The sequence below is a fragment of the Herbaspirillum rhizosphaerae genome, assembly GCF_001189965.1.
In the GTDB taxonomy this organism is placed as follows: Bacteria; Pseudomonadota; Gammaproteobacteria; order Burkholderiales; family Burkholderiaceae_D; genus Herbaspirillum; species Herbaspirillum rhizosphaerae.
In genome coordinates this window covers 1-48,473 of the sequence record NZ_LFLU01000025.1, presented here as the reverse complement: position 1 = coordinate 48,473, position 48,473 = coordinate 1, and the positions used below count along the sequence as shown (strand labels likewise).

41 protein-coding genes and 1 pseudogene are annotated in these 48,473 nt (G+C 61.0%); 4 read left to right on the top strand and 38 right to left on the bottom strand.

Annotation, left to right across the window (positions count from 1 at the left end):
- Nucleotides 1–435: 435 nt before the first annotated feature.
- From AKL25_RS22630 to AKL25_RS22610, 5 genes are all read right to left on the bottom strand, one after another.
- On the bottom strand, nucleotides 436–1,200 hold the full coding sequence (locus AKL25_RS22630) for an enoyl-CoA hydratase (RefSeq protein WP_050479962.1): 765 nt from the start codon (nucleotides 1,198–1,200) through the stop codon (nucleotides 436–438).
- A 73-nt stretch (nucleotides 1,201–1,273) separates the two neighbouring features.
- Nucleotides 1,274–2,470 (bottom strand): acetyl-CoA C-acyltransferase, encoded by a 1,197-nt coding sequence (locus AKL25_RS22625; protein WP_050479961.1) that lies wholly within the window; start codon nucleotides 2,468–2,470, stop codon nucleotides 1,274–1,276.
- A gap of 34 nt (nucleotides 2,471–2,504) precedes the next feature.
- The gene (locus tag AKL25_RS22620) at nucleotides 2,505–4,892 is read right to left on the bottom strand and encodes a 3-hydroxyacyl-CoA dehydrogenase/enoyl-CoA hydratase family protein (protein ID WP_050479960.1); all 2,388 of its coding nucleotides are present in this window, start codon (nucleotides 4,890–4,892) and stop codon (nucleotides 2,505–2,507) included.
- A gap of 190 nt (nucleotides 4,893–5,082) precedes the next feature.
- Nucleotides 5,083–6,873, bottom strand: a complete 1,791-nt coding sequence (locus AKL25_RS22615) for an acyl-CoA dehydrogenase C-terminal domain-containing protein (RefSeq protein ID WP_050479959.1) — start codon at nucleotides 6,871–6,873, stop codon at nucleotides 5,083–5,085.
- Between the two features lie 59 nt (nucleotides 6,874–6,932).
- Entirely contained in the window at nucleotides 6,933–7,646 is a 714-nt protein-coding gene (locus AKL25_RS22610; protein WP_083444841.1) for a TetR/AcrR family transcriptional regulator, read from the bottom strand.
- On the opposite strand from AKL25_RS22610, the gene AKL25_RS22605 reads away from it, so the two are divergent.
- Nucleotides 7,634–7,948, top strand: a complete 315-nt coding sequence (locus AKL25_RS22605; RefSeq protein WP_157050736.1) for a hypothetical protein — start codon at nucleotides 7,634–7,636, stop codon at nucleotides 7,946–7,948. The genes AKL25_RS22610 and AKL25_RS22605 overlap by 13 nt on opposite strands.
- Here AKL25_RS22605 and AKL25_RS22600 read toward each other — a convergent pair.
- The 19 genes from AKL25_RS22600 to lptM form a co-directional block, all read right to left on the bottom strand.
- A complete protein-coding gene (locus AKL25_RS22600) occupies nucleotides 7,933–8,307 on the bottom strand; it encodes an RNA-binding S4 domain-containing protein (protein WP_050479956.1) in 375 nt (124 codons plus the stop codon). The genes AKL25_RS22605 and AKL25_RS22600 overlap by 16 nt on opposite strands.
- Before the next feature lie 115 nt (nucleotides 8,308–8,422).
- Nucleotides 8,423–9,598, bottom strand: a complete 1,176-nt coding sequence (locus AKL25_RS22595) for an acetyl-CoA C-acetyltransferase (protein ID WP_050479955.1) — start codon at nucleotides 9,596–9,598, stop codon at nucleotides 8,423–8,425.
- Nucleotides 9,599–9,856: 258 nt separating this feature from the next.
- A complete protein-coding gene (locus tag AKL25_RS22590) occupies nucleotides 9,857–11,305 on the bottom strand; it encodes a catalase (protein ID WP_050479954.1) in 1,449 nt (482 codons plus the stop codon).
- Nucleotides 11,306–11,549: 244 nt separating this feature from the next.
- Nucleotides 11,550–12,710, bottom strand: a complete 1,161-nt coding sequence (gene clsB / locus AKL25_RS22585; protein WP_050479953.1) for a cardiolipin synthase ClsB — start codon at nucleotides 12,708–12,710, stop codon at nucleotides 11,550–11,552.
- Nucleotides 12,711–12,795: 85 nt separating this feature from the next.
- A complete protein-coding gene (locus tag AKL25_RS22580) occupies nucleotides 12,796–13,590 on the bottom strand; it encodes an endonuclease/exonuclease/phosphatase family protein (protein ID WP_050479952.1) in 795 nt (264 codons plus the stop codon).
- 56 nt (nucleotides 13,591–13,646) lie between these two features.
- Nucleotides 13,647–14,159 carry a dihydroneopterin triphosphate diphosphatase gene (gene nudB / locus AKL25_RS22575; protein WP_050479951.1) on the bottom strand — a complete coding sequence of 171 codons (513 nt, stop codon included), beginning with the start codon at nucleotides 14,157–14,159 and terminating at the stop codon, nucleotides 13,647–13,649.
- A gap of 66 nt (nucleotides 14,160–14,225) precedes the next feature.
- Nucleotides 14,226–15,137, bottom strand: a complete 912-nt coding sequence (locus AKL25_RS22570) for a LysR substrate-binding domain-containing protein (RefSeq protein WP_050479950.1) — start codon at nucleotides 15,135–15,137, stop codon at nucleotides 14,226–14,228.
- A gap of 111 nt (nucleotides 15,138–15,248) precedes the next feature.
- Nucleotides 15,249–16,481, bottom strand: coding sequence for a metal-dependent hydrolase family protein (locus AKL25_RS22565; RefSeq protein ID WP_050479949.1), 1,233 nt, complete (start codon nucleotides 16,479–16,481; stop codon nucleotides 15,249–15,251).
- An 18-nt stretch (nucleotides 16,482–16,499) separates the two neighbouring features.
- A complete protein-coding gene (locus AKL25_RS22560; protein WP_050479948.1) occupies nucleotides 16,500–17,801 on the bottom strand; it encodes an MFS transporter in 1,302 nt (433 codons plus the stop codon).
- A 306-nt stretch (nucleotides 17,802–18,107) separates the two neighbouring features.
- Complete coding sequence (gene aspS / locus AKL25_RS22555) at nucleotides 18,108–19,913, bottom strand: aspartate--tRNA ligase (protein WP_050479947.1); 1,806 nt, start codon at nucleotides 19,911–19,913, stop codon at nucleotides 18,108–18,110.
- 137 nt (nucleotides 19,914–20,050) lie between these two features.
- Nucleotides 20,051–20,698, bottom strand: a complete 648-nt coding sequence (locus tag AKL25_RS22550) for a DUF502 domain-containing protein (RefSeq protein ID WP_050479946.1) — start codon at nucleotides 20,696–20,698, stop codon at nucleotides 20,051–20,053.
- A gap of 23 nt (nucleotides 20,699–20,721) precedes the next feature.
- A complete protein-coding gene (locus AKL25_RS23980) occupies nucleotides 20,722–21,102 on the bottom strand; it encodes an FmdB family zinc ribbon protein (RefSeq protein ID WP_083444839.1) in 381 nt (126 codons plus the stop codon).
- A gap of 162 nt (nucleotides 21,103–21,264) precedes the next feature.
- On the bottom strand, nucleotides 21,265–22,650 hold the full coding sequence (gene otsA / locus AKL25_RS22540) for an alpha,alpha-trehalose-phosphate synthase (UDP-forming) (RefSeq protein WP_050479944.1): 1,386 nt from the start codon (nucleotides 22,648–22,650) through the stop codon (nucleotides 21,265–21,267).
- Nucleotides 22,651–22,716: 66 nt separating this feature from the next.
- A complete protein-coding gene (locus AKL25_RS22535; RefSeq protein WP_240475839.1) occupies nucleotides 22,717–24,579 on the bottom strand; it encodes a glycoside hydrolase family 15 protein in 1,863 nt (620 codons plus the stop codon).
- Nucleotides 24,580–24,702: 123 nt separating this feature from the next.
- Complete coding sequence (otsB, locus tag AKL25_RS22530; protein WP_050479943.1) at nucleotides 24,703–25,449, bottom strand: trehalose-phosphatase; 747 nt, start codon at nucleotides 25,447–25,449, stop codon at nucleotides 24,703–24,705.
- Between the two features lie 317 nt (nucleotides 25,450–25,766).
- Nucleotides 25,767–27,224: a high affinity choline transporter 1 gene (locus AKL25_RS22525; protein ID WP_050479942.1), complete on the bottom strand. Its 1,458-nt coding sequence runs from the start codon at nucleotides 27,222–27,224 to the stop codon at nucleotides 25,767–25,769.
- 223 nt (nucleotides 27,225–27,447) lie between these two features.
- On the bottom strand, nucleotides 27,448–28,197 hold the full coding sequence (locus AKL25_RS22520; protein WP_083444842.1) for a DNA-3-methyladenine glycosylase: 750 nt from the start codon (nucleotides 28,195–28,197) through the stop codon (nucleotides 27,448–27,450).
- An 84-nt stretch (nucleotides 28,198–28,281) separates the two neighbouring features.
- Nucleotides 28,282–29,577 carry a diaminopimelate decarboxylase gene (gene lysA / locus AKL25_RS22515; protein WP_050479941.1) on the bottom strand — a complete coding sequence of 432 codons (1,296 nt, stop codon included), beginning with the start codon at nucleotides 29,575–29,577 and terminating at the stop codon, nucleotides 28,282–28,284.
- Nucleotides 29,578–29,596: 19 nt separating this feature from the next.
- A complete protein-coding gene (gene lptM, locus AKL25_RS23975; RefSeq protein ID WP_083444838.1) occupies nucleotides 29,597–29,824 on the bottom strand; it encodes an LPS translocon maturation chaperone LptM in 228 nt (75 codons plus the stop codon).
- Between the two features lie 40 nt (nucleotides 29,825–29,864).
- On the opposite strand from lptM, the gene cyaY reads away from it, so the two are divergent.
- Nucleotides 29,865–30,200 (top strand): iron donor protein CyaY, encoded by a 336-nt coding sequence (gene cyaY, locus AKL25_RS22510; protein ID WP_050479940.1) that lies wholly within the window; start codon nucleotides 29,865–29,867, stop codon nucleotides 30,198–30,200.
- A 16-nt stretch (nucleotides 30,201–30,216) separates the two neighbouring features.
- Here cyaY and glpK read toward each other — a convergent pair whose 3' ends face one another.
- The 8 genes from glpK to glpD form a co-directional block, all read right to left on the bottom strand.
- Nucleotides 30,217–31,698, bottom strand: a complete 1,482-nt coding sequence (gene glpK, locus AKL25_RS22505; RefSeq protein WP_050479939.1) for a glycerol kinase GlpK — start codon at nucleotides 31,696–31,698, stop codon at nucleotides 30,217–30,219.
- Nucleotides 31,699–31,935: 237 nt separating this feature from the next.
- Nucleotides 31,936–33,663, bottom strand: coding sequence for an ABC transporter substrate-binding protein (locus tag AKL25_RS22500; RefSeq protein ID WP_050479938.1), 1,728 nt, complete (start codon nucleotides 33,661–33,663; stop codon nucleotides 31,936–31,938).
- 127 nt (nucleotides 33,664–33,790) lie between these two features.
- The gene (locus tag AKL25_RS22495; protein ID WP_050479937.1) at nucleotides 33,791–34,072 is read right to left on the bottom strand and encodes a DUF2160 domain-containing protein; all 282 of its coding nucleotides are present in this window, start codon (nucleotides 34,070–34,072) and stop codon (nucleotides 33,791–33,793) included.
- Nucleotides 34,073–34,074: 2 nt separating this feature from the next.
- Nucleotides 34,075–34,893, bottom strand: coding sequence for a carbohydrate ABC transporter permease (locus tag AKL25_RS22490; RefSeq protein WP_050479936.1), 819 nt, complete (start codon nucleotides 34,891–34,893; stop codon nucleotides 34,075–34,077).
- On the bottom strand, nucleotides 34,886–35,776 hold the full coding sequence (locus tag AKL25_RS22485) for a carbohydrate ABC transporter permease (RefSeq protein WP_050479935.1): 891 nt from the start codon (nucleotides 35,774–35,776) through the stop codon (nucleotides 34,886–34,888). Before AKL25_RS22485 ends, AKL25_RS22490 begins: the two co-directional genes overlap by 8 nt.
- 3 nt (nucleotides 35,777–35,779) lie before the next feature.
- Complete coding sequence (locus AKL25_RS22480) at nucleotides 35,780–36,868, bottom strand: ABC transporter ATP-binding protein (RefSeq protein ID WP_050479934.1); 1,089 nt, start codon at nucleotides 36,866–36,868, stop codon at nucleotides 35,780–35,782.
- Nucleotide 36,869: 1 nt separating this feature from the next.
- A complete protein-coding gene (locus tag AKL25_RS22475) occupies nucleotides 36,870–37,955 on the bottom strand; it encodes an ABC transporter ATP-binding protein (protein WP_050479933.1) in 1,086 nt (361 codons plus the stop codon).
- Nucleotides 37,956–37,993: 38 nt separating this feature from the next.
- The gene (glpD, locus tag AKL25_RS22470) at nucleotides 37,994–39,526 is read right to left on the bottom strand and encodes a glycerol-3-phosphate dehydrogenase (RefSeq protein ID WP_050479964.1); all 1,533 of its coding nucleotides are present in this window, start codon (nucleotides 39,524–39,526) and stop codon (nucleotides 37,994–37,996) included.
- Nucleotides 39,527–39,668: 142 nt separating this feature from the next.
- Between glpD and AKL25_RS22465 the strand changes: the two genes are divergently transcribed.
- Together AKL25_RS22465 and gspG are read left to right on the top strand one after the other, a co-directional pair.
- Entirely contained in the window at nucleotides 39,669–40,427 is a 759-nt protein-coding gene (locus tag AKL25_RS22465) for a DeoR/GlpR family DNA-binding transcription regulator (protein ID WP_050479963.1), read from the top strand.
- 176 nt (nucleotides 40,428–40,603) lie between these two features.
- Nucleotides 40,604–41,014: a type II secretion system major pseudopilin GspG gene (gene gspG / locus AKL25_RS22460; protein WP_240475838.1), complete on the top strand. Its 411-nt coding sequence runs from the start codon at nucleotides 40,604–40,606 to the stop codon at nucleotides 41,012–41,014.
- A 104-nt stretch (nucleotides 41,015–41,118) separates the two neighbouring features.
- Here the strand turns inward: gspG and AKL25_RS22455 are convergent, their stop codons facing one another.
- From AKL25_RS22455 to AKL25_RS22430, 6 genes and pseudogenes are all read right to left on the bottom strand, one after another.
- Nucleotides 41,119–41,319 (bottom strand): hypothetical protein, encoded by a 201-nt coding sequence (locus AKL25_RS22455; protein ID WP_050479931.1) that lies wholly within the window; start codon nucleotides 41,317–41,319, stop codon nucleotides 41,119–41,121.
- A 39-nt stretch (nucleotides 41,320–41,358) separates the two neighbouring features.
- Nucleotides 41,359–42,717: an ATP-dependent protease ATPase subunit HslU gene (gene hslU, locus AKL25_RS22450; protein ID WP_050479930.1), complete on the bottom strand. Its 1,359-nt coding sequence runs from the start codon at nucleotides 42,715–42,717 to the stop codon at nucleotides 41,359–41,361.
- Between the two features lie 189 nt (nucleotides 42,718–42,906).
- Nucleotides 42,907–43,443, bottom strand: coding sequence for an ATP-dependent protease subunit HslV (hslV, locus tag AKL25_RS22445; RefSeq protein WP_007878415.1), 537 nt, complete (start codon nucleotides 43,441–43,443; stop codon nucleotides 42,907–42,909).
- 362 nt (nucleotides 43,444–43,805) lie between these two features.
- The gene (gene putA / locus AKL25_RS22440; protein WP_050479929.1) at nucleotides 43,806–47,474 is read right to left on the bottom strand and encodes a trifunctional transcriptional regulator/proline dehydrogenase/L-glutamate gamma-semialdehyde dehydrogenase; all 3,669 of its coding nucleotides are present in this window, start codon (nucleotides 47,472–47,474) and stop codon (nucleotides 43,806–43,808) included.
- A 259-nt stretch (nucleotides 47,475–47,733) separates the two neighbouring features.
- Entirely contained in the window at nucleotides 47,734–48,132 is a 399-nt protein-coding gene (locus AKL25_RS22435) for an RcnB family protein (RefSeq protein ID WP_050479928.1), read from the bottom strand.
- Nucleotides 48,133–48,337: 205 nt separating this feature from the next.
- A pseudogene (locus AKL25_RS22430) lies at nucleotides 48,338–48,473 on the bottom strand (ABC transporter ATP-binding protein); the annotation flags it as partial.

Genomic DNA, 48,473 nt, shown 5'->3' with positions numbered 1-48,473 from the left:
AGCAGCAGAGAAGCGAGATTATGTAGTGTTTTTTAATTTGCGTCAACTACTTTTTTAACGCTTCACTAAAAATTCTTACTGCAACTTCTCACTTCCAAAAACCTGTTTTACTTCCCCCAGCCTTCTCAAACCTGCGCTGCCTTGCGGCTTGCTGCATCGCTGAATCAGCGGGGAGGCGAACTATAGCAAAGCTCTCGCCGATACCGCAACCCCTTTTGCGAAATTATTTGAAGTTTCTTCATCTATCGCCCGCAAACCCTTGCCGGCTCTGTATTACACCAACAAACAAAATCAAACCCCAAAAACACGAAGCCCATCCCTGGCGGGATGGGCTTCGTTTCTTCGCTTCTATATATACAGACAATCAGCCTTACCAAGCGTGACGCTAATCACATCTCGCCTTCACGCCAGGCTCAACTCTCTATATCAGCACTATCAGGCAAATTTCGTGAAATCCGGCTTACGCTTTTCAAAGAAAGCCGTGAACGCCTCCTTCGCTTCCGGCGCAGTCAGCATCTTTGCAAAGTGTTCAATTTCAGAAGCCATCTGTGCTTCGGTCGCCGCCACACGGTTCTTCTTCATGAGTTGCTTGGTGACGCGGATCGAGCTTGCCGGCAACGCCGCCAGCTTTGCAGCCTGCTTCTGCGCGAAGGGCAGCAGCTCGTCCACCGTCAGCACCCGATTGACGATACCCATGTCGCGCGCCTCGGCAGCGTCGAAAGCTTCGCCGAGCAGCAGCTTCTCGGCGGCGCGCTGGTAGCCGACCAGATGCGGCAGCAGCAAGGACGAGGCGGCCTCGGGGCACAACCCCAGTTGCGTGAATGGCATCGAGAAGCGAGCATTGTCCGCGGCGTAGACCAAGTCGCAGTGCAGCAGCAAGGTGGTGCCGATGCCGACGGCAACGCCGGAAACGGCCGCGACTACAGGCTTGCTGGCATGACTGATTTCCCACAGAAACTGGAATACCGGCGCATCTTTGCTATTGGGAGGATTCTTGAGGAAGTCCTCCAGGTCGTTACCTGCGCTGAAAGCCTGCGGCTTGCCGGTGAACAGAATGGCGCGCACGGCGCTGTCGGTTTCGGCATCCTTCATGGCGTCCGCCAACTGCTGGTACATCGCGGCGGTAATGGCGTTCTTCTTTTCCTCGCGATTGAAGCCGATAGTCAGGATGCCATTTTCTTTGGTGATTTGAACGTCCATATGTCTCCGATAAAAAAAGCCGCACGGCCAGTGACTGTGCGGCTTGATTCTTAAGTTTTGTCGTTTTGCCGAATTACATGCGTTCGAAAATGCCTGCCGCGCCCATGCCCGTACCGACGCACATGGTGACCATGCCGTACTTCAGGTTCTTGCGACGCATCGCGTGGATCGTGGTCGCGGCGCGGATGGCGCCGGTCGCGCCCAGCGGATGGCCGAGTGCAATCGCGCCGCCCATCGGGTTGACCTTGGACGGATCCAGGCCCAGATCCTGAATCACGGCCAGTGCTTGCGCCGCGAAAGCTTCGTTCAGCTCGATCCAGTCCAACTGATCCTGGGTGATGCCGGCCGCGCGCAGGGCGACGGGGATGGCTTCCTTCGGACCGATGCCCATGATTTCCGGCGGTACGCCGCGCACGGCGAACGAGGCGAAGCGCGCCAGCGGGGTCAGGTTGAATTGCTTGAGGATCTTTTCGCTGACCAAGATCAATGCGCCGGCGCCGTCCGAAGTCTGCGAGCTGTTGCCGGCGGTGACGCTGCCCTTGGCGGCGAATACCGGTTTGAGCTTGGTCAGTGCTTCGATGGTGCTGTCGGCGCGCGCACCTTCGTCCTTGTTGACGGTGCGGGTCTTGATGTCGATCTGACCGGTCGCCAGGTTGGGAAAACGTTCGATGATGTCGACCGAAGTCGTTTCATCGTTGAATTCGCCGGCCAGTTGCGCAGCAATCGCCTTCTGGTGCGACGCCAGTGCAAATGCATCCTGCGCTTCGCGCGAAACCTTCCATTGCTGGGCGACTTTTTCAGCGGTCAGGCCCATGCCGTAGGCCATGCCGATGTTTTCATCCTTGAAGGCGCCCATGTTGATCGATGGATGGAAGCCCATCATCGGCACCATGGACATCGACTCGGCGCCGCCGGCGATCATGACGTCGGCCTGGCCGACGCGGATACGGTCTGCCGCCATCGCCACCGCGGTAATGCCGGATGCGCAGTAGCGATTGATGGTCACGCCGCCGATGGTGTTCGGCAGGCCGGCCAGCAGCACGGCATTGCGCGCCATGTTGAGGCCTTGTGCGCCTTCAGGGAAAGAACAGCCGATGATGGCGTCTTCGATCAGTTTCGGATCGAGGCCGGGGACTTGCGCAATCGCGGATTGAATCACGCGCACCAGCAGGTCGTCCGGACGCACGTTCTTGAACATGCCGCGCGGCGCTTTGCCGATCGGGGTGCGCGTCGCAGCGACGATGTAGGCGTCTTGAAGTTGTTTGGTCATTTATGGCTCCTGATTTTTACGTGGCTGCGTGCAATTAGTTACGAACCGGTTTGCCGGTCTGCATCATGCCCATGATTCGTTCCTGAGTCTTCGGATGGTTCAGCAGTTCCATGAACGCCTTGCGCTCCAGATCCAGCAACCATTGCTCGTTGACCACGCTGCCCTCTTCGACTTCGCCGCCGCTGACGATCTCGGCGATCATCTGTCCCAGCTTGAAGTCGTGTGCGGAAATGAAGCCGCCGTCGCGCATGTTGACCAGTTGCGCCATGATGGTGCCCACGCCGTAGCGGCCGACCACCGAGACTTGCGGCGCCAGTGCCGGACGATAACCGGAATCGAACATCGCGCGCGCTTCGACCTTGGCCACGTGCAGCAATTCGTAAGGATTGAAGACGATCACGTCGTCCGACTTGAGGTAGCCCAGCTTGCGTGCTTCCAGCGCCGACTTGGAGACGTTGGCGGTGGCCGCGGCCAGCATGTAGTCCTTGAGGAATTGCAGGATGTCGTTGCCCTTGGCTTCCCTGGCGGCGCGCACGGCCGCTTCTTTCAGGCCGCCGCCGGCCGGGATCAGCCCGACGCCGACTTCCACCAGACCGATATAGGACTCGATCGACACCACACGCTTGGCGGTGTGCAGCAACAATTCGCAACCGCCGCCCAGCGCCAGACCGGCGACCGCAGCGATGACCGGGACGTTGGCGTACTTGAGGCGCTGATGCGCCTGCTGCAGGTGATGCACGACCGGCTCGATCGCCTTGACGCCGCCAGACATGAACAGCGGCAGCATCGATTGCAAATCGGCGCCGGCCGAGAACGCGCCGCCTTCGGCTGCGTCCGCGTGCCAGATCACCAGGCCCTTGAAGTTTTTCTCGGCTTCGTCGACGGCCTTGTTCATGCCGTCGATCACACCCTGGCCGATGACGTGCATCTTGGTCTTGAAGGACAGGATCAGCACGTCGTCGTTCTGATGCCAGATGCGGACCGAGTCGTCTTCGAAGAAGGTAGTGCCCGCGGTCTTGCCGTCGGCAGCGCCTTCGCCGACCAGCGGTGCGCGGAAAGCCTGGCGTTGATACACCGGCAGTTCGGAACGGGCGACGTTGGCTTTCTTCGATGGCGAGTAAGAACCTTGCGCGCTATGCACGCCTTCACGGCCATCAAACACCCAGGCCGGCAGCGGCGCCGTCGACAGCGCCTTGCCGCCGTCGATGTCTTCCTTGATCCAGGTGGCGACCTGCTGCCAGCCGGAAGCCTGCCATGTCTCGAACGGACCGACGCTCCAGCCGAAGCCCCAGCGCATCGCAAAGTCCAGGTCGCGCGCGTTGTCGGCGACGGTTTCCAGATGAACGGCGATGTAGTGGAAAGCATCGCGGAAGATCGCCCACAGGAACTGGCCTTGCGGATTGGTCGAGTCATGCAGCGCCTTCATGCGCTTGACCGGATCCTTTTCTTTCAGGATGCGCGCGATGATGTCGTCGGCCTTGCCGCCGCCCGGGACGTAATCGCCCTTGGCCGGATCGATGCGTAGGATGTCCTTGCCGACCTTCTTGTAGAAACCGGCGCCGCTCTTCTGGCCGAGTGCGCCCTGCTCAACCAGCTTGGCCAGCAATGGCGGCGTCGCGTACGACGAGAAGAACGGATCGTCCTTCAGGTTGTCTTGCATGGTCTTGATGACGTGGCCCATGGTGTCCAGACCGACCACGTCCGCCGTGCGGAAGGTGCCCGACTTGGCGCGGCCCAGCTTGGCGCCGGTCAGATCGTCGACGACGTCGACCGACAAGCCGTATTTCTCCGCTTCGATGGCGGTGGCCAGGATGCCGAACACGCCGATGCGGTTGGCGACGAAGTTGGGAGTATCGAAAGCACGCACGACGCCCTTGCCCAGCGTGGTGGTCAGGAAGGCTTCGAGCTGGTTGAGGATTTCCGGATTGGTGGTGGCGGTCGGGATCAGTTCCACCAGGTGCATGTAACGCGGCGGGTTGAAGAAGTGCACGCCGCAGAAACGCGATTTCAGTTCGGCGTCGAAACCTTCGGACAGCGCGTTGATCGACAGGCCGGAAGTGTTGGACGCGAAGATCGCATTCGGCGCGATGTGCGGCGCAACCTTCTTGTACAGGTCGTGCTTCCAGTCCATGCGTTCGGCGATGGCTTCGATGATCAGGTCGCAGCCCTTGAGCAGCTCGATGTCATCTTCGTAGTTGGCGACCTGGATCAGGGCGGCGTCATCCTTGTTGCCCAAGGGCGCCGGGCTGAGTTTTTTCAGGTTTTCAATGGCGCGCTGGACGATGCCGTTCTTTGGGCCTTCTTTGGCCGGCAGGTCGAACAGGACGACCGGCACTTTGGCGTTGATGCAGTGCGCTGCAATCTGGGCGCCCATCACACCCGCGCCGAGGACGGCTACTTTTTTGACGATGAAGTTGGACACGCGTGTCTCCTTTTAGTGATGCAGAAATGAGGTCTGGCTGATCAGGAAGCAGGTCGCAAAAAAACCGAACGGTTTGCGACACTCTACGCCTTCCTGCAATTTTTTACAGCATGCTGTGCTGTGATGACACTGGCGTGACGGTGAGGTTCGCAAACCTACCCACCGTCACGCTCGCCGCTTGAACAGTTACTCAGAACAAGTCGGCGTCCAGCGCCATCAGATTGGCCGAGCCCGAACGCGCCTGGCGGATCAGGGTCGCGGTCTCAGGCAACAGGCGCGCGAAGTAGAAACGCGCCGTCGCCAGCTTGGACTTGTAGAAGTTGTCGCCCGAATCCTGCTTTTCCAGCGCAATCTTCGCCATTTGCGCGAAGAAATAGGCATAGACCAGATGGCCCACCACGCGCAGGTAAGGCACGGCGGCGGCGCCGACTTCGTCCGGATTCTGGAAGGCCTTCATCCCGATTTCCATGGTCAGCTTGCTGACCTTGTCGCCGATGTCGGCCAGCGGCGAGATGAACTCGGACATGGCTTCGTCGGTGCCGTTGTCTTCGATGAAGGCCTGGACTTGCGCGCCGAACTTCTTCAGCTTGGCGCCGTTGTCCATCAAGATCTTGCGGCCCAGCAAATCCAGCGACTGGATGGTGTTGGTGCCTTCATAGATCATGTTGATGCGGGCGTCGCGCACGTATTGCTCCATGCCCCATTCGGAGATGTAGCCGTGGCCGCCGTAGACTTGCAGACACTCGGAGGTGGCGATCCAGGCGTTGTCGGTGATGAAGGCCTTGACCACCGGCGTCAGCAACGCGACCTGGTCGGCGGCTTCCTTGCGAACTTCTTCGTCCGGATGATTCAGTTCCTTATCCAGTTGCAGCGCGACGTAGGAGCAGAATGCGCGGCCGCCTTCGGCATAAGCCTTGGCAGTCAGCAGCATGCGGCGTACGTCCGGGTGGACGATGATCGGATCAGCCGCCTTGTCCGGCGCCTTGACGCCCGACAGGCTGCGCATCTGGATGCGGTCTTTGGCGTAGACCAGCGCGTTCTGATACGCGACTTCGGTCAAACCCAGGCCTTGCATGCCGACGCCCAGGCGCGCGGCGTTCATGAACACGAACATCGCGTTCAGACCCTTGTGCGGTTCGCCGATCAGCCAGCCGACTGCGCCGTCCAGGTTCATCTGGCAGGTGGCGTTGCCGTGGATGCCCATTTTTTCTTCAATGGCGCCACAGGCAATCGGGTTACGCGAACCCAGCGAACCGTCGGCGTTCGGCATGAACTTCGGCACGATGAACAGCGAAATGCCCTTGGAACCTTGCGGTGCATCCGGCAGGCGCGCCAGCACCAGGTGGACGATGTTGTCCGACATGTCGTGCTCGCCGGCCGAGATGAAAATTTTGCTGCCGGTGATCTTGTAGGAACCGTCCGCTTGCGGCTCCGCCTTCGAACGCAGCAAACCCAGATCGGTGCCGCAGTGCGCTTCGGTCAGGCACATGGTGCCGGTCCATTCGCCGGAGATCAGCTTCGGCAGGTACAGCGCTTTTTGCTCGTCGGAACCGTGCGCGTGGATGCACTCATACGCGCCGTGCGACAGGCCGGGATACATGGTCCATGCCTGGTTCGACGAGTTCAGCATTTCGTAGAACGAATTGTTCATCACCAGCGGCAGGCCCTGGCCGCCGAAATCCGGATCGCAGGACAGCGCCGCCCAGCCGGCTTCCACGTATTGCTTGTAGGCTTCCTTGTAGCCCTTCGGCGGCGTGACGGTCTTGGTTTCCTTGTTGTAGGTACAGCCTTCGCGGTCGCCCGAGTGGTTCAGGGGGAACAGCACCTGCGAGGTGAACTTGCCGCCCTCTTCCAGCACCTGGTCGATCAGTTCGCGGTTGGTATCGGCGTGCGCCGGCAAGGTTTTGAGGACGTCTTCTACCTTCAGCAACTCATGCAGAACGAATTGCATGTCGCGAAGGGGGGCGTTGTATTGGGGCATGTTTTTGTCTCCGGCAGAACTGATGAATCAGAAAATGGATCAGTGATACTTCAAACTAACTAAGCTGCTTTTTTTGTAGCGGCGCTCGTACTCTTCGTGCTTTTGCTGCCCGCGGCCTTGGCGGCCGCCGAAATTTGCGGTGCTTGCGGATTGCGGTAGCTATCGATCAGGCGATCGAAACCAGCCTGTGCACGCTCTACGCTGCCCGGAATCTTGAGAAAACGCGCATCGTGATGCAGCGCCAGGATCAGGCCGTAGATTTCATAGACCATTTGCTCGACATTGATGTCGTCGCGCAGGTGACCCATTTCCATGGATTGGTTGATGCAGCGATGCAGTGCGTCGCGCCAGGCCTGCACCATCGCCACCAGATGGTCGCGGATGGCGCCGGGACGGTCGTCGTATTCGACCGCGCCGCTGATATAGATGCAGCCGAGCGCGATTTCCACGCTAACCAGCTTGACCCAGCGCGCAAACATGCCCTGCAGGCGCTGCAGGCCCCGCGGCTCCTTGATGCTGGGATAGAAAACTTCCTGCTCGAAACGATGGTGATACAGGCGCACCACTTCGATTTGCAGATCTTCGCGCGAGCCGAAATGAGCGAACACGCCGGATTTGCTCATCTTCATTTTTTCGGCGAGCAAACCGATGGTGAGGCCTTCCAGGCCGTCGCGGCTGGAAAGCTCCAGCGCCACGTCAAGAATGGCGGCGCGCGTGAGCTCGCCCTTGCGCATGAACTTCGGTCGTGTCACGGAGGATGATGTCTCAATCATTGTTGTATCTCGAAAAACGCCAACTGCTACGTGCTGCACCGGTCTTTATTGTTGTCTTCGGCCTACCTGGGCAGCTCAAAATTTTTTATGCGAACGGTCGTACTATTATTCATTGCCCCATAAAAGTCAAACAAAAAATGAGAGCCGCGCAGATTTACTTTGAGAAGCGCGACAAAGGGCATCATCACGTAAAGCCGGACAGCAATCTTGCGAAAAAGAAACGGCGGTGCGAGACCGGCCAAGAAGGCCCGCCGGCCGGGTCCGGAGCGAAGTCCCGAAACGAAAGTCAGGAAGAAGATTGATCCAGCAAGCGACGGTCGCGCTTGGTCGGGCGGCCTTTGAGCGCCGCTGTGGGTTCGCGGAAAAAATGGCGCTGTTCGCTGCTCAACCTGCGCTTTTCCGCGCTGGCGGCGGTTTCGCCATACAAGGTCTGCGCCGCGGCGGCCGAGCCGCGCTTGTCGGAGATGCCGCAGACCAGCACTTCCCATTCAGTGGCGCCGTTGTCGATCAGCAAGGTGTCGCCGATCTTCACATTATGCGAAGGCTTGGTGCGCTCGCCGTTGAACCTGACCTTGCCGCGCTCGACGGCATCGGTCGCCAGTGAACGCGTCTTGAAGAAGCGCGCCGCCCAGAGCCATTTGTCGATGCGGGTGGTGTCCATGTTGGTTCAGATTGAATTCAAGTCAAAATGAAAATGCCGGCCTTGCGGAAGCTCCCAAGGCCGGCATTTCTGCTGCATATTGCTCAGCGCGCCGGGCTGCAAACCCGGCAAGGCATCAACGCTCGACCGCCAGCGCCACGCCCATGCCGCCGCCGATACACAGGCTGGCCAGACCGCGCTTGGCGTCGCGGCGAACCATTTCGTGCAGCAGCGTGACCAGCACGCGGCAGCCGGATGCACCGATCGGGTGACCGATCGCAATCGCGCCGCCGTTGACGTTGATCTTGCTGGTGTCCCAACCCATTTGCTTGTTGACCGCAATCGCTTGCGCCGCAAAGGCTTCGTTGATTTCCATCAGGTCCAGGTCCTGCGGTGTCCAGCCGGCCTTCTTCAAGGTCAGTTGCGACGCCGGCACCGGGCCCATGCCCATGATGCTCGGATCCAGGCCGGCCGACGAGTAAGACTTGATCTTGGCCAGCACCGGCAGGCCGAGTTCGGCAGCCAGCTTGGCCGACATCACGACCACCGCAGCCGCGCCGTCGTTAATGCCGGAAGCATTGCCGGCGGTGACAGTGCCTTCCTTGTCGAAAGCAGGGCGCAGCGTGCCCAGCGCCTCGGCGGTGACGCCCGGCTTGATGAACTCATCGGTGTCGAACAGGATGGTTTCTTTTTTGCTCTTGATTTCGATCGGGACGATTTCATCCTTGAACTTGCCGGCCTTTTGCGCGGCTTCCGCCTTGTTCTGCGAAGCGGCGGCGAATTCGTCCTGCTCCTTGCGGGAGATGTCGTATTTCTTGGCGACGTTTTCAGCGGTGATACCCATGTGGTACTGGTTATAGACGTCCCACAGGCCGTCGACGATCATGGTGTCGGTCAGTTTGGCGTCGCCCATGCGGAAGCCGTCGCGCGAGTTGTTCAGCACGTGCGGCGAGGCGCTCATGTTTTCCTGGCCGCCGGCGATGACGATCTGCGCGTCGCCGCACTTGATCGCCTGCACCGCCAGTTGCACGGCCTTCAGACCGCTGCCGCACACCTTGCCGACCACGAAGGCCGGAACCATGTCGGGCAGGCCGGAGCGGATCACCGCCTGGCGCGCCGGGTTCTGGCCGACGCCGGCTGTCAGCACCTGGCCGAGGATGACTTCGCTGATGCTTTCAGGCTTGATGCCTGTTTTCGCCAGCAATGCTTTGATGACTTGCGCGCCGAGATCGGAGGCGGCAATTTTCGACAAGGAACCGCCGAACTTACCGACCGCTGTTCTCTGTGCTGCAACAATAACGACGTCATCCATGTTTCACTCCTTTGATTAAATATCCGAAGTCTTTCCGGGGGTGGACTGACTTGCTTGTTGAAATCCGGGACGTCCATCTTAGTCCATTTCAGAGGCAATGGCGATACGGTGGATTTTCGGTATGAAAGATGAATATTTTCAAATTTTTCTATCTATAAAAAAACGCCGCCGTCCTTATGGGACGACGGCGTTTTGATACTTCTTCATACCGACCTTCCGGCGAGTATGTGTTCATTGCTTCTTTACTTCAGTGCGCCATCATTTGCTGCCGGCCTTCAACGCAGCAATCGCCTTCGCCACACCCGCACCGTAAGCCGGATCAGCCTTGGTGCAGTTGTCGATATGACGCTGCACGACCGGTTCCGATGCGCCATTGATGGCGCGTGCGGTGTTTTCGAACAGGACCTGCTGCTGCGCCGGCGTCATCAGCTGGAACAGCGCACGCGGCTGCGAATAGTAGTCGTCGTCGACGCGGTGGTTCCAGTGATCGGCGGCGCCTTCGATGGCCAGCGGCGGTTCGCGGAAGTCAGGCTGTTCTTGCCATTGACCGTAGCTGTTCGGCTCGTAACCCAGGGTCGCGCCGTGATTGCCGTCGACGCGCATGGCGCCGTCGCGATGCGAGGTGTGGACCGGGCAGCGTGCGGCGTTGACCGGGATCTGGTAGTGGTTCACGCCCAGACGGTAACGGTGCGCGTCGCCGTACGAGAACAAGCGGCCTTGCAGCATCTTGTCCGGAGAAAAACCCACACCCGGCACGACGTTAGCCGGCGAGAAAGCGGCCTGCTCGACTTCGGCGAAGTAGTTTTCCGGATTGCGGTTCAACTCCAGCACGCCGACTTCGATTTCCGGATAGTCCTTGTGCGGCCAGACCTTGGTCAGGTCGAACGGATTGATGTGATAGCTGCCGGCTTCCTTCTCGGGCATGATCTGCACGAACAGCTTCCAGCGCGGGAAGTCCTTGTTCTCGATCGAATCGAACAGGTCGCGCTGCGAGCTTTCGCGGTCATGGCCGACCAGTTCGGTGGCTTCGGCATCGGTCAGGTTCTGGATGCCTTGCTGGGTCTTGAAGGCAAACTTGACCCAGAAGCGCTCATTGGCGGCGTTGATGAAGCTGAAGGTATGGCTGCCGAAACCGTGCATGTGGCGATACGAGCGCGGCAGGCCGCGATCGCTCATGACGATGGTGACCTGATGCAGGGCTTCCGGCAACAATGTCCAGTAGTCCCAGTTGTTGTTGGCGCTGCGCAGGTTGGTCTTGGGATCGCGTTTGACGGCGCGGTTCAGGTCCGGGAATTTATGCGGGTCGCGCATGAAGAACACCGGCGTGTTGTTGCCCACCAGATCCCAGTTGCCTTGTTCGGTATAGAACTTGATGGCGAAGCCGCGGATGTCGCGTTCGGCGTCCGCCGCGCCGCGTTCGCCGGCAACCGTCGAGAAGCGCAGGAACAGGTCGGTTTTCTTGCCGACTTCGGAAAAGATCTTGGCCTTGGTGTATTTCGTGATGTCGTGCGTCACGGTGAAGGTGCCGTACGCCGCCGAACCTTTGGCGTGCATGCGGCGCTCGGGGATCACTTCGCGGTCGAAGTGGGCCAGCTTTTCGAGGAACCAGACGTCTTGCAGCAGGGCTGGGCCGCGTGGACCGGCGGTCTGGATGTTGTTGTTATCGGCTACCGGGGCGCCTGCGGAGGTAGTTAACTTATTGCTCATGTCACATCCCTTAAAAAATCCAGGTTAGAAGATCCGTATCGATAAACCTGCGATACAGCGCTGCATGAACTTTAACTAAATCAATTGAAATTACGAAATTGATTGTCTTTATTGATCAAATAGGAATTTCATTGTTGCCGCCAACGTCGCTCATCAGCCGGCAAAATGAACCCGCATTATCCCCCTCTTATGTGACAACGCAATTGTACGAAAGGATAGTTGCCGCCAAAGGACCTTGCACAGTTCAAGCGTCCTGCCCCAGCGTGATGACGTGGATGACGCCGCGATAGAACAGGAAAGCCGCACCGTACCAGAGCTTCTTGTACCACGGCGAGTGCTCGAAATCCTGCAACTGCACCAGCCGCCCTTCGCTCAGCCCGACTTCGATTTCGTTGCGCAGGGTGTGCGCGAAATCGACGTCGCTGACGACCACGTTGGCCTCCTGGTTGACGAACAGGCTGAGGCCGTCATAGTTGCTGGAGCCGACCGTCGCCCATTCATCGTCGATGACGGCGACTTTGGCGTGCAGCTGGGTCTTGGTGTACTCGACGATGCGCACGCCGGCGCGCAGCAGTTTCGGATAGAAAGAATGCGCCACCGCATCCTGCAGATAAAACTGTCCCACGCCCAGCAGCAAGGTCACCTTCACGCCGCGCATGGCGGCCTCTTCCAGCGCCCGGCGCAATTTTCGCCCCGGTGCGAAATAGGGATTGGCGAGGAAAGCGGTGTCGCGCGCCCGCCCCAGCGCCTGCAGATAGGCGCGCTGGATGGTGCGGCGGTTACGCAGGTTGTCGCGCACCACCAGCCCGGCCAGCGCCTGGCCCGGCTCGGTGCCGTGCCGGGTATAGCGCCCCATTTTGAATTTGTCCCAGCGCGCACGCAGCTTCATCTTGCCGGTGCGTATCCACTGGTTTTGCATTTCTTCGTGGATCGCCTCGACCAGCGGGCCGTTGAGCTGCACCGCGAAATCCCAGCGCGGCGCCGGCAGGATCGAGTGACTGGCGTCATCGATGAAATCGTCAATGATGTTCAGTCCGCCGACAAACGCCCATTTGCGATCCACCACGCACAACTTGCGGTGGCTGCGCGCCACGCCGCGCCGGAACCAGGGATTGAAAGAGCGATGCTGCACGCCGGCTTCGACCAGCGTGGCCTTGACCTGCTTGCTGGCGACACGGCCGGTGCCGACCCAGTCGGTGATGACGCTCACTATCACCCCGCGTTTGGCCGCACGGGTCAGGGCATCGCGCACCAGGATGCCGGTGTCGTCGATGGCGAAAATATAAGTTTCGAGATAGATCTCGACGTGCGCGTCGTCGATGGCGGCAATCAGCGCCGGAAAGAACTCGGCGCCGCTGCGCAGCAGCGTAATGTTGTTGTCGCCGCTATAGCTGATTACGCGCATGGCGGAACCGGAAAACGGGGGAAAGATTGACGGCGGAGCGGCGGCGGATTGGGCAAGGGGGAAACCAGCGGAAGTGGCGTTGGCGTCATTTTAAGCGCAAGGTGCTGACGATGGGCGCGTGATCCGACAGCGTAGCCCATAATCCGCCGCGCATGACCTGCGCCGACTCCACTTCAAAGCCGCGCAGATAGATGCGGTCCAGCCGCAGCCACGGCATCGACGCCGGAAAAGTCCGCGCCGGCTGCAGCACCTGCCGCATGCCGCCCAGCTTGCGCAGATAACCCATCAGGCCGTGCGGCATCGATTGCTGCTCGAACACTTCGGTCACACCCAGCCGAATCCGCAGGAAATCGCTGAGCTTGTTGCCCCAGTCGTTGAAGTCGCCGGCAATGATCAGCGGCGCATCGGGCGGCGATGACGCGCGCACGGCCTCGATCAGCGCCGCAGTCTGGCGATGGCGGCTGCGCGCGAACAAGCCGAGGTGGATGACGTAGCAATGGACTTCGGCGCCGTCGATATTGACCACGCAATGCAGAATGCCGCGCGACTCATAGGCATGGTCGGAGACATCCTGATTACGCGAAGACGCAATCGCAAAGCGCGAGAGAAAGGCATTGCCGTGGTGGCCGTGGTCGTACACCGCGTTCATGCCGTAAGCGGCATGATGCGATTCGCCGGCCAGGTATTCATGCTGGGACTGTTGCGGCCAGTGCGCCGCGTGGCGCACGGCGATGCGGTCGTGCCGCCCCTGCACTTCCTGCAGGAACAGCAGGTCGGCGTCGAGCTGGGCCAGCGCCTGTTTCAGCGCATGGATGCGCGGACGGCCGCTGAAGGACGTGACGCCCTTGTGGATGTTGTAAGTGGCTATGCGTAACTTCATGGATCGGCAAAACCCCTTGTTGGTGTTGCTGGATGCGCTATCTCAGCCGCAACGCATTATTGGGAACGATCTGATCCTGCCGGGACATATTGCGGCAACTGCAAAATCGCCTCGGCATTCGACGGCGAAAAACATTGATCGGCGGCCTCGCGGTACGGCAACCACTGGTAACGCGTATGCTCGCGCGGCGCCAGCGTCACCGGAATGCCCTGCGGCACCAGCAAGCCGAACACGTGCTCGGTGTTGCGCGTTACACCCGGCGCATAGCGATGCCGCCAGACCGGATAAATCTCGTACACATTGGACAAATGCCAGTCGCTCAGATGATCGCACGGAACGCGATTGGCGGCTGTCGGCGAAACACTGATTTCGTCGCTGACGAAGATCCCAGTTTCCTCGCCTACTTCGCGCCGGGCGGTTTCCATCAAGGGCTCGTCCAGCGTGTCTTTGGAGCCCGTCACCGACTGCCAGTAACCGGCCTTGTCGGTGCGTTCGATCAACAGCACGTCGAGTTGTTCGGTGTAAATAACGACCAGGACGGACTCGGGAATTTTAAATGGGCGGTTCATTTCTCTTGAGCATGTGACAAGGTTGCCAGCGCCCATTGTATCGCCAGCGCCGACTCAGCGGTGCGCTCAGTCCGCTTCCATGGAAGCGGCGCTCTCCTCCACCAGCCAGTTGCGAAAGCTGCGCGCCGCCGCGTGTTCGATGCGGTCGCGCGGCCACACCGCGTAATAGCCGCCGCCGAGGCTGGCGCTGGCGTCGCAGGCGCGCACCAGCAGGCCTGCGCGCATGCAGGCGTCGATCATGTGGCGCCATGCCAGCACGATGCCGTGGCCTTCCATCGCCAGTTGCAGCAGGATCGGATATTGATTGGACAGAATCTGGTGCTCGATGCGCACGTCGGCGAGATCGTTCTGCGCCATCCAGTTTTGCCACGACAGCCACTGGCGCTGACCGTCCTCTTGCATGAGCAAGGTCTCCTGCAGCAAATCCTTTGGAGTGAGCGTACGTCCGGCGAGATAGGCCGGCGAGCAGACGGGAAAGACCTCTTCGTCGTACAGCCGGCGCGCCGCCAGCCCGGACGGCGGGCCGTCGCGCAGGAAGTAAATCCCCATGTCGAAATCGGTTTCCGACAAAGCCGCCAGACTGTCGTTGACGATCAGCCGCAGATGGCATTCCGGCTGCAGCGCACGGAAGCGCGCCAGGCGCGGCGTCAGCCACAGCACCGCGACACCGGAGGAACAGGCGACGGTCAGTTCGCTGTGTCCCTTGCGCTTCATGATGTCTTCGGTCACTTCGGCGCAACCGACCAGCAGGCGCTGCACCTCTTCGGCATAGCGCTGGCCGCTGACGGTCAGGCGCAGGGCGCGCGGTTCGCGGATGAAGAGTTTCTTGCCGAGAAAACGTTCGAGCTGCGCGATCTGGCGGCTGATGGCGCTTTGCGTCAGATGCAGCTCTGCCGCCGCGCGCGTGAAGCTGCTGTGCCGCATGGCGGCTTCAAACGCGATCAGCGACGGTAGAGGAGGAAGCGGAGAAATACGCATGATGGGGTCCGTGATCGAACAAGGGGACAAAGGGACAAACTGCTCAGAACCCCATCATAGAGCGAAAAGCGTGCCCGGCAGGCAGCGAATTACAGACTACTCACCTGCGACTCAAATACTGCTGCGATGCAGATAGCCGCCTTGCATCACCAGCGACAGATGTTCGCCCTGCCCCGCCAGCAAACGAATATCGTCAAGCGGATTGCCGTCGACCACGATCAGGTCGGCGCGCGCGCCGGCGCGTACGGTGCCCAGTTCGCCATCGCGTTGCAGGATGGCGGCGGCAATCGAGGTGGCCGAACGGATTGCTTCCAGGTTGCCGAGGATCTCGGCGCGAATGACGAATTCCTGCGACTGGTCCTGATGCATCTCGCCCAGCAGGTCGGAGCCGAAGCCCATCTGCACGCCATGCTCGGCATAAATCTTCAGCGAGTCACGGCCGGCCTGGCGTACCGACTCGATCTTGGCAACCGAATCCGCAGGCAGACCGAGACGCGCACCGTCGCGCGCCAGCGAGTCGTAAGTCACCAGCGTCGGCACCACGAAGGCGCCGTGCTCGCGCATCACGCGTGCGGCGTCGGCATCGACCAGGTTGCCGTGCTCGATGGTGCGCACGCCGCAACGCACGGCGCGGGAAATCGCCCGACCGGTATAGGCATGCGCCATGACATAGGTCTGTGCCGCTTCCGCTTCGGCCACGATGGCGCGGATTTCATCTTCGCTGTACTGCGTGTTGCCGATAGGATCGGTCGGCGAAGCGACGCCGCCGGAGGCCATGATCTTGATCTGCGTTGCGCCCTTCTGGATTTCTTCGCGCGCCGCCAGCCGCACGGCATCGACGCCGTCCGCCACACGGGCGATCGCACCGGCGCGGAAGGCGCAGGAGCACGGCTCCAGCACATCCGAACGAGGACGAAAATCGCCGTGGCCGCCGGTCTGCGACAAGGCCTTGCCGGACGGGAAAATCCGAGGCCCCGGCACCAGTCCAATGGCGATGGCTTGCGCCAGTCCCCAGTCTGCACCGCCGGCATCACGTATCGTCGTGAAGCCGCGATTCAACATGGCTTCGACAATCGGCAAAGCGCGGATCGAGGTCAGCGAACCAGGTTGCAATGCATTCGCGCCCAGGTTAGCCAGCGAAGCCAGCACGTGCACGTGGCAATCGATGAGACCGGGCATGACAGTCTTGCCGCTGACATCGATACGCTTGGCGTCAGGCGCGTCGATAGGTGTCGACGACACATTGATGATGCAGTCGTTTTCAATCAGAACGTCGTGGCGGAGCAGCAGGCTGCCGTGGGCCGGATCAAGGACGTTGCCGCCCTGCAGGAGAATCTTGGTCATGGAAATCAAATCTAAAAATCAAGCTTGTTGCAGATACGACGGCTCACGCACGAAACGGGTGCCGACCAGGCTGATGGCGGCGGCGATCATGACGTAGAAGGCCGGCGCCATGGTGCTGCCTGTCGCGGCGATCAGCCAGGTGATGAAGAAGGAAGCAAAGCCGCCGAAAATCGTCACCGCCAGGTTGTAGGCGACCGACAAACCGGTCGACAACACCTTCGCAGGAAACAGTTCGGAGAATGCCGCCAGGATAGGGCCGGTGTAGGTGGCGATCAGGATGCCGAACACCAGTTGGAAAATCAGCAGCGAGAACAGACCCGGCGTCGCATTGATGTAAGCAAACATCGGATACGCCAGCACCAGGATCAGCAGCGCCGCACCGGACAGCAAGCCGCGGCGGCCGAAGCGATCGGCGATGCGGCCGACGACAGGTGCAAACACCATAATGCACAGGCCGCCCACCATGCCGGCGATGAAACCGGTCGACTGCGGCAGCTTCAGCACCTTGATCGAATAAGTCGGCATGTAAAACAGCAGCACGTAGGTACAGACGGTCCACAGGATCACCATGGAAAAACTGGCCAGCGTCTCACGCGGGAAGTTGCTGATGATTTCTTTCAGCGGCGAATCGGTCTTGTCCTTGGCTTCGAGGAAAGTCGGTGTTTCGTCGAGGTGATGGCGGATGTAGTAACCGACCGGGCCGATGATGATGCCCAGCAGGAAAGGCAGGCGCCAGCCCCAGCTCGCCAGCGCCTCAGGACTCAGGCTGCTGGTGACGAAGGTGCCGACCGCAGCGCCCAGCAGCACAGCCACGCCGATGCTGGCCTGGATCCAGCTGGAATAGTAGGCGCGTTGCTTGACCGGTGCGTACTCGGTGAGGAAAGCGGTGGCGCTGCCCATTTCGCCGCCGGCGGAGAAACCTTGCAGCAGGCGCGCGACCACAATGATCAAGGGCGCGAACAGGCCGATCTGTTCATAGGTCGGCGCCAGTCCGATCAGCGTCGTGCCGGCAGCCATCAGCAGGATCGTCAGCGACAGGGCCGCCTTGCGGCCGACGCGGTCGGCATAGATGCCGAGCAGGATGCCGCCGACCGGACGCATGAAGAAACCGACGCCGAACGTCGCCACGGCCAGCAGCAGCGAGGTCAGCTCATTGCCGGTCGGGAAAAACAGTTTCGCGATGATGACCGCAAAGAAGCTGTAGACCGTGAAATCGAACCACTCAAGACCGTTGCCGATCACGGTGGCGACGATGGCGCGTCGGCGCTGGTTGGTGCTGACCGCCGGCAGTGCAGCGGTGTAGGCAGTGTTGGCTTGCATGATTCCCCCCTTAAAGAAACACATGAATACATAAACATGCGTCCGATAATAGGACGAGCAAGAAGCAAGCCGGAAATGATATCTGCGCATGTCGCCATGCTTGCAGCGCATGCATGCGTAAAAGATTTATACCGTATCGTCGCGTCGGCTTCGCGCCTGCGCAGACGCAAGGCTGCCTGCAGCGAAGCGCAAGCATGCAGCGGCTGCAAAAATGCGCGCATGAAAAAAGGCGCCATGCATTGCTGCACGCGCCTTTTTTCTTTGTCCGCGCCGATCAGGGCCAAGGCGCGGACGGTGTCGCCAGACTTAAGCCTTGATTACCGGCTCCGCATTGCGCAAACGAATGTGCAATTCGCGCAGCTGCTTCTCGTCGACCGCCGACGGCGCTTGCGTCAGCAGATCCTGTGCGCGCTGGGTTTTCGGGAAAGCGATCACGTCGCGGATCGACTCGGCGCCGGCCATCATGGTGACCAGACGATCCAGGCCGAAGGCGATGCCGCCGTGCGGAGGCGCGCCGTATTGCAGCGCGTCCAGCAGGAAGCCGAACTTCAGGCGTGCTTCTTCGTCGTCGATCTTCAGTGCGCGGAACACCTTGCTTTGCACGTCGGCGCGGTGGATACGGACCGAACCGCCGCCCATTTCCCAACCGTTCAACACCAGGTCATAGGCCTTGGCGATGGCGGCTGCCGGATTGGTCGAGATGAAATCTTCGTGACCATCCTTGGGCGAGGTGAACGGGTGATGCAGCGCGACCCAGCGCTGGTTGTCTTCGTCGTATTCGAACATCGGGAAGTCGACCACCCACAGCGGACGCCAGACGTCGTCGAACAGGCCGTTCTTCTTGCCGAAGTCGCTGTGACCGATCTTCACGCGCAGCGCGCCGATGGCGTCGTTGACGACCTTGGTCTTGTCGGCGCCGAAGAAAATCAGGTCGCCGTCTTGCGCGCCGGTCTTTTCGACGATGGCGGCCAGGGCGGCGTCGTGCAGGTTCTTGACGATTGGCGATTGCAGGCCGTCGCGGCCCTTGGCCTTTTCGTTGACCTTGATATAAGCCAGGCCCTTGGCGCCGTAGATGGCGACGAACTGGGTGTAGGCATCGATTTCCGAACGCGGCATTTCGGCGCCGCCAGGCACGCGCAGACCGACCACGCGGCCGCCTTCGCTGTTGGCTGCGCCGGCGAAGACCTTGAATTCGACATCCTTCATGACGTCGGTCAGTTCGGTGAATTCCAGCTTGACGCGCATGTCCGGCTTGTCCGAACCGTACATGCCCATCGCAGTCGCGAAGTCCATGACCGGGAACGGGTTCGGCAGGTCGATGTCGAGCACGTTCTTGAACACCAGACGGATCATGCCTTCGAACAGATCGCGGATTTCCTGTTCGTTCATGAACGAGGTTTCGCAGTCGATCTGGGTAAATTCAGGCTGACGATCGGCGCGCAGATCTTCGTCGCGGAAGCACTTGGTGATCTGGTAGTAACGGTCGAAGTTGGCGACCATCAGCAACTGCTTGAACAGTTGCGGCGATTGCGGCAGCGCGAAGAATTCGCCCGCGTTCACGCGCGACGGCACCAGGTAGTCGCGTGCGCCTTCCGGGGTCGACTTGGTCAGCATCGGCGTTTCGATATCGATGAAGCCTTGCGCGTCGAGGAACTTGCGCACTTCCATCGCCACCTTGTAGCGCAGGCGCAGGTTGTTTTGCATTTGCGGACGGCGCAGGTCCAGCACGCGGTGTGTCAGGCGCGTGGTTTCCGACAGGTTGTCGTCGTCCAGCTGGAACGGTGGCGTGACCGATGGGTTCAGCACTTCCAGTTCGTGCGCCAGCACTTCGATCTTGCCGGATTTCAGGTTGGCGTTGCCGGTGCCGTCAGGACGGTTGCGCACGACGCCGGTGATGCGCAGGCAGAATTCGTTGCGCACGGCTTCGGCGTTCTTGAACACGTCGGCGCGGTCAGGATCGCAGACGACTTGCACCAGGCCTTCGCGGTCGCGCAGGTCGATGAAGATCACGCCGCCGTGGTCGCGACGACGATGCACCCAGCCGCACAGGCTGACGGTTTGGCCGAGCAGTGCCTCAGTGGTGAGGCCGCAGTATTGAGTTCGCATGGACATATTCAGGTTCCGTTTATTCCGTTTTCAGTTTCGTTTGATTCAGTGCTTGTGTTCTTGTTTGTTCTTTGTTGCTGGCAGGGCGAAGGCGGGGCAGGACAGCGCAGTCACGTCAGAGGCGCGCGGCGCTGAACGCCCCTTCAATTATGATTGGCCGCATCGGCGGCGATGTCCGTGATGATCTTCTTGTCCGCCTGCATTTCCGGCGCGACCACCCCCATCGAGACGATGTACTTGAGCGCTTCGTCCACGCTCATCTCCAGCTCGATGGTGTCGGCGCGCGGCACCATCAGGAAAAATCCCGAGGTCGGGTTCGGCGTGGTCGGCACGTACAGGCTGACGTAGTCGACGCCTTGCAGGTGGTTCTTCACTTCACCGCCGGGGACGCCGGTCAGGAAAGCGATGGTCCACGAGCCCTGGCGCGGATACTGCACCAGCACGGCCTTGCGGAAGGCATTGCCGGACGACGAGAACAGCGTGTCGGATACTTGCTTGACGCTGGAGTAGATCGACTTGACCACCGGAATGCGGGTCAGCAAACCTTCCCACAGCGACACCACCTGGCGGCCGATGAAGTTGCGCGTAGCCAGGCCGGTGATGAAGATGATCAGCAGCGTGAGGATGGTGCCCAGGCCGGGAATGCGGAAACCGACCAGCGCTTCCGGCCGCCAGCTGACCGGCAGCAGCAGCAGCGACTGATCCATGGTGCCGATGATCAGGTTGAGCACCCACACCGTGATGGCCAGCGGGACAAGGATCAGCAGACCGGTGATGAAGTATTTGCGCATGGGATGGGTTTTCGCGGTGTCGGTCAGGAAGCGCTTGGCGTACTTGGAGCGCTGGAGGCGCTCGGCGTACTCGGGGCAGCAGCAGGTGCAGCAGAAGCGGCTACCGGTGCGGCAGCGGTTGTGGATGCAGCAGGGGCAGATGCGCCGTCAGAAGAGGCAGGCGCTTCGCTCGCAGGCAAGGCGGTACCGGTGGCGCCGGTGCTGTTGGCGACGCCGCTGCCATTGCCGCGAAAATCGGTCACATACCAGCCCGAACCCTTGAGCTGGAAGCCGGCGGCGGTCAGTTGTTTCCTGAAGCTGTCCTTGTTACAGGACGGGCAAACGGTCAACGCGTCGTCAGACATCTTTTGCAGCACATCTTTGGCAAAACCACACGCTTCGCAGCGATACGCGTAAATCGGCATGAATTACTCCGGCAAAAATCGTCCAAAACCCTGAATTATAAAGGTTTTTCAGCCGTTTTTACGAGTCTGCTGCAAGTCAGGCCCGCCGAGGCCGGACAAGGGCCTGAACAGGCATTCCCAAAAGCAACAAACATCATCGATTATTGCGAAAGAAGGAGAAAACTAAAAATCGCTGCGGGATTGTTCCAGAGTCTGCAAGAAACTGCTGCGCCACCAGTGCACGTCGAACTCGCGGATCCGCGCCAGCAAGGCGGCATGGCGCTCCTTGCGTTCGGCCAGCGGCATCTGCAAGGCATGCTGGATCGCCTGCGCCGTGCCGTGGGTGTCGTAGGGATTGACCAGCAAGGCTTCCTTCATCTGCTCGGCGGCGCCGGCAAAGCGCGACAGCACCAGCACGCCGGGATCGTCCTCATCCTGGGCGGCGACGAATTCCTTGGCGACCAGATTCATGCCGTCGCGCAGCGGCGTCACCAGCGCCACCGCACAGGCGCGGTACAAGCCAGGCAGGCGCTTGCGCGCGACGGTGCGATGCATGTAGCGGATCGGCATCCATTCGAAATCGCCGTAGTCGCCGTTGATGGAACCGCACAGGCTTTCCAGCTCGCGCTGGATGTCGGCGTAAGCGTCGACGTCTTCACGGCTGGGCGAAGCCACCTGCAGCAGCGTCGCGCTGTGGCGGTTTTCGGGATATTGCTGCAGCAATTCGCGGAAGGCGCGGATGCGATGCGGCAAACCCTTGGAATAATCGAGCCGGTCGACGCCGATCAGCAAGCGCCGCCGCGAATATTCCTGGCGCGTGGTCTCGAAGGTTTCGCGCGCTTCGCGGGCGCGGCCCAGACGCTGGAAGTCGTCGACATCGATCCCGATCGGAAACGCCTTGGCCTGCACCGTGCTGTTGAAGGCGCGGAACTGGCTGACGCCGACGGTCTCGGCGGTGGCCTCGGCTTTGACGTAATTTGAGAAATGCTGCAAATCCGCTTCCGTCTGAAAACCCACCAGGTCATAAGCGAATAAGGCGCGCATGAGCCACTCGTGCGAAGGAATCGCCGCCAGGATTTGAGGCGGCGGCAGCGGGATATGCAGGAAGAAGCCGATGCGGTTGCCGCAACCCATGGCGCGCAGTTCGGCCGCCAGCGGAATCAGGTGGTAGTCGTGGATCCAGATCAGGTCGTCCGGCTTGAGCAGCGGCATGAGCTTGCGCGCGAACAGCTGGTTGACGCGGCGATAGCCGCCCAGATGGCCCGATTCGAAATGCGCCAGATCGAGCCGGTAATGGAACACCGGCCACAGCACGCCGTTGGCGTAGCCGCGGTAGTAGGCGTCATGGTCTTCGGCGCACAGATCGAGTTCGGCCAGCGTGACGGAACCGGCCTGGCTGACATGCAAGGCGCCTTCGCCGGGCGTGCCGTCTTCGACGACCTTGCCGCTCCAGCCGAACCAGACGCCGCCGGTGCGTTTGAGGGTTTCACCCAGCGCCACCGCCAGTCCCCCGGCCGCCGGCTTGCGCGGATCAGCGAGACGATTCGAAACTACAACGAGGCGGGACATGATGAAACTCCTTTTTTGTTGTGTCGGACGGATTGAAACCAAATGAGCTGCATAGGCTGAAGAACGTCAAATGACGCTTTCCCAGGAAGCAGACAAGCGCATCGCGCAATTGATGATCCCGACCATGGAATACGTCTGCGGAAAATTCCCCCACATCTGGCCGGTGACCGGATGCGTGTCTTCCGACAGCAGGCCGACATGGTTGCGCGCCGCCAGCATGGCTTCGAAAATTTCGCGCGCCTGTTCCTTGCGGCCGATGCGCGCCAGCGCGTCGATGCGCCAGAAGGTGCAGATGTTGAAGGCGGTTTCGGGACGGCCGAAGTCGTCCGGCGCTTCATAACGGCGCATGTAAGGACCGTCGCACAGATATTTTTCCAACGCGTCGACGGTGGCGATGAAACGCTTGTCGGTCGGCGAAATCAGGCCGACTTCCACCATCAGCAGGACGCTGGCGTCAAGGTCGCGGCCGCCGAAACTTTCGGCATAGGTCTGACGTTCCTCATTCCAGGCTTCGGTCAGGATGCGCTTGCCGATCATGTCGGCGCGCTCGATCCAATAGGTGGCGCGATCGGTCAGCTCCAGCCGCACGGCGATCTTGGCGAGCCGGTCGCACGCGGCCCAGCTCATCAGCGCCGACGAAGTGTGGATGCGCGAACGCGTGCGCAACTCCCACATGCCGGCGTCGGGGCGATCGTACATTTCAAAGGCGCGCTCGCCGACCGCTTCCAGATGCTTGAACTGCTCGATGCCGGCGCGGTGATGCAGGCGGACATCGTGGAAGGCTTGCGCAGCGCCGAGGATGATGTTGCCGTAGACGTCGTGCTGAAAATGCTCGTAAGCCTGATTGCCGACGCGCACCGGCGCGTGGTGGCGATAGCCGGGCAAGTGATCGAGGATCTGCTCCGGCAAGGCTTCTTCCAGGCCGATGCCATACAGCGGCTGCACGTGACCGCCGGCTGAGCGCACCACGACATTGGTGAGCCAGCGCAGATAGTCTTCCATGGTGCCAAGTTCGGAAATGCTGTTGAGCGCGCGCACCACGAAGAAGGCGTCGCGCAGCCAGCAATAGCGATAGTCCCAGTTGCGCGCACTGCCCGGCGCTTCCGGCACGCTGGTGGTCATGGCGGCGATGATGGCGCCGGTGTCTTCGTAGACCGACATCTTGAGCGTGATGGCGGCGCGGATCACGGCAGCCTGCCACTCCAGCGGCGTGGCGAGACTGCGGCTCCAGTTGCGCCAGTAGGTGACGGTTTCCTGTTCGAAGCTGCGCGCGGTGTCGCCGATGCCGCCGGTCAGGGTTTCGTCCGGGCCGAGCAGGAAGTTGAACGGACGGCTGATGACGAAAGCGGTCTCATCGAGAAGATAGCTGATAGGCGCATCGGTGTTGAGGCGCAGGATCATTTCCGATCCGACGTAGCGCACGTGGTTACTGCCGCGCGTGATCTCGGGGATCTCGCGGCCCCAGTCGAAACGCGGACGCAGCAGCACGCGCAAACGCGGCGCGCCGTTCAGCGGCAGCACGCGTCGCACCAATGTCTGCGGACGGAAGAAGCGGCCCCGGCTGGGAAAGCGCGGCGCGAAGTCGGTGATCTCGACGCCCTGCCCCAGCGTGTCGTAGAGACGCGTTTTCAGGACGGCGGTATTCGGCTCGTAGCACTGCTCGCTGTGCGAAAAATTCTCGAGCTCAAAACTCCACAGGCTGCCGTTCTCGCCGGGATCGAGCAAGGCGTTGAAGACCGGATCGCCGTCGAAGCGCGGCAGGCAACACCAGACGATGCGGCCGAGCTTGTCGATCAGCGCACTGTAGGAACAGTTGCCGATGACGCCGAGGTCGAGCGAGGAAGTGGAAGGCCGGTCGCCGTCGTTGCTGACGCCGATGGAGGTATCGTTGCCGGGAGTGTCGATGGATGACGGTGATGACGTGCTCATGCTGCCTTTCCTCTCTTTACTCTTTTTGTTGTTGCCCGAATGTTGCTATGTTGCTGCCGGCGGACTTGCCGGTCCGGCGCTGCGTTGCTGGTCCAACTCCGGGGGCGCGAAAAAATGTTCCTCTCAAAGACGCCGGTCTGCGGCGTTCAATGCCTGCTCCAGCCATTGATGCAGGGCCGCCGGATTATCCAGCCGCATGTTGGCCTTGCTCGGTCCTTCGCCGATCTTGATGCCGAAGCCGGCGCCGTGCGCTTGCACCCAGTCGAAGCCCGCCTCGTCGGTCACGTCGTCGCCGACGAAGACCGGACGGCGGCCGGCGAACGGCGCCTCGCGCATGAAGGCGGCGATGGCGGCGCCCTTGTCGGCCAGCGCCGCCTTGGCTTCCACCACCATCTTGCCGTGCAGAACGGTAAAACCGGGCACGCGCGAGACGGCGTGATTCATGGCTTCGATACAGGCCTGCTCCAGATGCGGCGCCTTGCGATAGTGCAAGGCCAGTGCGCCGCGCTTGGGTTCCAGCATCAGGCCGGGGTGACGCGCCACCAGCGTCGCAAGGCGCTCCATCAGGCGGGCCGTGTCGGGCGCCGGCAATTGGATCAGCCGCCCGGCGGCGTCGCGACGTTCCAGCCCGTGCACGCCGGCGGCGGGCAGGCGCAGCGGCGCCAGATAATGGTCGAGCTGCTCCACCGGACGGCCGCTGACCACGGCCAGCGCGCCCTTCGAGAGTTCTTGAAGCCGCTGCAACAGCTCGATCAGGTCCGGCGCCGGCACCACGCTGTCGGGCTCGGGAGCCAGATTCACGAGGGTGCCGTCGAAGTCCAGAAACAGTGCATCAGCGGCAAAGTCGTATTCATGAGTTTGCAGAGACATGCTTGATGAGGTCGATTTAATACCGATTAGTTCCAATTGGTTTTTCGATAATAAAATCGATTTTGACAATGATTTTCCCTACGAAAACACGCGAGAAAAAAAGCGATACTGCCGGCACGAAATGACCGGATAAAAACCTGTGAGAGAAGGAAAAGACTGAATCTGCGCCGCTCAGGTGATTCGCATCATCATGCTGAAAATGCGAATCGCCCGAGGGAGAGGAGGGAAAAAGAATCCGTTGTGCACGAAGGGCACAAGCCTGTCTATCAGTGTTGCGTGAAGTGGCTTATGAGTCAGCGTCTTACAACAATGCAGAATTAACTGCTCTGGCCATCCGTGCTCAACACCGCTTGCGTCTGCGGAATCGGCGCCACCAGTTGCGGCATCAGCGAACCGACCACCATGCCGCCGATGCTCATCAGCAAGCCGACCAGCTGCGGCGGCCACATGCCTTCCGGCGCGGTGTATTCCAGCGTGATCCACGAGACCAGGCCGAGGATCATCGCGGCCAATGCGCCCTGACGCGTAGCGCGCTTCCAGTAGACGCCGAAGGCCAGCGGCGTGAAGGCAGCGACCAACGTGACTTTATAGGCGTTCTCGACCATCTGGTAAATGCTGGACTGGCTGTTCAAGGCCAGCGACGTCACGGCGACGGTGAAGACCAGCACCACCACGCGCATGGAAAACAGGAATTCCTTGTCGCTCTTCCATGGACGGATTTCCTTGATCACGTTTTCCGTGAAGGTCACCGACGGCGCCAGCAAAGTCGCGCTGGCGCAGCTCTTGATCGCCGACAGCAGCGCGCCGAAAAACATCACCTGCGCAAACACCGGCATCTTTTCCATGATCAGCGTCGGCAGCACCAACTGCGAATCGGTCTCCAGCAAACGCGACACCATGGCCGGATCGATCAGCGTGGCCGAGTACGCCAGGAAAATCGGGATGAACACGAACATGAAGTAGATCACGCCGCCCAGGATCGAGGCGTTGCGTGCGATGTTTTCATTCTTCGACGACATCACGCGCTGGAACACGTCCTGCTGCGGAATCGAGCCGAGCATCATGGTGATCCAGGCGGCAAAGAACCACAGCACCTCCTTGGGCGTGGGCGAAGGCCAGAAGTTGAATTTGCCGGCGTCGGCGGCGTGCTTGATGACGACTGCCGGACCGCCGACCATGCCGGAGACTTCCCAGCCGATGTAGAGCATGCCGACCACCACGATGATCATTTGCAGGAAGTCGGTGATCGCCACCGCCCACATGCCGCCCATGAGCGTATAGATCAGCACGCTGGAGGCGCCGATGATCATGCCCCAGTGCATCGGGATGTAGCCGCCCGAGACGACGTTGAACACCAGCCCCAGCGCCTTGATCTGCGCCGCCACCCAGCCGAGGTAAGAAATCACGATACAGATCGTCACCAGCATTTCGGCGGCGCGGCCAAAACGCTTCTTGTAGTAATCGCCGATGGTCAGCAGGTTCATGCGGTACAGCGGCTTGGCGAAGAACACGCCCACCAGGATCAGGCACAGCGAGGAACCGAAGGGATCGGCGACGATGCCGCCCAGGCCTTCCTTGAGGAAGGTCGACGACACCCCCAGCACCGCTTCCGAACCGAACCAGGTGGCGAACACGGTCGCCGTCACCACCGACATCGGCAGCGCCCGGCCGGCAATGGCGTAGTCCTTGCCGCTCTTGACGAACTTGGTTGCGTAAAGGCCGATACCGACTGAAATCACCCAATAAAGTATGACGAACCAGATCAGGGCATTCATGCAATTTCCTTACGCAAAAGGGCTGAAAAAGGGCTGTAAAAGCGGGAGGGCGAGTGTGCGAAAACGCGCATTATAACGGCATTACCGGTATGTTTTCCCACCCCGCCAGCCATTCGTCAGCAAATTTCGCGCCACCGGTGAAAAGTGTAAAGACGGCCCCCTCCAAGACTGACGACCGTGGCTGGATTGCATCCCGGTAAGCTGAAAATGCGGAAGCGCGGAATCAGCCCATAACCGGAATCACGCCGCGAGGAAATTGTTGCTCGGCAGCCATTTTTCCATCGCGATCGATCCAACGGTAGTCCAACGGTGCGGTTTGCCCCTTGCGCAACGGATTTCGGGTGCAGTGGCGGGTGTAGGCGGGGTCGACATAACGATAAGGGAGGTGCTCGTCGCGTCCGGCGGCAATCCCCAGTCGCGTGGTTTCGATCAGCGTCTGCGGCGCTTCGCCCACGTCGTCTACAAACAATTCTTCGGGATCAAAAGCCTTCGCATCCCAGTCGGGAACGCGCAAGGCCAAAGCCTTGCACAGCAAGGATTGCCCCGCACACAGCCGGTGCAATGGCCGCATGCCTCCCTGCGCATCGGGATTTTCGGCCTGCATGACGGCAAGCGCCTCGGGACCGGCGATGGCGTCGATCCAGGGATAGGCGGATTTGATGAGGACGGCGTTGCCCGGACCAGCGGCGCTGAAGTTGAGCGAATCGCCGCCGCGCGAGTAGTACATGTAAATGGTGCCGCCTTCCATGAAGAGCGCGCGCCGTTTGTGGGTGTAGCCCAGCGAAGCGTGGCTGCCGCGTTCATCGAGGCGATAAGCTTCGGTCTCGATGATGCGGGCCGAAAGCCACTGGCCCTTCCAGCGCCGGCGGATGACTTTGCCGATCAGCGCGCGCGCCAGCGCCGGACTGTCCTGATCGAAAAAACTGTTGTCCAGCATGGTGAAGCAAGCGGCGGCAGATGAGGTTTTACGCATCTTCTCTTCCATCGGGATCATCAAATGGCAACGGGGCGAGTCCTTCCGGAACTCGCCCCGCCGTCGGCGTGCATTGCTCGCCTATCAGTCGACGATAGCTTCCAGCGCGAACAAGTCGGCCGGATTTTCACGCTTGCGGATCAGGTGCACCTTGTCGCCGTCGACCAGGACTTCCGCCGCGCGGCCGCGGGTGTTGTAGTTGGAGGCCATGGTCATGCCGTAGGCGCCGGCCGACATCAGCGCCAGCAGGTCGCCCGGCGCCAGCGCCAGTTCGCGGTTGCGCGCCAGCCAGTCGCCGGATTCGCACACCGGACCGACGATGTCGTAGGTCTGGGCCGCGTCCTGGCGCTGCTGCACGGCTTGCACGCCGTGCCAGGCTTCGTACAGGGCAGGACGCATGAGGTCGTTCATGGCGGCGTCGACCACGGCGAAGTTCTTGGTTTCGCCGTGCTTCAGATATTGCACTTCGGTGATCAGCAGGCCGGCGTTGCCGACGATGGAGCGGCCCGGTTCGAACATGACCTTGATGGCACGGCCGTCGTATTTCTGCTTGCGCCAGGCATCGACGCGGGCGAACAGACGTCCCAGGTAGTCGCCCACCGGGACCGGCTGTTCGTCGTCATAGGTGATGCCGATGCCGCCGCCGATGTCGAGGTGGTGGATGGCGATGCCTTCCGATTCCAGCTGGTCGATCAGCTCGATCACCTTGTCGAGCGCTTCCAGCAGCGGTGCGTCGTCCAGCAATTGCGAACCGATGTGGCAATCGATGCCGACCACTTCGATGTTCGGCAAGGCCGCCGCGTCGCGGTAGCAGGCCAGCGCATCTTCGTAGGCGACGCCGAATTTGTTTTCTTTCAGGCCGGTGGAAATGTACGGATGGGTCTTGGCGTCGACGTTGGGATTGACGCGCAGCGAGATGCGCGCGCGCTTGCCGGCTTCGCCGGCGACTTCGTTGAGACGATGGACTTCAGGAATCGATTCGACGTTGAAGCACAGGATGTCGTGTTCCAGCGCCAGGCGCATTTCATCGCGGCCCTTGCCCACGCCGGAGAAGATCACCTTGCGCGGATCGCCGCCGGCGGCAATCACGCGCAGCAGTTCGCCGCCCGAGACGATGTCGAAGCCGGAACCGAGCTTGCCCAACAGGTTCAGCACCGCCAGGTTGGAATTGGATTTGACCGAATAGCACACCAGCGCGCCGCCGTCGCCGGCATCCACGCTGCGGCCGGCTTTCTTGCAGGCATCGGCGTAGGCGGAATAGTTGGCGGTCAATGCTGCCTTGGAATACACGTAGAGCGGCGAGCCGAATTGCTGAGCCAGTGCATTCAGGGGCAGATTTTCGGCGTGCAGGACGCCGTCGCGATAGGAAAAATGAGACATAAAGTAGAGACGGCGAGAATTATTTTGATTGAGGAGCGGCAGTATTCGATGACGCCGCACCGGTGTTGTCAGTTGCAGCATCGGCGCCAGGCACCGTCGGCGCCGTCCTGACAGGATGCTCGGCCGGGGGTTTCGGCAGGTACAACGGTCCCTTCTGGCCGCAGCCGCTGAGCAGCACAAGCAGTGCGACAGCGCTCAGCGCGAGGGACGCCGGACGAGCCGGGGAAAAATGAAATGGAGACTTCACGATAGAATCACGGGTTTACATCAATGTCTCGGAGTGTAGCATGACAGAATCAGAATTCCTGGCCCTCGCGGATTCCGCGCTGAACGCGATCGAAGCCGCCCTGGAGCAGGCCACCGACGACACTGACCTCGACGTCGAGTGCAGCCGCAGCGGCAATGTGCTGGAAATCGAATGTATAGACAACGGTTCCAAAATCATCGTCAACAGCCAGGCCCCCATGCAAGAACTGTGGCTGGCGTCCAAGTCGGGCGGCTATCACTTCAAATATGACGGCAAACAATGGCTGAGCGCGCGCGACGGCTCCGAACTGTACGCTACGCTGTCGGCCTCGGTCACCGAACAGGCCGGCGTCGCCGTGACGCTCAGCGCGCCCTGAGTCGGAAGCAGGTTCTTCAACCGGCGCTGACCTGCTTGATGGCACGCTCCCAGGTTTGTATTTTCGTTGCCGCTTCGTCGCGGCTCATGGTCGGCAGGAAAGTGCGTTCCATGCGCCAGTGTTCCGACAATTCCGCCATGTCCCGATAAACACCGGTCGCCAGCCCGGCCAGGCTGGCGGCGCCGAGGGCGGTGGTTTCCGTGACTTGCGGACGGATCACCGGAATGCCGAGCAAATCGGCCTGGAATTGCAGCAGCAGATTGTTGGCCGACGCACCGCCGTCGACACGCAGTTCGGTGATCGGCGACACCGCGTCGCGCACCATCGCGGTCAGTAATGCGGTGCTCTGGAAGGCGATCGATTCCAGCGCGGCGCGCGCGATGTGCGCCACCGTGCTGCCGCGGCTCAGGCCGACGATCGCGCCCTTGGCCGAAGGATTCCAATACGGCGCGCCGAGCCCGGTAAATGACGGCACGAACACCACGCCGCCGGAGTCCGGCGCCGAGGCTGCCAGCTCTTCCACATCCGTTGAATTCTTGATGGCCTTGAGGCCGTCGCGCAACCACTGCACCACCGCGCCGCCGATGAATACGCTGCCTTCCAGCGCGTATTGCTTGCGCTCGCCGACCTGGCAGGCGGCGGTACTGATCAGGCCGTTGTGCGATTGCGCGCACTGGTCGCCGGTATGCAGCAGCATGAAACAGCCGGTGCCGTAAGTATTCTTGGCCATGCCGGGCTGGAAGCAGGCCTGGCCGAACAAGGCCGACTGCTGGTCGCCGGCGATGCCGCCTATCATCACCGCCGCACCCAGATGTTCGGCGTCGGTGCGGCCGTACAGATGCGCCGACGGATGCACCTCCGGCAACATCGAACGCGGCACGTCCAGCCATTCGAGCAATTCGTCGTCCCAGTTGCCGATATGGATGTTCCACAGCATCGTGCGCGAGGCGTTTGACACATCGGTCACGTGCAGGCGCCCCGCCGTCAGGTTCCAGATCAGCCAGGCATCGACCGTGCCGAAGGCCAGCTCGCCGCGCCGCGCGCGCTCGCGCAGGCCGGGCACGCTGTCGAGGATCCAGTGCAGCTTGGTGCCGGAGAAATATGGATCGAGCACCAGCCCGGTCTTGGCCTGGATGGCATCGGTCAGGCCGCGCTCGCGCAGCCCGGCGCAGATGGCTTCGGTGCGGCGGTCTTGCCAGACGATGGCGTTATGCACCGGCTTGCCGGTGGCGCGCTCCCATACGACGGTGGTCTCGCGCTGATTGGTGATGCCCAGTGCCGCCAGGTCGGCGGCCTTGATACCGGCCTGCGCCAGCACCTGGCGGCAGGTTTGTAATTGGCTGTTCCAGAGATCCATCGGATCGTGCTCGACCCAGCCGGGCTGCGGAAAGATCTGGCGAAACTCTTGCTGCGCCGTAGCAACGATGGCGCCGGTTTCGTCGAAGATGATGCTGCGTGAGCTGGACGTGCCCTGATCGAGAGCGAGCAGATATGCCATGACATTCGCCTTACAAATCACTGTGAGAATCACAGCGTAACAATGATTGCCTTACGCTGGAAGAAAAAACGTCATTCCGGCGGATACCGGAATGACGTCGTGGCGCTACTAGAAGTCTCGGCTTCCTGCAGAAGCGTAGCGAGCGGTCCGAGCTCTGGAGGAGAAGCGCAGCCGTACGCGAGTACGGTGAGCATCGCAGTCCGGAGATCGGATCGCGCTTAGCTTATGCGGGAATGCCTAGCGAACTTTGCCGTCCTTCCAGGCTTGCAGGAGTTTGTCGTAAGGGATGGTTTCGCCCTTCGGTTTTTCGTTGGCCAGCTTGGTCCATGGCGCGCCCTTGTCGGACATCCAGGTCGCAGGATCCTTCTTGTCGTTGAGCTTGGGCGCGCAGTTCTTCATGCCGGCACGCTGCAGGCGCGCCATGATGCCGTCCATTTCTTCGGCCAGGTTATCCATCGCGCCTTGCGGTGTCTTCTCGCCGGAGATGGCGGTGGAGATATTCTTCCACCACAGCTGCGCCATCTTCGGATAGTCGGGCACGTTATTGCCGGTCGGCGTCCATGCCACGCGCGCCGGGCTGCGATAGAACTCGATCAGGCCGCCGTACTTCGCCGCGTTCTTGGTGAAGTATTCCGAACGGATGTCGGAATCGCGGATGAAGGTCAGGCCGACGATGGACTTCTTCAGCGACACGGTCTTGGATGTCACGAACTGGCCGTACAGCCAGGCGGCGGCCATCTGGTCAGGCGGCGTGCTCTTGAGGAAGGTCCAGGAACCGACGTCCTGATAGCCGTTCTGCATGCCCTCTTTCCAGTATGGGCCATGCGGGCCCGGCGCCATGCGCCACTTCGGCGAGCCGTCGGTGTTGACCACCGGCAGGCCTTGCTTGGTCATGCCCGCGGTGAAGGCGCTGTACCAGAACACCTGCTGCGCGATATGGCCCTGCGCCGGTACCGGCCCGGCTTCGGAAAAGGTCATGCCGAGCGCTTCCGGCGGTGCGTATTTCTTCATCCAGTCGAGATACTTCGTCAACGCATAGACTGCCGCCGGCGAATTGGTGGCGCCGCCGCGCGACATCGACGCGCCGACCGGCGTGCACTTGTCGTCCGCTACGCGAATGCCCCACTCGTCGACCGGCAAGCCGTTCGGCAAACCCTTGTCGGCGGCGCCGGCCATCGACAGCCAGGCATCGGTGAAGCGCCAGCCCAGCGACGGATCCTTCTTGCCGTAGTCCATGTGGCCGAAGATCTTCTTGCCGTCCAGTTCCTTGACGTCGTTGGTGAAGAATGCGGCGATGTCCTCGTAGGCGGACCAGTTTTGCGGCACGCCCAGCTCATAGCCGTACTTGGCCTTGAACTTGTCTTGCAGGTCCTTGCGCGCAAACCAGTCGGCACGGAACCAGTACAGGTTGGCGAACTGCTGGTCGGGCAGTTGGTACAGCTTGCCGTCCGGCGCGGTGGTGAAGCTGGTGCCGATGAAATCCTTCAGGTCGAGGCCGGGATTGGTGTATTCCTTGCCGGGACCAGCCATGTAATCGGACAGCACCACGGTCTGGCCGTTGCGGTAGTGAGTGCCGATCAGGTCGGAGTCGTTGACCCAGCCGTCATAGATCGATTTGCCCGATTGCAGCGAAGTCTGCATCTTCTCGACCACGTCGCCTTCCTGGATCACGTCGTGCTTGACCTTGATGCCGGTGATTTCCTCAAAGGCCTTGGCCAGGGTTTTCGATTCATAGGCGTGCGTATCCAGGGTTTCCGACACCACGTGGATTTCCTTGACGCCCTTGGCCTTGAGTTTGGCGGCGGCGTCGATGAACCATTGCATTTCGCTCAGCTGTTGCTGGCGCGACAGCGTGCTTGGTTTGAACTCCGTGTCGACCCACTTCTCGGCGGACTTGGTGTCCGCCCATACGTTGCCCGCCACGGCAATCGCGGCTGCCAGCACGGTTAGCTTGAATTTATGCATCACGTCTCCTCGTCACCTTCCCAAAAAATTGGTCGCGCAAGAGAGGGAAGGACGTTCTCCCGCGCGTTATTTTGCTGCTTGTTGACACCTACTTCTTTTTATCTTTACCGGTGTTTCCGGCCCGGATTCAACCCTTGCGCATGATCAAAAACAAAGCCAGAAATCCGAGCGCCGTCGCATACCACTGGTCCAGATCGGTCACCGCGACCCAGGCCAGATTGATGTAGGCGGCGCTCAGCAAACCGATGAACAAACGGTCGCCGCGCGTCGTTCGCAGCGGCAGGAAACCCTTGCGCTCCACCGTCGGCGAGCGGATTTCCCAGATCGTCATCCCCACCAGCATGAGCGCGATGCAAATGAAAAAGACGGCGATCGGCGGTGTCCACGACATCCATGAAAAAGCAGCCATCGTCACACCCTCCCCATCGCGAAGCCCTTGGCGATATGGTTGCGAACGAACCAGATCACCAGCGCTCCCGGAATAATCGTCAACACCCCGGCCGCGGCCAGGATGCCCCAGTCCATGCCGGCCGCCGACGCGGTGCGCGTCATGATGGCGCTGATCGGCTTGGCGTTGACCGAGGTCAGCGTGCGCGCCAGCAGCAGCTCGACCCAGCTGAACATGAAGCAGAAGAACGCCGTCACGCCGACGCCCGACTTGATCAGCGGCAGGAAGATACGGAGGAAGAAACGCGGGAACGAAAAACCGTCGATGTAGGCGGTCTCGTCGATCTCGCGCGGCACGCCCGACATGAAGCCTTCCAGAATCCACACCGCCAGCGGCACGTTGAACAACATGTGCGCCAGCGCCACGGCGATGTGCGTATCCATCAGCCCGACCGTCGAGTACAGCTGGAAGAACGGCAGCAGGAACACCGCCGGCGGCGTCATGCGGTTGGTCAGCAGCCAGAAGAACATGTGCTTGTCGCCGAGGAAGCGGTAGCGCGAAAACGCATAGGCCGCCGGCAGCGCCACCAGCAGCGACAGCACCGTGTTGATGGCGACGTAGATGATGGAATTGATATAGCCGGAATACCACGAAGCGTCGGTGAAGATGACCTTGTAGTTGTCCAGCGTCGGCTGGTTCGGCCATAGCGTGAAGACCGCCAGCGTTTCTTCGTTGGTCTTGAGCGAGGTGTTGAACAGCCAGTACAGCGGGATCAGCGTGAAGGCGATGTACAGCGCCAGCGTCAGCACGCGCGGCCAGTTGCTTTGCTTGTTTTTATTCATGATTGGCTCCGGTGTTCTGTCCACCATTGCCGGCACTCTGCATCCAGTTGTACAAGATGAAGGACAGCAGCAGGATGATCAGGAAATAAATCAGCGAGAACGCCGCGGCAGGTCCCAAATCGAACTGGCCGACCGCCTTTTGCGTCAGGTACTGGCTCAGGAAAGTGGTCGAGTTGCCCGGACCGCCGCCGGTGAGTACGAAGGGTTCGGTGTAAATCATGAAGCTGTCCATGAAGCGCAACAGCACCGCGATCACCAGCACGCCGCGCATCTTGGGTAACTGGATGAAACGGAACACCGCCCAGCGGCTGGCGCCGTCGATCTGCGCGGCCTGATAGTAGGCGTCGGGAATCGAGCGCAAGCCGGCGAAGGCCAACAAGGCCACCAGCGGCGTCCAGTGCCAGACATCCATCACCAGCACGGTGATCCATGCGTCGAGCGAATTGGAGGCGTAGTTGTAATCCATGCCGAGACGGCTCAGCACATAGCCCCCCAGGCCGATATCGGCGCGGCCGAAAATCTGCCAGATGGTGCCGACCACGTTCCACGGGATCAGCAGCGGCATGGCCAGGATCACCAGCGCCGCCGACGACTTCCAACCCTGCGCCGGCATCGACAGCGCCAGGGCTATGCCTAGCGGGATCTGCACCAGCAGCACGCAGAACGAGAAGATCAGCTGGCGCAGCAATGCCGAATGCAACTCGCTGTCGCGCATCACGGCGCGGAACCATTCGAGGCCGACGAACACGCTCTGCTCGGGACTGATGATGTCCTGCACCGAATAATTGACCACCGTCATCAGCGGGATGATCGCGGAGAACGCGACCGTCAGGAACACCGGCAGGATGAAAAACCAGGCCTTGTTGTTGTATGGCTTGTTCATGACCTATCGCCCTATCCTTTCGTCATTGCTGAAGAAGATCGTCTCGGCTTTCGCCAGCCGCAGCCATTGCTGGCCGCCATCCAGCCTGGCCGAGGCGTCGAGCCTGGCCTTGACGATCTGGCCGCCGAATTCCGCGGTGAGCAGCTGGCTGGTGCCGAGATGCTGGACCTGCACGACCTTGGCGCTGACCGCGCCGGGCGCACCGGCCGTGGTCAGCTCCACGAATTCCGGCCGGATGCCGAGCTTGAGTTCGCCGTTGGCGTTCTTGAGCGCCTGCAATTGCCCGGCATCGATATCCACGCGCTGCTGCCCGATCACGACGGCGTCGCCATCGATCTGCAGCGGATAAAAATTCATGCCGGGGCTGCCGATGAAATAGCCGACGAAGGTATGATCGGGACGCACGAACAAAGCTTCCGGCTTGCCCTGCTGCACCACCTTGCCGTTGGTCATGACCACCACTTCGTCGGCGAAGGTCAGCGCCTCCACCTGGTCGTGGGTGACGTAGATCAGGGTCAGCTTGAGCTGGTGGTGGATCTGCTTGAGCTTCTGCCGCAATTGCCATTTCATGTGCGGATCGATCACCGTCAGCGGCTCGTCGAACAGGATCGCGGCGACGTCCTTGCGCACCAGTCCGCGTCCCAGCGAAATCTTTTGCTTGGCGTCGGCCGACAAGCCGCTGGCGCGCTGCTTGAGGTCGCGCGTCAGCTCCAGGATCTCGGCAATTTCATGCACGCGCGCGCGCACTTCGCTCTCTGCCACTTTGCGATTGCGCAGCGGGAACGCCAGATTGTCGAACACGCTCATGGTGTCGTACAGCACCGGGAACTGGAACACCTGCGCGATGTTGCGCTCGCGCGTGGGCATGTGCGTCATGTCCTTGCCGTCGAACAGCACCTGTCCTTCGGACGGCACCAGCAAGCCGGAAATGATGTTGAGCAGCGTCGACTTGCCGCAGCCGGACGGCCCCAGCAAGGCGTAGGCGCCGCCGTCTTCCCACACCATGTTCATCGGCTGCAAAGCGTAGTCCTGCAGCGACGCCGGATTGGGACCGTAGGCGTGGCCGAGATTGCGGAATTCAATGCGTGCCATGTCAGTCTCCCTGAGGGGCGCTCAGCAGGCGGCCCTCGGTATCGAACAGAAAAATCTGTGCGGCATTGATGTTGGCCTGCACCGCGCTGCCGATCTCGAGCGCATGCACGCCGGGCAGTTGCGCCACCAGCGCATCGCCGCCATGGCGCAGGTGCAGATAGGTTTCGGAACCGCTCAGCTCGGCCAGCCCGACGGTGCAGGCGAGCGTGACGCCGGCGCCCGCGAGCGCTTGCAGGCGCACGTCGTTGCAGCGCACGCCGACCTGGCAACGCTGGCCGGCCGTCAGCGTCAAATTACGGCCGGCCACCGTCAGCACGCTGCCGTCGTCAAGCTTCACACTGGCATTGTCGATGGCAGTCGCCGCCAGCATGTTCATCGGCGGATCGTTGAAGATGGAAGCGACCTGCGTCGACGCTGGTGCGTTGAACAATTGCAGCGTCGGCCCGAACTGCAACAAGCGGCCGGCGTGCATCACGGCGGTATGGCCGCCGAGCAGCAGGGCCTCCTGCGGTTCGGTGGTGGCGTAGACCACGGTGGTGTCGCCGTTGGTGAACAGGGAAATCAGTTCCGAGCGCAGTTCTTCGCGCAGCTTGTAGTCCAGATTGACCAGCGGTTCGTCCAGCAACACCAGCGGCGCGCGCTTGATCAGCGCGCGCGCCAGCGCGGTGCGCTGCTGCTGGCCCCCGGACAGTTCGCCCGGCAAGCGTTGCAGCAGGTGCGCGATGTGCAGCTTCTCGGCGATCTCAGTGACGCGCTGATGGATTTCCTGCTGCGGCAATTTTTTCAGGCGCAGGGGCGAAGCGATATTTTCGTACACGCTCAGCCCCGGATAATTGATGAATTGCTGGTACACCATGGCCAGGTTGCGCTCGCGCACGCCGACGCCGGTGACGTCCTTGCCGTCAACCAGAACGCTGCCGCTGCCGGGCTTGTCCAGTCCGGCAATGATGCGCATGAGCGAAGTCTTGCCGGCCTGGGTCGGGCCCAGCAAGACGTTGATGCCGCCCGCCGCCAGTTTCAGATCAAGCGGGTACAGGTGCGTTTCCGCACCGACCGTCTTGGTCACTTGTTTTAATTCCAGGGTCACGCTGTCTCCTTGCTGCTGTTCTGTTTTTTGCTGTTCTGTTACTGCTGTGTGCCGGGTAATGTCTGCTCTTTCAGCCATTGCTGCAGGCGCGCCACGTGCTGCGGCTGGCAGTACAGGCCCAGTTTGCTCCGGCGCCACAAAATATCTTCCGCGCTGCGCGCCCATTCGACGCCGAGCAGATAGCGCGCTTCCACTTCATAAAGCCCCGGCGCCAGCTCTTCGCCGAGATCGGCGAGGCCGGCGGCGCCCTTGAGCAGACGTTCGGCACGGCTGCCGTAGCTGCGCGCATAACGCTGCGCCAGCGCCGGCGGCAACCACGGATGGCGTTCGCTAAAGCCCGCCAGGAAGCGCGCGAAGTCGTAGCGCCGGACCAGTTTTTCCGGCTGTTCCAGATCGCCGCCGGGCAAGGGCGCATTGGCCGTCCAGGACGCCGCCTTGAGTCCCAGCCGCGGCGACAGGATGGCCAGCGCTTCTTCGGCGAGCTTGCGATAGGTGGTGATTTTGCCGCCCCAGACGTTGAGCATGGGCGCGCCGCTGTCGTTACATTCGAGCAGATAGTCGCGCGTCACGGCGGAAGCATTGGCCGAGTTGTCGTCCAACAGCGGACGCACGCCGGAATAGGTCCACACCACCTCTTGCGCAGAAATCTGGCGGGTGAAATAACGGTTGGCCATGTCGCACAGATACGCGATTTCATCCGTGCTGATCTCGACCTTGCCGGCGTCGCCGGTGTATTCCAGATCGGTGGTGCCGATCAGCGTGAAGTCGTCCTGATACGGAATCGCGAAAATGATGCGCTTGTCCGGGTTCTGAAAAATGTAGGCGTAAGGATGTTCGAACAGGCGCTTGACGACGATATGGCTACCCTTGATCAGGCGCAGGCCGTAGCTCTTGGTGGCGCCCGGCACCGCGTCTGCGAACTGCGCAGTCCACGGACCGGCGGCATTGACGATGGCGCGTGCGCGCACCTGAATACGGCCATCCTGTTCGTTCTCCAGCGCGGCGTGCCAGATGTCCCCTTCGCGACGCGCCTCCACGCATTTGGTGCGGGTCAGGATGCGGGCGCCGCGCTCGCTGGCGTCGAGCGCATTGAGCGCCACCAGGCGCGCATCGTCGACCCAGCCGTCGGAATAGACGAAGCCGCGGCGGTAGTTGCCCTTGAGCGGTTTGCCGGCGACATGTTCGTTGAGTTTGAGTCCCTGCGAGGCCGGCAGGATTTCGCGTTTGGCGAGATAGTCGTACATCAGCAACCCGGCGCGGATCAGCCAGGCCGGACGCTGGCCGGCGTCATGCGGCATGACGAAGCGCAGCGGCCAGATGATGTGCGGCGCCGCGCGCAGCAGCACTTCGCGCTCCTGCAAGGCCTTGCGCACCAGTTTGAATTCGTAATACTCAAGATAGCGCAAGCCGCCGTGAATCAGCTTGGTGCTGGCCGAAGACGTGTGCTGCGCCAGGTCGTGCTGCTCGCACAGGATCACGCGCAGGCCGCGGCCGACCGCGTCGCGGGCGATGCCGGCGCCGTTGATGCCGCCGCCGACCACCAGAAGATCACATTCAAGTAGTGTGTTCAACTTGTCTCCGGATTTTTTATTTGCCGTATTGTATTTTTTGGCTACGATACGCGACAACGTGAAAACAAATCAACAATTATTTTGTTGTTTTCAATTCGATTATGTTTTTTAATGTTCATATGATCATTAACCAATTCCCATGATGCTTAATCCGCGGCAACAAACCTTGCTGGACTGCGTGCGCAAGCACATTACGATTTCCGTTGAAGAACTGGCGCAACAGCTCGACGTAACGACGCAGACCGTGCGCCGCGACGTCAAGGCGATGGTGGATGCCAAGTTGCTGGCGCGCTACCACGGCGGCGTCGGCCTGCTCTCTTCGACCGAGAACATCGCCTATCCGCAGCGCCAGGTGATGAACGCCGACGCCAAGCGGCGCATCGGCAAGGCGGTGGCGGCGCGCGTGCCGGACGGTTGTTCGCTGATCCTGAACCTGGGCACCACCACCGAAGAAGTGGCGCGCGCACTGCATCAGCACAGCAATCTGCACGTGGTCACCAATAACCTGAACGTCGCCAGCATGCTGGCCAGCAATACCGCCTCGGAAGTCATCGTCGCCGGCGGCGTGGTGCGCGCGCGCGATCGCGGCATTGTCGGCGAGGCAACCATCGACTTCATCCGCCAGTTCAAGGTCGACATCGGCATCATCGGCATTTCAAGCATCGAGTTCGACGGCGTGCTACGCGACTTCGATGCGCGCGAAGTCAAGGTGGCGCAAACCATCATCGAACAATCGCGGCAAGTCTGGCTGGTCGCCGACTCCAGCAAATTCGGGCGCCAGGCCCTGGTGAAAATGGCGCACCTGTCGCAAATCGACGTGCTGTTCACCGACGCCCCGCCGCCGCCCGAACTGGCCGGATTGCTGCGGGAAAACGAGGTCGAACTGGTGCTGGCAACCTGAACGCAGATTGAATGTTTTCCTGATAATAAATTGCAGGCAAATCCGGACGCCGCCATACCATTGGCGGCGCTTCGGCCTTATACTCTCGCATCTCGCTTTACTGGAAAGAAAGTCCGATGCGCCGCATTGTCACGCGACCCGTTTCTCTTACACGTTTTTATGCGCTGCAGCGCGGTTTGACGAAATTCCAACTGCTGGCAGCCATTGCCGTTATCGCCGTGATTGCCATCGTGGCCGTCCCCCGTCTGATGACCGCAGTCAATCATGCGCACAATCCGGAAGTCGTCACTGCTGAACAGGAGCTCGGCGAAATCGACAAGGCGCTGCAACTCTACAAGCAAGACACCGGCGCTTATCCGACCACCGAACAAGGCCTGCTGGCGCTGATCGTAAAACCGACCCGCGCGCCGATCCCGAAAGACTGGAAAACCGGCGGCTACATCGACCGCCTGCCGCGCGACCCCTGGGGCCATCCCTATCAATACCGCCTCAGCGGTGAAGGCGACGCCTTCGATGTGTTTTCATTCGGCGCCCACGGCCCCGATGAAGGCGACGACAATCCGGGCGTGATCCGCAGCAAGCATTGATTTTGGAGTTGCGCAGTTGCTGATCTGCATGCTGCCCCGGACAAAAAAAAGCCACGGAAATCCGTGGCTTTTTTCATTGCAACTCGTCGTTGAAGGCAGAAGCTTTACTCCTGCTCCGGCTCGTCCAGTTTTTTCTTCACTTCCAGTCGGGCCGACTGCCGCAGCGCCGACGCCGTCTTGCGATGCGGACCGGCGGCGCGCTGCTTGGCGGCGACCGCGAACGGATTGCGCGGCTTGGCAAGCTTTTGCGAAGGCTCAACGCGAAAGCTCATCTTCTGCCTCGTTGCCAATGCCTTGTTTGCCATGACTGCGCTCTCCTTCTCTACGATTCTGTCCCGTGACGCTTACAGCACGTAGCGCGACAGGTCTTCGTTGACTGCCAGTTCGCCCAGGCGATCCTTGACGTAGGCGGCATCGATGGCGATGGTCTGTTCACCGGTTTCGCCGGCCGAGAACGAGATCTCTTCCAGCAGTTTTTCCATCACGGTGTAGAGACGGCGCGCGCCGATGTTCTCCGTCTTTTCATTGACCGAAAACGCGATCTCCGCCAGTTGCTGGATGCCGCTGTCGTCGAACTCCACCTTGACGCCTTCGGTCTCGAGCAGCGCCTGGTATTGCTTGGTCAGGCAGGCGTCGGTGCCGGTCAGGATGGTTTTGAAATCGTCGATCGACAAGGAATCCAGTTCGACGCGGATCGGAAAACGGCCCTGCAATTCCGGAATCAGATCGGATGGCTTGGCCAGATGGAAAGCGCCCGAAGCGATGAACAGGATGTGGTCGGTCTTGATCATGCCGTACTTGGTGTTGACGGTCGTGCCTTCCACCAGCGGCAGCAGGTCGCGCTGCACGCCGGCGCGCGAGACGTCGGCGCTGCCTTGCGAGCGCGTGGCGATCTTGTCGATCTCGTCGAGGAAGACTATGCCGTTTTGCTCGACGTTGGCGATGGCCTTCTGCTTCAACTCTTCTTCATTGACCAGCTTGCCGGCTTCTTCTTCGATCAGGAACTTCATGGCTTCCTTGATCTTGATCTTGCGCGTTTTCTTGCGGTTGTTGCCCATGCCGGAAAACATCGACTTGATCTGTTCGGTCATTTCTTCCATGCCGGGAGGCGCCATGATTTCCATCGACGGCGCGGCGTCGGACAACTCGATCTCGATCTCGCGGTCGTCGAGCGCGCCTTCGCGCAGACGCTTGCGGAAGGTCTGGCGCGTGGTGCTGCCCTTTTCTTCCACGCCGTCACCCGATGCGGCGGCATTCTTGTTGCCTTCCGGCGTGAAGCCGAAATCGCGCGCCGGCGGCAGCAGGATGTCGAGCACGCGGTCTTCGGCGGCGTCTTCGGCGCGCGCACGCACCTTGCGTACTTCGCCTTCGCGCGTTTGCTTGATGCCGATGTCGATCAGGTCCCGGATGATGGTGTCGACGTCGCGGCCGACGTAGCCGACTTCGGTGAACTTGGTGGCTTCGATCTTGATGAAGGGCGCGTCGGCCAATTTGGCCAGGCGCCGGGCGATTTCGGTCTTGCCGACGCCGGTGGGGCCGATCATCAGGATGTTCTTCGGCGTAATCTCGTGGCGCAGCGGCTCGGCTACCTGCTGGCGACGCCAGCGGTTGCGCAGCGCAATGGCGACGGCGCGCTTGGCGCGACCCTGGCCGACGACGTGTTTATCCAGTTCGGAAACGATCTCTTTGGGAGTCATGTTCATGGTGTGTGCTTTGCTCTGTATGGTTCAAAAAGACCTGAAACCTGTTCACGATCTGTAGCGAGAGGTCGTCAGCCGGTGGCGGACGGAGCGGAGCTCAGTTGCATAGTCCTTGGAGTGTACTTTAGTACATGAGGATTCCGAGCACCGCCCGACGCCGGATCACGGCCTCGCAGTAAGATCGTGGACAGGTTAGTCCAGGGTCTCGATGATGTGGTTTAGATTGGTATAGATGCAGAGCTCGCCTGCAATCACCAGCGATTTCTTGACGATGTCGGCGGGCGACAGCTCGGTATTTTCTTGCAGCGCCTTGGCCGCCGATTGGGCGAAGGTGCCGCCCGAACCGATCGCGCCGATGCCGTCGGTCGGCTCCAGCACGTCGCCGTTGCCGGTGATCACCAGCGTGCTGTCGCGGTCGGCGGTCAGCAGCATGGCTTCAAGGCGGCGCAGCATGCGGTCGGTGCGCCATTCCTTGGCCAGTTCGACCGAGGCGCGCATGAGATTGCCCTGGTGCTTTTCCAGCTTGGATTCAAACAGGTCGAGCAGCGTAAACGCATCGGCCGTGCCGCCGGCAAAACCGACCAGGACCTTGCCGTTGTAGAGCTTGCGCACCTTGCGCGCAGTGCCCTTCATGACCACGTTGCCGAGCGTCACCTGGCCGTCGCCGCCGAGCGCCACGGTGTTGCCGCGCCGGACGGAGAGAATGGTCGTGCCGTGAAATTGTTCCATGCTAATGCCTCAATGAATGTGTTCCGCAAGATGTTGCTTTGCTTGTTCTGGTGAAATGGGGTCGGCTGCGTGGATTGCAAGGAGATCGCAAGATGCGCCGGCGCGCCCGGTACAGAAGCGTTATTTTACGCCGCCGGGGCTGGGCGAGGCAGAATGGAGGGAGAGCCGGACATGGACAGATGACAATCTGTCTACACCTATCTGCTTTAAGAAGGGACAGGGAGCAAGGACAACAAATGCAAAAAAGCCGTCGTCCCAGCGCACGCTGGGACCCAGTGTCGTATTGGCGGCAATTGCTGTAACCGACCGCAATCACGGCGCTGGGTCCTGACTTTCGTCAGGACGACAAGTTCTTTACAAATTTACACCGACAAAGTCATCAGGCTCGCATTGCCGCCCGCCGCCGTCGTGTTGACGCACAGTGCACGCTCGGCCACCAGGCGCCACAAATCAATCGGAGCATCTTCCGACGTCGGCACCAGCGGCACCAGGGCGCCGTCGCGTGCCGCCAGCACATTGCGCCATTGCGTGATGACCGGCGCATCGACCAGCGCCAAATGCAGATCCGCCGCCGCGATATCGCCGCTGACGTCGATCGCCTGATGCACCACTTGCGGCAGACCGGCGGGAATCAGCTTGCTTTGCATGGCCGGCACCACCGCCGTGTTGCCGGTTGCCAGCACCGCCGCCAATTGATTGAGCAAGGCCGATACGTCGTCGGCGGCGCACAGGATCTTGCCGCGCGGCGCGAACGACAACGTGTTGCGTTCGCCGGTCGGACCGGGCAAGGTCAGCGTCTTGTAGAGCAGGCTTTCCTGCACGTAGGCGGCACCCAGCTGCGCCAGCTTGGCATGGCCATGCGTTGCGGCCCATTCCAGCAATGCTTTCAAGGGCGCCGACGCGGCGGCCTTGTCATCGCTGAACAGTTTGACTTCGGCATGGCGCTGCAGGCGCTTCAGATACAGCGGACCGCCGGCCTTGGGACCGGTGCCCGACTTGCCTTCGCCGCCGAAAGGCTGGACGCCGACCACGGCGCCGACGATGTTGCGGTTGACGTAAATGTTGCCGACGTGTGCGCGCTGCGCAACGAAGTCGATGGTTTCATCGATGCGTGAATGCACGCCCAGGGTCAGGCCGTAGCCGCTGGCGTTGATGGTGTCGATCAGTTGCGGCAACTGGTCGCGGCGATAGCGCAGCACATGCAGCACGGGGCCGAAGACTTCGCGCTTGAGCTGGGCGATGGAGTCGATCTCGATCACGGTCGGCGCGACGAAAGTGCCTTGCTCGTGACGTTCATCCAGCGGCAGCTGATAGACCTTGCAGTTTTGTTTCATCTGTTCGATGTGCGCCAGCAATTGCGTGCGCGCTTCGCTGTCGATGACGGGGCCGATGTCGGTTTCCAGGCAATCCGGGCGGCCGACGCGCAGCTCCTGCATCGCGCCCTTGAGCATGGTCATGGTCTTGTCGGCGATGTCTTCCTGCAGGCACAGCACGCGCAGCGCCGAGCAGCGTTGTCCGGCGCTGTCGAAGGCCGAACTCAGGACATCCTGCACCACCTGTTCCGGCAAGGCGCTGGAATCGACGATCAGCGCGTTCTGGCCGCCGGTTTCGGCGATGATCGGAATGTCGCCGTGCTCGTCCTTGATGCGTTGCGCCAGCGTGCGGTTGATCAGTTGTGCGACTTCGGTCGAGCCGGTGAAGATCACGCCCTTGACGCGTGCGTCGCCGGTCAATAAAGCGCCGACGGTCTCGCCGCGACCCGGCAAAAATTGCAGCGCTGCGGGCGGCACGCCGGCTTCATGCAGCAATTGCACCGCGCGATGCGCGATCAGCGGCGTTTGTTCGGCAGGCTTGGCCAGCACGACGTTGCCGGCGGCCAGCGAGGCGCTGACTTCGCCAATGAAAATCGCCAGCGGGAAATTCCACGGGCTGATGCACACCACCGGCCCCCAGGCCAGCGCGTTGCCGTCGTGGCGTGTCTGCAGCGCGTAGTAGCGCAGGAAGTCGACCGCTTCGCGCACTTCGGCAATCGCGTTCGGCAGCGACTTGCCGGCTTCGCGCACGGCCAGCGCCATCAGTTCAGGCTGATGCGTTTCGAACAGGTCGGCGGCATGCTCCAGCATCTGCGCGCGGTCGGACGCCGACACCGATTGCCATTCCGAAGCGAAGGCGGTTGCGGCTTCCAGCGCGCTTTCCACATCGGTGCGCGAGGCTTCGACCACCTGGCCGACGACATCGCGACGGTCGGCCGGATTGCAGATCTGCTGCAGCTCGCCGGTAGAGTTGGCGCCGTCATGCAGCAACGGCGCGGCCTGCCATTGATGCGTCGAGGCATGCACAAAGATGCGGTCGAGTTCGCGCAGGCTGTCTTCGTTGCTGAGGTCGATGCCGGTGGAATTCTTGCGTTCTTCGCCGTACAGGTTGCGCGGCAACGCGATCTGCGGATGCGGCTCGCCGCCGGATTTTTGCACGGCCGCGATCGGGTCGGTGATCAGCGTGTCGATGGCGACGTTTTCGTCGACGATCTGGTTCACGAAGGACGAATTGGCGCCGTTCTCCAGCAAGCGACGCACCAGATAGGCCAGCAAGGTCTGGTGCGAACCGACCGGCGCGTAAATGCGGCAAGCCTTGCCGAGCTGATCGGCGCCGACCACCTGGTCGTACAGGGTTTCGCCCATGCCGTGCAGGCATTGGAATTCATAGTCGTCGATCTTGTGCTGCTGCGCCCAGGTGTAGATCGCGGACAGCGTGTGCGCGTTATGCGTGGCGAATTGCGGGTAGATGGCGTCGGTCGAGGCCAGCAGCTTTTGCGCGCAGGTCAGGTAGGACAAATCGGTGTGCACCTTGCGCGTGTAGACCGGATAACCGGACAAGCCGTCCACTTGCGCGCGCTTGATTTCGCTGTCCCAGTACGCGCCCTTGACCAGGCGCACCATCAGCTTGCGGCCGCTGCGACGCGCCAGGTCGGCGAGGTAGTCGATCACGAAAGGACAACGTTTCTGGTAGGCCTGCACCACGAAGCCGATGCCTTCGAAACCGTCGAGGTCGCGATCGAAGGCCAGCGCTTCCATCAGGTCCAGCGACAGCTCCAGACGGTCGGCTTCTTCGGCGTCGATATTCAGGCCGATGTTGTAGGACTTGGCCAGCACTAGCAGTTGCTTGAGGCGCGGCAGCAGTTCGTTCATCACGCGCGCATGCTGGGCGCGCGAATAGCGCGGATGCAGCGCCGACAGCTTGACCGAAATGCCGGGACCGTTCTTGATGCCGCGGCCGTTGGAGGCGCGGCCGATGGCGTGGATCGCGTCTTCGTAGGATTTGTAATAGAAGGCGGCGTCGTGCCCGGTCAGCGCGGCTTCGCCGAGCATGTCGTAGGAGTAGCGATAGCCGCGCTTTTCGTTGTCGCGGCTGTTGGCCAGCGCTTCGGCGATGGTCTGGCCGGTGACGAACTGGTTGCCCAGCATGCGTATGGCGAGATCGACGCCCTTGCGGATCAGCGGCTCGCCGCCCTTGTTGATCAGGCGCGTGAGCGCCGAGGCCAGGCCGCTTTCACTATTGGTGCCGACCAGCTTGCCGGTGATCAGCAAGCCCCAGGTTGCCGCATTGACGAACAGCGACGGCGACTCGCCCAGATGTTTGCGCCAGTCGCCCTTGCTGATCTTGTCGGCGATCAGGCGGTCGGCGGTCTGGTGATCGGGAATGCGCAGCAGCGCTTCGGCCAGGCACATCAGCGCCACGCCCTCTTCCGACGACAGCGAAAACTCGTGCATCAGCGCGTCCACACCGGACGAGCGCGTGCGCTTGGTGCGCACCGCCTGCACCAGCGTGCGCGCCAGCTTTTGCGTCGCTTCGGTCCAGTTCGCATTGCTTTGCACCTGCGACAGCAGCCATTGCACGGCGCCGCGTTCGTCGCGGCGGTACACGGCGGTGATTGCGGCGCGCAAGGGCGTTTGCTCCGCCATCACTTCGTGATGAAAAGCGGCGAAAGCGGGAAGGAAGGTAAAAGCGCTGGACGGGTGGGAGGCGTTGTTCATATTGGTTTGTCTCGGAAAAGTCGGCAAAACACGGTTTTTGCTTGCTGCGATTTTATGCGGGATGAGCCAATATTAATTCTGCATTTACAGCATTAATTACAAATTATATTAAGACAAATACATTTTTACAGAATTATATTCTTATCCGTTTTCGTCTTTGCCGGATAAACAAACACCCGTCCGGACGCTGCGGGACGGGTGTTGGATGACGCTGAAAAGTCGGTCCGGCTGATTGCGCCGGACTGCTTAATCAATCAGCTTAGTTGCCCAGCAACAATTGCATGATGATGCCGGTGCCGATCGCGACCAGCACATAATCGCCGCCGGTCTGCACCCATTGATAGCCGCGCGGAGGCGCGCTCAGGCGATGTTCGCGCCAGTTGTTGACGACGTACTGGCGGTTGCGGTATTCCGGCGGCAGGCGGTCGCCGCGATGGAAGGCGTGATTCGGACCGGCGCCGCGGTCATCGCGATGACCCGGAGGGCCGCGACGGTCGTCACGACGATCATCATGGCGATCGGGCGGACCACGGCGATCGTCATGGCCTTGCGGCGGACGGCCGTCATCGCGACCGTATTGTTGAGCATAAACAGCAGGCAAAGCGCCGACGCCGAGCGTCAGTGCGAGAACCGAGGAGACGATGGATTTCTTATTCATGGAGGGCTCCGTGCGATATCAATAATGCAGAAACCCGCCGCACGGCAATGTTGCCGAAGACATATGCACTGCAAATGCAGCGGGACCGTTGTATGGAGCCCTTAACAAGACGCATGGTTCCTTAAAGGATGTATCCGAATGCTACTGATTGTTGTCATGGCAGCAGCCATGCATGACGAAGCATCCGGTTTCCTGCGCCGCTTTCTTATGCCTCGCCCAGATAAGCCGCCTTGACACGCGGATCATTAAGCATCTGCTTGGCGTCGCCGGTCATGGTGATCAGGCCCGACTCCATCACATAGCCGCGATGCGCCGCCTCCAGCGCCAGCTTGGCGTTCTGT

Bases quoted from the DNA above. Each gene is read 5' to 3' on its own strand.
- AKL25_RS22630 (WP_050479962.1), bottom strand. From the start codon at position 1,200: ATGGACGTTCAAATCACCAAAGAAAATGGCATCCTGACTATCGGCTTC.
- AKL25_RS22625 (WP_050479961.1), bottom strand. From the start codon at position 2,470: ATGACCAAACAACTTCAAGACGCCTACATCGTCGCTGCGACGCGCACC.
- AKL25_RS22615 (WP_050479959.1), bottom strand. From the start codon at position 6,873: ATGCCCCAATACAACGCCCCCCTTCGCGACATGCAATTCGTTCTGCAT.
- AKL25_RS22605 (WP_157050736.1), top strand. From the start codon at position 7,634: ATGTCTCAATCATTGTTGTATCTCGAAAAACGCCAACTGCTACGTGCT.
- AKL25_RS22610 (WP_083444841.1), bottom strand. From the start codon at position 7,646: ATGATTGAGACATCATCCTCCGTGACACGACCGAAGTTCATGCGCAAG.
- AKL25_RS22600 (WP_050479956.1), bottom strand. From the start codon at position 8,307: ATGGACACCACCCGCATCGACAAATGGCTCTGGGCGGCGCGCTTCTTC.
- AKL25_RS22595 (WP_050479955.1), bottom strand. From the start codon at position 9,598: ATGGATGACGTCGTTATTGTTGCAGCACAGAGAACAGCGGTCGGTAAG.
- AKL25_RS22590 (WP_050479954.1), bottom strand. From the start codon at position 11,305: ATGAGCAATAAGTTAACTACCTCCGCAGGCGCCCCGGTAGCCGATAAC.
- clsB (WP_050479953.1), bottom strand. From the start codon at position 12,710: ATGCGCGTAATCAGCTATAGCGGCGACAACAACATTACGCTGCTGCGC.
- AKL25_RS22580 (WP_050479952.1), bottom strand. From the start codon at position 13,590: ATGAAGTTACGCATAGCCACTTACAACATCCACAAGGGCGTCACGTCC.
- nudB (WP_050479951.1), bottom strand. From the start codon at position 14,159: ATGAACCGCCCATTTAAAATTCCCGAGTCCGTCCTGGTCGTTATTTAC.
- AKL25_RS22570 (WP_050479950.1), bottom strand. From the start codon at position 15,137: ATGCGTATTTCTCCGCTTCCTCCTCTACCGTCGCTGATCGCGTTTGAA.
- AKL25_RS22565 (WP_050479949.1), bottom strand. From the start codon at position 16,481: ATGACCAAGATTCTCCTGCAGGGCGGCAACGTCCTTGATCCGGCCCAC.
- AKL25_RS22560 (WP_050479948.1), bottom strand. From the start codon at position 17,801: ATGCAAGCCAACACTGCCTACACCGCTGCACTGCCGGCGGTCAGCACC.
- aspS (WP_050479947.1), bottom strand. From the start codon at position 19,913: ATGTCCATGCGAACTCAATACTGCGGCCTCACCACTGAGGCACTGCTC.
- AKL25_RS22550 (WP_050479946.1), bottom strand. From the start codon at position 20,698: ATGCGCAAATACTTCATCACCGGTCTGCTGATCCTTGTCCCGCTGGCC.
- AKL25_RS23980 (WP_083444839.1), bottom strand. From the start codon at position 21,102: ATGCCGATTTACGCGTATCGCTGCGAAGCGTGTGGTTTTGCCAAAGAT.
- otsA (WP_050479944.1), bottom strand. From the start codon at position 22,650: ATGTCCCGCCTCGTTGTAGTTTCGAATCGTCTCGCTGATCCGCGCAAG.
- AKL25_RS22535 (WP_240475839.1), bottom strand. From the start codon at position 24,579: ATGAGCACGTCATCACCGTCATCCATCGACACTCCCGGCAACGATACC.
- otsB (WP_050479943.1), bottom strand. From the start codon at position 25,449: ATGTCTCTGCAAACTCATGAATACGACTTTGCCGCTGATGCACTGTTT.
- AKL25_RS22525 (WP_050479942.1), bottom strand. From the start codon at position 27,224: ATGAATGCCCTGATCTGGTTCGTCATACTTTATTGGGTGATTTCAGTC.
- AKL25_RS22520 (WP_083444842.1), bottom strand. From the start codon at position 28,197: ATGCGTAAAACCTCATCTGCCGCCGCTTGCTTCACCATGCTGGACAAC.
- lysA (WP_050479941.1), bottom strand. From the start codon at position 29,577: ATGTCTCATTTTTCCTATCGCGACGGCGTCCTGCACGCCGAAAATCTG.
- cyaY (WP_050479940.1), top strand. From the start codon at position 29,865: ATGACAGAATCAGAATTCCTGGCCCTCGCGGATTCCGCGCTGAACGCG.
- glpK (WP_050479939.1), bottom strand. From the start codon at position 31,698: ATGGCATATCTGCTCGCTCTCGATCAGGGCACGTCCAGCTCACGCAGC.
- AKL25_RS22500 (WP_050479938.1), bottom strand. From the start codon at position 33,663: ATGCATAAATTCAAGCTAACCGTGCTGGCAGCCGCGATTGCCGTGGCG.
- AKL25_RS22495 (WP_050479937.1), bottom strand. From the start codon at position 34,072: ATGGCTGCTTTTTCATGGATGTCGTGGACACCGCCGATCGCCGTCTTT.
- AKL25_RS22490 (WP_050479936.1), bottom strand. From the start codon at position 34,893: ATGAATAAAAACAAGCAAAGCAACTGGCCGCGCGTGCTGACGCTGGCG.
- AKL25_RS22485 (WP_050479935.1), bottom strand. From the start codon at position 35,776: ATGAACAAGCCATACAACAACAAGGCCTGGTTTTTCATCCTGCCGGTG.
- AKL25_RS22480 (WP_050479934.1), bottom strand. From the start codon at position 36,868: ATGGCACGCATTGAATTCCGCAATCTCGGCCACGCCTACGGTCCCAAT.
- AKL25_RS22465 (WP_050479963.1), top strand. From the start codon at position 39,669: ATGCTTAATCCGCGGCAACAAACCTTGCTGGACTGCGTGCGCAAGCAC.
- AKL25_RS22455 (WP_050479931.1), bottom strand. From the start codon at position 41,319: ATGGCAAACAAGGCATTGGCAACGAGGCAGAAGATGAGCTTTCGCGTT.
- hslU (WP_050479930.1), bottom strand. From the start codon at position 42,717: ATGAACATGACTCCCAAAGAGATCGTTTCCGAACTGGATAAACACGTC.
- hslV (WP_007878415.1), bottom strand. From the start codon at position 43,443: ATGGAACAATTTCACGGCACGACCATTCTCTCCGTCCGGCGCGGCAAC.
- putA (WP_050479929.1), bottom strand. From the start codon at position 47,474: ATGAACAACGCCTCCCACCCGTCCAGCGCTTTTACCTTCCTTCCCGCT.
- AKL25_RS22435 (WP_050479928.1), bottom strand. From the start codon at position 48,132: ATGAATAAGAAATCCATCGTCTCCTCGGTTCTCGCACTGACGCTCGGC.